Source organism: Polynucleobacter sp. P1-05-14, from assembly GCF_018881675.1.
In the GTDB taxonomy this organism is placed as follows: Bacteria; Pseudomonadota; Gammaproteobacteria; order Burkholderiales; family Burkholderiaceae; genus Polynucleobacter.
Window position 1 is genome coordinate 168,002 of the sequence record NZ_JACVPV010000007.1, and the last position, 46,427, is coordinate 214,428.

50 protein-coding genes (1 of these 50 cut by a window edge) are annotated in these 46,427 nt (G+C 45.0%); 17 read left to right on the forward strand and 33 right to left on the reverse strand.

Annotated features, from left to right (window positions below; all coding sequences use genetic code 11):
• Positions 1-212, reverse strand: partial view of an anhydro-N-acetylmuramic acid kinase gene (locus ICN37_RS05655; protein WP_216155443.1) — the beginning only. It extends 916 nt beyond the left edge of the window; only the first 212 of its 1,128 coding nucleotides appear in the window; the start codon lies at positions 210-212; its stop codon lies beyond the left edge, outside the window.
• Between the two features lie 76 nt (positions 213-288).
• Between ICN37_RS05655 and tyrS the strand changes: the two genes are divergently transcribed.
• Entirely contained in the window at positions 289-1,521 is a 1,233-nt protein-coding gene (gene tyrS, locus ICN37_RS05660) for a tyrosine--tRNA ligase (protein WP_216155580.1), read from the forward strand.
• On the opposite strand, the gene ruvB is transcribed toward tyrS, so the two are convergent.
• The 10 genes from ruvB to ICN37_RS05710 form a co-directional block, all read right to left on the reverse strand.
• The gene (gene ruvB / locus ICN37_RS05665) at positions 1,518-2,588 is read right to left on the reverse strand and encodes a Holliday junction branch migration DNA helicase RuvB (RefSeq protein WP_216155445.1); all 1,071 of its coding nucleotides are present in this window, start codon (positions 2,586-2,588) and stop codon (positions 1,518-1,520) included. The genes tyrS and ruvB overlap by 4 nt on opposite strands.
• A 26-nt stretch (positions 2,589-2,614) precedes the next feature.
• Positions 2,615-3,196: a Holliday junction branch migration protein RuvA gene (gene ruvA / locus ICN37_RS05670; protein ID WP_216155447.1), complete on the reverse strand. Its 582-nt coding sequence runs from the start codon at positions 3,194-3,196 to the stop codon at positions 2,615-2,617.
• A gap of 29 nt (positions 3,197-3,225) precedes the next feature.
• Positions 3,226-3,744, reverse strand: coding sequence for a crossover junction endodeoxyribonuclease RuvC (ruvC, locus tag ICN37_RS05675; protein WP_215321040.1), 519 nt, complete (start codon positions 3,742-3,744; stop codon positions 3,226-3,228).
• 25 nt (positions 3,745-3,769) lie between these two features.
• Positions 3,770-5,350 (reverse strand): bifunctional phosphoribosylaminoimidazolecarboxamide formyltransferase/IMP cyclohydrolase, encoded by a 1,581-nt coding sequence (gene purH / locus ICN37_RS05680; RefSeq protein WP_216155449.1) that lies wholly within the window; start codon positions 5,348-5,350, stop codon positions 3,770-3,772.
• 52 nt (positions 5,351-5,402) lie between these two features.
• Positions 5,403-5,642: a helix-turn-helix domain-containing protein gene (locus ICN37_RS05685; protein WP_072582732.1), complete on the reverse strand. Its 240-nt coding sequence runs from the start codon at positions 5,640-5,642 to the stop codon at positions 5,403-5,405.
• Between the two features lie 57 nt (positions 5,643-5,699).
• Positions 5,700-6,716, reverse strand: coding sequence for a tRNA dihydrouridine synthase DusB (dusB, locus tag ICN37_RS05690; protein WP_072582733.1), 1,017 nt, complete (start codon positions 6,714-6,716; stop codon positions 5,700-5,702).
• A 128-nt stretch (positions 6,717-6,844) separates the two neighbouring features.
• Positions 6,845-8,002: an FAD-dependent monooxygenase gene (locus ICN37_RS05695; protein ID WP_216155452.1), complete on the reverse strand. Its 1,158-nt coding sequence runs from the start codon at positions 8,000-8,002 to the stop codon at positions 6,845-6,847.
• Positions 8,003-8,018: 16 nt separating this feature from the next.
• Positions 8,019-9,386, reverse strand: a complete 1,368-nt coding sequence (gene pepP / locus ICN37_RS05700; RefSeq protein ID WP_370623818.1) for a Xaa-Pro aminopeptidase — start codon at positions 9,384-9,386, stop codon at positions 8,019-8,021.
• Positions 9,379-10,095: an N-acetylmuramate alpha-1-phosphate uridylyltransferase MurU gene (murU, locus tag ICN37_RS05705; protein WP_072582734.1), complete on the reverse strand. Its 717-nt coding sequence runs from the start codon at positions 10,093-10,095 to the stop codon at positions 9,379-9,381. The genes pepP and murU overlap by 8 nt, the downstream gene beginning before the upstream one ends.
• A 10-nt stretch (positions 10,096-10,105) precedes the next feature.
• Positions 10,106-11,107, reverse strand: a complete 1,002-nt coding sequence (locus ICN37_RS05710; protein WP_216155456.1) for an aminoglycoside phosphotransferase family protein — start codon at positions 11,105-11,107, stop codon at positions 10,106-10,108.
• Positions 11,108-11,140: 33 nt separating this feature from the next.
• On the opposite strand from ICN37_RS05710, the gene ICN37_RS05715 reads away from it, so the two are divergent.
• The 4 genes from ICN37_RS05715 to rsmA are packed head-to-tail and all read left to right on the forward strand — an operon-like array spanning position 11,141 to position 16,879.
• Complete coding sequence (locus tag ICN37_RS05715; RefSeq protein WP_216155458.1) at positions 11,141-13,663, forward strand: LPS-assembly protein LptD; 2,523 nt, start codon at positions 11,141-11,143, stop codon at positions 13,661-13,663.
• A gap of 8 nt (positions 13,664-13,671) precedes the next feature.
• Positions 13,672-15,117, forward strand: a complete 1,446-nt coding sequence (locus tag ICN37_RS05720) for a peptidylprolyl isomerase (RefSeq protein WP_255538470.1) — start codon at positions 13,672-13,674, stop codon at positions 15,115-15,117.
• Positions 15,092-16,099 (forward strand): 4-hydroxythreonine-4-phosphate dehydrogenase PdxA, encoded by a 1,008-nt coding sequence (pdxA, locus tag ICN37_RS05725; protein WP_216155461.1) that lies wholly within the window; start codon positions 15,092-15,094, stop codon positions 16,097-16,099. Before ICN37_RS05720 ends, pdxA begins: the two co-directional genes overlap by 26 nt.
• A gap of 3 nt (positions 16,100-16,102) precedes the next feature.
• On the forward strand, positions 16,103-16,879 hold the full coding sequence (gene rsmA / locus ICN37_RS05730; RefSeq protein ID WP_216155463.1) for a 16S rRNA (adenine(1518)-N(6)/adenine(1519)-N(6))-dimethyltransferase RsmA: 777 nt from the start codon (positions 16,103-16,105) through the stop codon (positions 16,877-16,879).
• A gap of 48 nt (positions 16,880-16,927) precedes the next feature.
• On the opposite strand, the gene ICN37_RS05735 is transcribed toward rsmA, so the two are convergent.
• The 9 genes from ICN37_RS05735 to ICN37_RS05775 all read right to left on the reverse strand — a co-directional run bounded on the left by ICN37_RS05735 (position 16,928) and on the right by ICN37_RS05775 (position 26,901).
• On the reverse strand, positions 16,928-17,662 hold the full coding sequence (locus ICN37_RS05735; protein WP_216155465.1) for a 1-acyl-sn-glycerol-3-phosphate acyltransferase: 735 nt from the start codon (positions 17,660-17,662) through the stop codon (positions 16,928-16,930).
• Positions 17,663-17,669: 7 nt separating this feature from the next.
• Positions 17,670-18,242 carry a D-glycero-beta-D-manno-heptose 1,7-bisphosphate 7-phosphatase gene (gmhB, locus tag ICN37_RS05740; protein ID WP_072582741.1) on the reverse strand — a complete coding sequence of 191 codons (573 nt, stop codon included), beginning with the start codon at positions 18,240-18,242 and terminating at the stop codon, positions 17,670-17,672.
• Entirely contained in the window at positions 18,239-20,377 is a 2,139-nt protein-coding gene (glyS, locus tag ICN37_RS05745; RefSeq protein WP_216155467.1) for a glycine--tRNA ligase subunit beta, read from the reverse strand. The genes gmhB and glyS overlap by 4 nt, the downstream gene beginning before the upstream one ends.
• Before the next feature lie 27 nt (positions 20,378-20,404).
• Positions 20,405-21,295, reverse strand: a complete 891-nt coding sequence (gene glyQ, locus ICN37_RS05750; protein WP_216155469.1) for a glycine--tRNA ligase subunit alpha — start codon at positions 21,293-21,295, stop codon at positions 20,405-20,407.
• Between the two features lie 59 nt (positions 21,296-21,354).
• The gene (gene lnt, locus ICN37_RS05755; RefSeq protein WP_216155471.1) at positions 21,355-22,854 is read right to left on the reverse strand and encodes an apolipoprotein N-acyltransferase; all 1,500 of its coding nucleotides are present in this window, start codon (positions 22,852-22,854) and stop codon (positions 21,355-21,357) included.
• Between the two features lie 38 nt (positions 22,855-22,892).
• Complete coding sequence (locus tag ICN37_RS05760; protein WP_216120259.1) at positions 22,893-23,732, reverse strand: HlyC/CorC family transporter; 840 nt, start codon at positions 23,730-23,732, stop codon at positions 22,893-22,895.
• 30 nt (positions 23,733-23,762) lie between these two features.
• The gene (gene ybeY / locus ICN37_RS05765) at positions 23,763-24,236 is read right to left on the reverse strand and encodes an rRNA maturation RNase YbeY (protein WP_216155473.1); all 474 of its coding nucleotides are present in this window, start codon (positions 24,234-24,236) and stop codon (positions 23,763-23,765) included.
• A complete protein-coding gene (gene miaB / locus ICN37_RS05770; RefSeq protein WP_216155496.1) occupies positions 24,223-25,572 on the reverse strand; it encodes a tRNA (N6-isopentenyl adenosine(37)-C2)-methylthiotransferase MiaB in 1,350 nt (449 codons plus the stop codon). Before miaB ends, ybeY begins: the two co-directional genes overlap by 14 nt.
• A 66-nt stretch (positions 25,573-25,638) precedes the next feature.
• Positions 25,639-26,901 carry a putative Na+/H+ antiporter gene (locus ICN37_RS05775; RefSeq protein ID WP_216155497.1) on the reverse strand — a complete coding sequence of 421 codons (1,263 nt, stop codon included), beginning with the start codon at positions 26,899-26,901 and terminating at the stop codon, positions 25,639-25,641.
• 58 nt (positions 26,902-26,959) lie between these two features.
• Here ICN37_RS05775 and ICN37_RS05780 point away from each other — a divergent pair, with 58 nt between their 5' ends.
• Both ICN37_RS05780 and ICN37_RS05785 read left to right on the forward strand, forming a co-directional pair.
• Positions 26,960-27,370: a rhodanese-like domain-containing protein gene (locus tag ICN37_RS05780; RefSeq protein WP_216155500.1), complete on the forward strand. Its 411-nt coding sequence runs from the start codon at positions 26,960-26,962 to the stop codon at positions 27,368-27,370.
• A gap of 47 nt (positions 27,371-27,417) precedes the next feature.
• Positions 27,418-27,807, forward strand: coding sequence for an OsmC family protein (locus ICN37_RS05785; protein ID WP_215321021.1), 390 nt, complete (start codon positions 27,418-27,420; stop codon positions 27,805-27,807).
• A 68-nt stretch (positions 27,808-27,875) separates the two neighbouring features.
• On the opposite strand, the gene ICN37_RS05790 is transcribed toward ICN37_RS05785, so the two are convergent.
• On the reverse strand, positions 27,876-28,163 hold the full coding sequence (locus ICN37_RS05790; protein ID WP_215358625.1) for a glycine zipper domain-containing protein: 288 nt from the start codon (positions 28,161-28,163) through the stop codon (positions 27,876-27,878).
• A gap of 47 nt (positions 28,164-28,210) precedes the next feature.
• A complete protein-coding gene (locus tag ICN37_RS05795) occupies positions 28,211-28,573 on the reverse strand; it encodes a Rap1a/Tai family immunity protein (RefSeq protein WP_216155501.1) in 363 nt (120 codons plus the stop codon).
• Between the two features lie 136 nt (positions 28,574-28,709).
• Between ICN37_RS05795 and ICN37_RS05800 the strand changes: the two genes are divergently transcribed.
• On the forward strand, positions 28,710-29,234 hold the full coding sequence (locus ICN37_RS05800; protein WP_215321019.1) for a gamma carbonic anhydrase family protein: 525 nt from the start codon (positions 28,710-28,712) through the stop codon (positions 29,232-29,234).
• A 27-nt stretch (positions 29,235-29,261) separates the two neighbouring features.
• Entirely contained in the window at positions 29,262-30,191 is a 930-nt protein-coding gene (locus ICN37_RS05805) for an AEC family transporter (RefSeq protein ID WP_216155503.1), read from the forward strand.
• On the opposite strand, the gene maiA is transcribed toward ICN37_RS05805, so the two are convergent.
• Positions 30,162-30,842, reverse strand: a complete 681-nt coding sequence (gene maiA, locus ICN37_RS05810) for a maleylacetoacetate isomerase (protein WP_216155505.1) — start codon at positions 30,840-30,842, stop codon at positions 30,162-30,164. The genes ICN37_RS05805 and maiA overlap by 30 nt on opposite strands.
• A gap of 90 nt (positions 30,843-30,932) precedes the next feature.
• Here maiA and ICN37_RS05815 point away from each other — a divergent pair, with 90 nt between their 5' ends.
• Entirely contained in the window at positions 30,933-31,562 is a 630-nt protein-coding gene (locus ICN37_RS05815) for a trimeric intracellular cation channel family protein (RefSeq protein WP_216155508.1), read from the forward strand.
• A 176-nt stretch (positions 31,563-31,738) separates the two neighbouring features.
• Entirely contained in the window at positions 31,739-33,409 is a 1,671-nt protein-coding gene (locus tag ICN37_RS05820; protein ID WP_215321015.1) for an MFS transporter, read from the forward strand.
• A gap of 53 nt (positions 33,410-33,462) precedes the next feature.
• On the opposite strand, the gene ICN37_RS05825 is transcribed toward ICN37_RS05820, so the two are convergent.
• Together ICN37_RS05825 and ICN37_RS05830 are read right to left on the reverse strand one after the other, a co-directional pair.
• Positions 33,463-34,074, reverse strand: coding sequence for an MOSC domain-containing protein (locus ICN37_RS05825; RefSeq protein ID WP_216155510.1), 612 nt, complete (start codon positions 34,072-34,074; stop codon positions 33,463-33,465).
• A 29-nt stretch (positions 34,075-34,103) separates the two neighbouring features.
• The gene (locus ICN37_RS05830) at positions 34,104-34,424 is read right to left on the reverse strand and encodes a DUF6150 family protein (RefSeq protein WP_216155513.1); all 321 of its coding nucleotides are present in this window, start codon (positions 34,422-34,424) and stop codon (positions 34,104-34,106) included.
• Positions 34,425-34,484: 60 nt separating this feature from the next.
• Here ICN37_RS05830 and ICN37_RS05835 point away from each other — a divergent pair, with 60 nt between their 5' ends.
• Positions 34,485-34,916 (forward strand): hypothetical protein, encoded by a 432-nt coding sequence (locus ICN37_RS05835; RefSeq protein ID WP_216155516.1) that lies wholly within the window; start codon positions 34,485-34,487, stop codon positions 34,914-34,916.
• 370 nt (positions 34,917-35,286) lie between these two features.
• Positions 35,287-36,597 carry a hypothetical protein gene (locus ICN37_RS05840; RefSeq protein ID WP_216155519.1) on the forward strand — a complete coding sequence of 437 codons (1,311 nt, stop codon included), beginning with the start codon at positions 35,287-35,289 and terminating at the stop codon, positions 36,595-36,597.
• On the opposite strand, the gene ICN37_RS05845 is transcribed toward ICN37_RS05840, so the two are convergent.
• From ICN37_RS05845 to ICN37_RS05865, 5 genes are read right to left on the reverse strand one after another with little or no spacing between them, the layout of a single operon-like run.
• The gene (locus tag ICN37_RS05845; RefSeq protein WP_215284886.1) at positions 36,594-36,899 is read right to left on the reverse strand and encodes a hypothetical protein; all 306 of its coding nucleotides are present in this window, start codon (positions 36,897-36,899) and stop codon (positions 36,594-36,596) included. The two genes, ICN37_RS05840 and ICN37_RS05845, sit on opposite strands and share 4 nt — an antisense overlap.
• On the reverse strand, positions 36,896-37,432 hold the full coding sequence (locus ICN37_RS05850) for an HD domain-containing protein (RefSeq protein WP_216155522.1): 537 nt from the start codon (positions 37,430-37,432) through the stop codon (positions 36,896-36,898). The genes ICN37_RS05845 and ICN37_RS05850 overlap by 4 nt, the downstream gene beginning before the upstream one ends.
• A 44-nt stretch (positions 37,433-37,476) precedes the next feature.
• Entirely contained in the window at positions 37,477-38,436 is a 960-nt protein-coding gene (locus ICN37_RS05855; protein WP_216155525.1) for a YafY family protein, read from the reverse strand.
• Between the two features lie 50 nt (positions 38,437-38,486).
• Positions 38,487-38,723 carry a hypothetical protein gene (locus ICN37_RS05860; protein WP_216155527.1) on the reverse strand — a complete coding sequence of 79 codons (237 nt, stop codon included), beginning with the start codon at positions 38,721-38,723 and terminating at the stop codon, positions 38,487-38,489.
• Positions 38,720-39,034, reverse strand: a complete 315-nt coding sequence (locus ICN37_RS05865; RefSeq protein ID WP_216155530.1) for a hypothetical protein — start codon at positions 39,032-39,034, stop codon at positions 38,720-38,722. Before ICN37_RS05865 ends, ICN37_RS05860 begins: the two co-directional genes overlap by 4 nt.
• Before the next feature lie 168 nt (positions 39,035-39,202).
• Here ICN37_RS05865 and ICN37_RS05870 point away from each other — a divergent pair, with 168 nt between their 5' ends.
• From ICN37_RS05870 to ICN37_RS05885, 4 genes are read left to right on the forward strand one after another with little or no spacing between them, the layout of a single operon-like run.
• Complete coding sequence (locus tag ICN37_RS05870) at positions 39,203-39,835, forward strand: SAM-dependent DNA methyltransferase (protein ID WP_216155533.1); 633 nt, start codon at positions 39,203-39,205, stop codon at positions 39,833-39,835.
• Positions 39,819-41,333, forward strand: coding sequence for an Eco57I restriction-modification methylase domain-containing protein (locus ICN37_RS05875; protein WP_216155536.1), 1,515 nt, complete (start codon positions 39,819-39,821; stop codon positions 41,331-41,333). The genes ICN37_RS05870 and ICN37_RS05875 overlap by 17 nt, the downstream gene beginning before the upstream one ends.
• 4 nt (positions 41,334-41,337) lie before the next feature.
• A complete protein-coding gene (locus ICN37_RS05880) occupies positions 41,338-43,851 on the forward strand; it encodes a GIY-YIG nuclease family protein (protein WP_255538471.1) in 2,514 nt (837 codons plus the stop codon).
• A 16-nt stretch (positions 43,852-43,867) separates the two neighbouring features.
• Entirely contained in the window at positions 43,868-44,080 is a 213-nt protein-coding gene (locus ICN37_RS05885) for a hypothetical protein (RefSeq protein ID WP_216155542.1), read from the forward strand.
• Between the two features lie 223 nt (positions 44,081-44,303).
• On the opposite strand, the gene ICN37_RS05890 is transcribed toward ICN37_RS05885, so the two are convergent.
• Genes ICN37_RS05890 through ICN37_RS05900 form a run of 3 tightly spaced genes read right to left on the reverse strand, consistent with a single transcriptional unit; the run spans position 44,304 to position 46,288 of the window.
• A complete protein-coding gene (locus ICN37_RS05890; protein ID WP_216155545.1) occupies positions 44,304-44,738 on the reverse strand; it encodes a hypothetical protein in 435 nt (144 codons plus the stop codon).
• Positions 44,739-44,749: 11 nt separating this feature from the next.
• Positions 44,750-45,436, reverse strand: coding sequence for an AAA family ATPase (locus ICN37_RS05895; RefSeq protein ID WP_216155548.1), 687 nt, complete (start codon positions 45,434-45,436; stop codon positions 44,750-44,752).
• A 60-nt stretch (positions 45,437-45,496) separates the two neighbouring features.
• On the reverse strand, positions 45,497-46,288 hold the full coding sequence (locus ICN37_RS05900; RefSeq protein ID WP_216155552.1) for a hypothetical protein: 792 nt from the start codon (positions 46,286-46,288) through the stop codon (positions 45,497-45,499).
• Positions 46,289-46,427 lie beyond the last annotated feature (139 nt).

The following is a 46,427-nucleotide window of genomic DNA, read 5'->3' on the forward strand; positions in this document are numbered from 1 at the left end:
GCATTTCCTGCCTGTTTTTCTCGGTGAAGCTCATTTGGGCCAGGGCTTTGAAGCTCGGATAGGGTCTTACGGAGCTCCGCTGAGAAAGGGGCGCTAATGGCGTCTAGCGCACTAGCTTCCCCATTAGCCCCTATCTTCGCTAGAACAGCATCTATCCCATCCAGGCTGGTGCCAGACATTAGGCCGATATAGAGGGAATGGGGTTTGTTCATGGAGCTCTCAGGAATGCGACAATTATGCTTTAGCAATTTAACTACTAATTTAACTGAATCAGCAATCCGAATCAGCATGACGGCTAAACCAGAACAAAAATATCCTTTGACCCCTGAAGTCTTTGCGGCGCTCGAAGTCACCAAACGTGGCTGCGATGAGCTATTGGTTGAGGCAGACTGGGTTCAGAAACTGGCTCGTAGCCAAGCTACCAAGACTCCACTCAGGATTAAATTAGGTTTAGATCCTACGGCTCCTGATATTCATCTGGGTCATACCGTTGTTTTGAACAAGTTGCGCCAGTTACAAGACTTAGGTCATACCGTAATTTTCTTGATCGGTGATTTCACTAGCATGATTGGTGATCCATCGGGTCGTAACGCTACCCGCCCTCCATTGACCGCAGAAGAAATCGCAGTCAATGCAGAGACTTACTATCGTCAAGCGAGTATGGTGCTCGATCCTTCTAAAACCGAAGTGCGTTACAACAGCGAGTGGTGTGATCCTTTGGGCGCGCGCGGCATGATTCAGTTGGCTGCTAAACATACTGTTGCTCGTATGCTCGAGCGTGATGACTTTACGAAGCGCTATCGCAATGGTGTGCCTATTTCGATTCATGAGTTTTTATATCCACTCATGCAAGGCTATGACTCCGTTGCACTGAAGAGTGATTTAGAGCTTGGTGGTACGGACCAGAAGTTCAATCTTCTAGTTGGTCGTGAACTCCAACGTGAGTATGGCCAAGAGCCTCAATGTATTTTGACGATGCCACTACTCGTTGGTCTTGATGGTGTTGAGAAGATGAGTAAGTCTAAAGGCAATTACATTGGTATCAGCGAGCCTGCTGGCGATATGTTTGGCAAGCTCTTGAGCATTTCGGATGATTTGATGTGGGACTACTTCACATTACTGTCATTCCGTCCAATGGCTGAGATTGATTTGATGAAGCAAGAGGTTGCTGCTGGCAGAAACCCAAAAGATTGCAAAGTACTGCTCGCCCAAGAAATCGTGGCACGCTTCCACTCGCAAGCCGCAGCAGAAAAAGCTTTAGAAGACTTTAATCACCGCGCTAAGGGTGGCGTGCCTGAGGACATTCCAGAAGTAAGCCTCTCTGGTGCGCCTATGGCAATCGCTAATCTTTTGAAGACCGCAGGTCTTGCCCCATCGACATCTGAAGGGATGCGCAATATTGAGCAAAACGGCGTAAAGATTGATGGTGTAACCGTTGCTGATAAGCAACTAAAGGTTGAAGCTGGAACTTACGTAGTGCAGGTTGGCAAACGAAAGTTTGCGAAGGTAACGCTAGCTTAAATATCTAAGCTAGCACTTCCGCTAGGCGGAGTTAATCCAAAGTGCTCATAGGCTTGGCGAGTTGCTACTCGGCCGCGCGAGGTTCTTTGTAGGTAGCCCTGTTGAATCAAATAGGGTTCAAGAACATCTTCAATGGTGTCGCGTTCTTCACCAATCGCTGCGGCCAAGTTATCAATGCCTACTGGGCCACCATCAAACTTGTGCAAGATTGCTTCCAAGAGTTTTCTGTCCATCACATCAAAGCCGCTTGGATCCACGTCCAGCATCTTCAGTGCAGCATCTGCCATAGCTTTAGTGATCGTGCCAGTGCCTTTTACTTCTGCATAGTCACGAACGCGGCGTAATAGGCGGTTGGCAATACGAGGAGTGCCACGAGCACGCTTTGCAATTTCAACGGACCCTTCTGGATCAATATCAGCCTTAAGTAAGCTGGCTGAGCGATTAATGATTTTGGTGAGCTCTTCAGTCGTGTAGAACTCGAGTCTGGCCACAATACCAAAGCGATCACGCAGTGGGTTAGTTAGCATGCCGGCGCGAGTAGTTGCACCGATCAAGGTAAATGGTTTGAGATCAATTTTCACGCTACGGGCTGCAGGACCTTCGCCAATCATGATGTCTAGGCTGTAATCCTCTAGTGCGGGATACAGAATTTCTTCCACAACTGGAGATAAGCGATGAATCTCATCAATAAAGAGAACATCGTTTTCTTCTAAATTGGTAAGTAAGGCAGCAAGATCGCCCGGCCTGTCTAGAACAGGGCCACTCGTTTGACGTAAGTTCACACCTAGCTCTCTCGCAATAATGTGAGCAAGAGTTGTTTTACCAAGTCCAGGAGGCCCAAACAAGAGAACGTGGTCTAAGGCTTCTTGGCGCGCTCTCGTAGCGCTGATGAAAATCTCTAATTGTGCTCTGGCCTTAGTTTGGCCAACATACTCATCGAGTTGTTTAGGGCGAAGGGCTCTTTCAAAGACGGCTTCAGTATTGCCTGCTGCACCGCTCACAATGCGGGCATTACCTTCTGGTAAATCTTCAGGAATGGAGCTGAGGTCGTCTGTATGTATTGCCATGCTGAGAGTTTAGTGCCGTTTGGCTATTAGGCTTTAGATAGATACTTCAATCCCATACGGATGCCATCTGAAATACTGGTATCGGGTGGAATTTGCTTAAGTGCTAACAGTGCTTCTTTTTCTGAATAACCTAGCGCCAAGAGCGCTTGCAATACTTCGCTGCTAGTTTCAATCGCCGGAGGTTTGTCGCCAGTAATGCCTAAGTCTGGAGCTAGTTTACCTTTGAGTTCTAGGCAGAGACGTTCAGCGGTTTTCTTGCCGATGCCAGGCACTTGTGTGAGACGTCCAGCCTCCTGAAGCGCAATAGCTTGCGCCAGTTCATTAACACTCATGCCTGAGAGAACGGCTAGTGCCGTACGGGAGCCAACACCACTAATTTTGATCAGCTGTCTAAATGCTTCACGCTCAGCCTCAGTTGCAAAACCAAAAAGTTGCTGCGCATCTTCGCGAACTTGGAAGTGCGTTAGAAGAGTGATTTTTTGACCAGCCTGAGGCAATTGATACAACGTGCTCATAGGCACATCAACCTCATAACCAATCCCTTGGCAGTCGACCAAGAGGCGAGGAGGGTGAACCGAAACGAGAGTACCTTGAATGCGACCAATCATGTAGAGATCTTAACCTGTGATGTGTATTTTTACTTGCTACGTTTCTTGGGAGCCAAGGCAGCACTAATTGCTTTTGGTATTTGTGCATGATGAGCAGCACAAATGGCAACACCTAGTGCATCAGAGGCGTCAGTACCAGGGGCGCGATTGAGTTTCAGGAGGCGCTTTACCATTTCTTGGACCTGAGGCTTGGCTGCTCTACCACTGCCAACAATGGACTGCTTGACTCTTAAGGCGCTGTACTCAGCTACAGGGAGTTTTTCAGAAACAAGGGCGGCAATGATTGCACCCCGAGCTTGGCCCAACATCAGCGTAGAGCGGGGATTAACGTTTAAGAAAACCTCTTCGATCGCGGCAGATTCTGGGTGATAGGTCTCTAAAACTTCTTTGACACCGGCATAGAGGGCGCCTAAGCGCTCAGGTAAACCATTGGCTGGGTCGCCACTCTCAATCGTCCCAGAGGCTACGTAAGTCAGCTTTTGGCCATCGACATCGATGACTCCAAAGCCGGTAGTCCGCAAACCTGGGTCGATTCCAATCCAGCGCATGAGTTTTTTATAACTTCTTGTTTTCTTAGTGACGGAAGTGACGGGTGCCAGTAAAGATCATGGCAATGCCATGCTCATTTGCTGCCGCAATGATTTCATCATCACGCATGCTGCCACCAGGCTGAATTGCGCAGCTGGCACCACCATTAACAACCACATCTAAGCCATCACGGAACGGGAAGAAGGCATCGCTTGCTACTGCAGACCCTTTGAGGCTTAAGCCAGCGTTCTCAGCCTTGATGCTAGCCATGCGCGCAGAGTCTACGCGGCTCATTTGACCGGCACCGATACCAAGAGTCATTCCATTAGCGCAATACACAATGGCATTGGATTTCACAAACTTGGCTACGCGCCATGCAAACATCATGTCGTGCATTTCGCTTGGGGTTGGCAGACGCTTACTGACAACGCGCATTTCACTTTCGAGAACATTCTTAGCATCAGGAGATTGCACCAGCAAACCACCGCCAACACGTTTGAAATCAAAGGTATTAAATGCAGTACCCAATGGAATTTCTAGAAGACGTACATTTTGTTTCGCAGCAAAGATCGCTTTAGCTTCATCACTAAAGCTAGGCGCAATCAATACTTCCACGAATTGCTTGGAGATGGCTTCAGCTGCAGTGCCATCGCAAGGCACGTTAAAGGCAATGATGCCGCCAAAGGCGGAGCTCGGATCGGTTTTGAAGGCTTTTTGATAGGCTTCAAGGGCTGAAGCACCAACAGCTACGCCACAAGGGTTGGCATGCTTGATGATGACGCAAGCTGCAGCGCCACCGGCATTGCCAGTAAAGCTCTTAACGCATTCCCAGGCAGAATCTGCATCGGCAATATTGTTGTAAGAAAGTTCTTTCCCTTGCAACTGCTTGTAATTTGCTAATGCGCCATCGACGGGGTAAATATCTTTATAGAACGCTGCAGACTGGTGTGGATTCTCGCCATAACGCATCTCTTGTACTTTTTCAAAGGCAAAGTGCAAAGTTTCTGGGTAGGCAGAACGGGCTTTGTGATCAAGATCATCACCTAATGCTGAGAGATAGTTAGCAATCGCACCATCGTATTGCGCGGTATGTGCAAATACTTTTTTCGCTAAAGCCAAGTTGGTTTTGTAAGAAACGACATTCTTATTGGCCTTCATTTCAGCCAAGACTGGAGCGTAATCTTCAGGTGAAATCAGCACGGTGACATCTTGGTGATTCTTTGCAGCGGCACGCAACATGGCTGGACCACCGATATCAATGTTTTCGACCGCATCTTCGAATGAGCAGTTTTCCTTAGCGACTGTTTCATTGAAGGGGTAAAGATTAATCACGAGCATATCAATGGTGTCTATGCCATGCTCTTTCAGGGCTGCCATATGCTCTGGAAAATCTCTACGAGCTAATAAGCCGCCATGCACCATTGGGTGGAGGGTCTTAACGCGACCATCCAGCATCTCCGGAAATTTCGTTAAAGAAGAAACTTCGACAACAGGCAGATTGTTTTCGGCCAAGAGTTTTGCTGTGCCGCCAGTAGAAATGAGCTTAATGCCTTGTTCGTGGAGGGCTTTAGCAAAAGGCACGATGCCATTTTTATCGGAGACGGAGAGTAGGGATGTACGGATCATGGTTTTCGGAGCTTAATTTAAAAAATGGCTTTGTTATTAGTAAAGTTTGCGCTTACTTCAGAAGTTGATGTTCAACCAACTTCTTGTGCAGGGTGTTGCGATTAATGCCCAGATACTGCGCTGCCAGTGATTGATTTTGCTTGGCATGCTGCATCACTAATTCCAGCATTGGTTTTTCAACAACAGCCAATACCATGTCATAGATATCAGTTGGTGCAGTTCCTTTGAGGTCATTCAGATAACCCTGCAATTGGGTTTCAATACATTCGGTAATCGGGTGCTTATTGGTCATAACAATCTATCAATGCAAAAACAAAAAAATAAATAAAGAAACTAAACTCAGTTAAAGCTATGCCGCTTCCAAAAATAACAAGCGGTCAGAATGGGATTTCATTTCGTCAAAATAATCATTGACCATTTGCAGTTGGGTTTTGCAATCGTCGGCAGTATTCATACGCTGGCGGAAGGCATGGGAGTCACGCAACCCTTTGCAGTACCAGCCAATATGCTTACGAGCAGTACGCAGGCCAATATGCTCACCATAAAACTCGTAGTGGTCTAAGAGGTGTGCATTCATGATGCCCTGAATCTCATTGATCTCAGGGGTCGGAAGCTTGCCGCCGGTTTCAAGATAGTGGTTGACTTCACGGAAGATCCAAGGACGGCCTTGAGCGGCTCGTCCAATCATGATGGCATTGGCACCAGTGAGCTTTAAAACTTGCTCCGCCTTTTCTGGGCTGGTGATATCGCCATTAGCCACAACCGGAATGCGCACACTATTTTTGACTGCGGTAATCGTTTCGTACTCTGCTTCACCGTGATACAGGTCTGCTCTCGTACGGCCATGGACCGTCAGCATGGAGATGCCGGATTTTTCTGCAAGACGCGCTATCTCAATAGCATTCTTATGTTCGCGATCCCAGCCCGTACGAATTTTCAAAGTCACTGGTACTGCATCTGGTCCGATACCAACGGCATTCACAACTGCTTCTAGAATTTGCTGGACCAAAGGCTCATCACGCAATAGGGCGGAACCAGCGGCAACATTGCATACTTTCTTTGCGGGACACCCCATATTGATATCGATAATCTGGGCGCCGTGATCTACGTTGATTTTTGCCGCTGCCGCCATCATTGCTGGATCAGCGCCAGCAATTTGAACGGCAATCGGTTTGAATTCACCAACATGATTCGCGCGACGTTGCGTTTTTTCACTTTTCCAAAGCAAGGCATTTGAGGCGACCATTTCAGAAACTGCATACCCGGCCCCCAACTTCTTACATAGCTGTCTAAATGGGCGATCCGTTACCCCAGCCATCGGGGCCACAAATAACTTATTTGCGAGGAGGTGAGGACCAATATTCATCTAAAAGGGCGCGTGCGGAAAGCATGACACTTTAGCACAGTCAGACCCAAATCTGCCTATTTTTTAGGCAGATTGCTTATTACAGATCAAACGGAGAATGCTTAAATTTTGAGGGTGATTTAAGGGCTTTAGCGCCTACCAAACATCATCTGGCGAGCTAAGGCTGTCTTGACTGGTGGAAGCCACTGCAGGGCGCTTAAAGCCAGTCCACGGGCTGCAACAACTGGAGCTAAATTAGATGTAAATACTCTAGCCATAAAGTCTGTAAGACCAATTGTGGTTTTTCTATCTACTTTGCGACTTTGCGCATAACTCTGGAGTGCATTTTCGACATCTGCTGGAGATTGTTTCTCTGCGGCCCCAGAAAATACCTCAACTAACTTTTCTGACAGTAAGAAGGCATCTCGTAATCCTAAGTTCAAACCTTGGCCTGCTACTGGGTGCAAAGTTTGAGCGGCATTGCCAATCCAAACCGCATTGTCATGAGTAATCTCTTTGCGATAGTTCAAGCCAAGTTCATATAAGCGACGATCTTGAATTTTCAGAAATTGTCCAATACGTGAACCAAATTCTTTTTGTAGTTCAGCTAAGAAGTCTATGTCACTCAGTTGTAAACGATGCCGCGAGGATTCTGGCGAGCCGCACCAAACCAGATTCAAAATATTATGTCCGTAGTGACTTGGCAAAACTGCTAAAGGGCCTTCAGCAGTAAAGCGCTCCCAAGCTTGATGGGGCTCTGCATTCTCTACTTCAACCAAGCCTACTAAGGCTGACTGACCATAGTCACGTCCAGATTCAACCCAGTCTTGGGTCTTAAATAAACCACCTTCAGCATGTACAACGCATTTTGCGTGGATGCTATTTTCCTCGCCATCTTTGTTGATGTGCTCCCAAATAAAGTTAGGGCTCTTTGCTTGAATGGCACGTAAGGCGTGACGCAGGGCCATATGAATATCGCGATAACGAATAATGTGCCCTAGCGCATCTTGCTTGAGTTCTTCACGCGTCATCAGTGCGCGGCCAAAGAGACCAGCTTGTGAAACGTGTACTTGATGAATTTCTGCAAACTCTTTTGGCCATGCATTAATCGTATCGAGCAAGAGTTTGCTGCCATGAGATAGCGCTATACCTCGACTATCAGCATTTGCCAGATCATTGTCGTTGACGGGATTGCGATCAAGTAAAAGGATTTTTGCATCAGGAAATTTTTGCAATGTCCAAGCCGCGCAAGCGAGTCCAACTGGACCGCCGCCCTGAATCAAGATATCGCAACTAGATGAATTCATTTTGATCGGGATGGCCTTAAGCATTCTTCATGAGCGCTTCGATTTCATCGGCATTGACAGGCGCGCCTCGAGAAATCAACTCACACCCAGAATCATTGATGACGGCGTCATCTTCAATGCGAATACCAATATTCCAAAATGCCTGATCAATATCATCTGCAGGTCTGACATAGAGGCCTGGTTCCACTGTAATGACCATACCGCTTTTGAGAATGCGCCAAGGCTTTTCTTCATTTGATGAATTTTGGCTAGCTTCACGGTAGGAGCCCACATCGTGGACATCCATACCCAGCCAGTGCGACGTGCGGTGCATATAGAAACGACGGTAGGCGCCAGTTTCAATGGCATTTTCTAAAGAGCCCAGCTCTGCCAGTTTGAGAAGCTTTTCATCTAGCAAACCTTGGGTAAGGACTTTTAGGGCTGCCTCATGTGGCTGCATAAATGTATTGCCAGGTTTAGTCAGCGCAATCGCAGCTTCTTGCGCAGCTAATGTAATGTCATATAGAGCGCGTTGAGGCCCAGTAAATTTTCCATTCACTGGAAAAGTCCTGGTGATGTCGGAGGCATAGCCATCAAGTTCACAGCCTGCATCAATTAAGCAAAGCTCGCCACTACGTAATTCAGTTGAGTCGGCGCGATAGTGAAGAATGCAAGAATTTGCACCGCCGGCAACTATGCTGTTGTAGGCAACGCTTTGTGCACCACTATTGCGGAACTCATGCAGTATTTCAGCTTCGAGTTGATATTCACGCATGCCGGGCTTACAGATTTGCATGGCGCGTATATGCGCACGAGCAGAAATGGCTGCAGCACGACGCATGATATCAATTTCATGCGCATCTTTAAATAAACGCATTTCATGAATCAGTGTCTCAACATCATGAAATTCTGATGGTGGATTGATTCCAGAACGCGCTTGGCCGCGCACCTGCTTCATCCAGTGACGTAGGCGTCTATCGGCTTCGGCGCTCTCAGCAAGGCGAATATATACCGCATCTTGATCAGCTAATAAGTCACTCAGTCTTTGGTCTAACTCTTGATTGCTGTGTGCATAGTCAATACCCAAAGCGTCAGGTGCTGCGTCAGGTCCAAGGCGAATGCCATCCCAAATTTCTCGTTCAGGATCTTTGGGTCTGCAAAATAAGTGAGATTGCAGTTGGTAGTTTTTTCCATTGCCGCCAACCTTCATGACCAGTGTTGCGCCTGGCTCTTCGAAACCCGTCAAGTAATAAAAGTCGCTGTCGTGACGATAAGGAAATTCACTGTCACGGTTGCGAGCAAGTTCAGGAGCAGTTGAGATGACGGCAATACCTCCGCCAGTCTTGGAAAAAATTTGTTCTGCTAATTGGTTTCTGCGAAGCTGATAAATATTCGTTTTATTCATATGCTGCATTAAGCTCTTGTAAGCGTTGTGGTGTGCCTACATCGTGCCATGGACCGAGATATTTTTCACCAGACACTTTATTTTGCTCCATTGCCGTCCTCAATAGAGGTGCGAGCTTGGCTGGAGCTCCGAATTCCAGGTCCTTAAAGAGGTCTTTGTGATAAATCCCAATTCCAGAGAAGGTGAGCTTTTCTGCTCCAAGTGATTGGGTATTTCCAACTACTGAACCTTGGAGGTAAAAATCTCCTTCAGGATGCTGGACTGGGTTGGGAACCATTAATAAATGGGCCAAAGGCTTGTTTTCATCCATGCGCATTTTGGCAGCTGTTTCCACAAGCTGGGTAATTGGTAGGTTTGGGCTAAATACGTCCCCATTAATCACCAAGAAGTAGTTTTCGGGCGCAATGATGGGGAGCGCCTTGCAAATACCTCCAGCGGTTTCGAGGGCCTTGCCTTCCGGGGAGTATTGAATGTGAAGACCAAATTGCTCTCCATCACCTAGGGTTGCCTCAATTTTTTCACCTAACCAAGCATGGTTAATCACCACGTTTTGAATCTTTGCTTTCGCTAGGGCTTCTAAATGCCACTCTAGCAGCGATTTATTCTGAATGCGAAGTAACGGTTTGGGTAAATTATCCGTGAGGGGCCGCATGCGCTCACCACGACCAGCTGCTAGTAAAAAACAAGGTATGGAATTGAGCTGACTCATGGCTGATGAATTACGCTTGATTGACGCGAGTGGATTCCAAAAGTCGGGCCAATGGTTTTAGTTCAATATAACGGTTCGCCGTCGCAATCGCGTATTCCAGTACGAGTGGAATGTCCTTGATGTAGCCATCCTTACCATCACGATGAAGGAGTCTTGCAAAAATGCCCAAGACTTTAAGGTGGCGCTGTAATCCCATCCATTCAAAATCACGATAGAGCTGTCCAAAATCATCTGGCATTGGTAATCCTGCTTTACGACCTTCTTCCCAAAATTTAATGACCCAATCAATCACACGTTCTTCTGGCCATGCAACGTAAGCATCGCGCCACAGTGAAGAAGCATCATAAGTAATAGGACCATAAACTGCATCCTGAAAGTCAATCACTCCGGGGTTATTTCTTTCGGTCACCATTAAGTTACGAGAATGGTAATCACGATGCACATACACTTTAGCTTGCGCTAAATTATTTTCGATAATGAGCTCAAAAGCTTTTTTGAGTTGCTCTGTTTGTTGTTCGCTCAGATTGATATTGAGATGCTTCTTTAGATACCACTCTGGAAATAAATCTAATTCTCGTTGTAATAGCGCTTCATCATAGTTTGGCAAAACCCCTGGTTTGCTTGCCAGCTGCAAGAGTACTAGGGCATGAGTTGCATCTTTGTAGAGATGGTCAGCCGTTTCATGATTGAGTTCGGCTAAGTAGGTTTTTGTGCCTAAATCATTTAACAGCAAGAAGCCTTCAGCAAGATTTTGCTCTAGGATTTTTGGTACATTTAAACCAGCCTCAGCGAGTAATAAATCGACCTTTATGAAGACATCCAAAGGCTCATGTTGGGGCGGGGCATCCATCACGATCAAAGTCCCAAATTTGGGGTTTTTGGACTCAATTCGGAAATAGCGTCGAAAGCTGGCGTCAGCCGAGGCTGGCACCAAAGAGTCGAGATCTAATTGCCAGCTAGCTTCTAGGGCTTTTAGCCAGTTACGGAGGGTGTTTAAGCGTGAGTCAGTCATGGTCGATTCGTATAATAAGGCGGGTCTGGATCTATGAGTCATTATCGCCGTCGCGCCGGCCATTGCGCCCCTCTTTTTTTGCATGTAACCCTGCGCGTTTTGATGGGGGTGGCATTGCTTCAATTTGCCCTCTGCGCACGCGCTCAAGCGCCTGCTCCCTTAACTCCAAACGCACAAGCTAATGCTAATACGGTTTTATTGCCTGATCGTGGCAATGTCACTGTTTTAAAGTTGGACGATCAGCTGCGAGTCGGGGTTCCCTTGGATGATAGTAAGGCACTTACTTTTACTTCAAGTGATTCTATTGATGGCGTTGTAGACCGCAAGATGAAGTTGAAGGGCCGCGCACAAATGCGACGCAATGGCGGGGTCATTAAAGCGGATGAAATTATTTATGACCCTGATACTGACATTGCTGATCTCGTAGGTAACGCTGAGTTGACCAAAGGTAATACGACTTTCAAGGGGCCAACTGCCCAATTTAAAGTTGATGCGCGTGAAGGCGAAATGGAAACGCCTTCGTACGAGCTACGAGATACGCGCGGCAATGGTACGGCTAAAAAACTCACTATTGAAAACTCAGATATTTTTGTTTTTGATAAAGCGACCTACACAACATGTACGCCGCAAAATATGGACTGGTATTTTTCAGTCAGTACTTTAGAAATTGATAATGAGCAAAAAGAAATGGTTGGAACGCATGGCGTGATGCGCTTCTTTGATGTTCCTATTGCATACGTTCCTTACTTCACCGCTCCCACCTCCAATGAGCGTCGTTCGGGCATCTTGGCGCCGGTGGCAGGATACAACTCCAATAATGGCTTTGACATTACTCAGCCTTATTACGTCAACATAGCTCCCAATAGGGACTTATTAATTCTTCCGCGTTACATGAGCGAGCGCGGCCTGCAGGTGGGTGCAAATTACCGCTTTCTGGACAGTAAGGACAGCGGCACCCTAGGCGGTGACTACCTCGCGCATGACAATAAGACGGGAACCAGCCGTTGGCGCTATGACTGGCAGCAGAGAGAGGTGTTTAGCGGAGGTGTGGCGCCTGGTGGAATACCGCTCCCAGGCTCTTGGACTGGTTACGCCAATATGGCGCGAGTTTCAGATAATTTATACCCCACTGACTTCTCACAGAGTATTGCTGGAGCAGTTACTAGTCAGTTTCGTCAAGAAGTCGGTACTACTAAAGGCTTGACGGGAAGTTTAAGTAACTGGGTAGTGTCAGCTAGAGCGTTAACGTTTCAAACTCTGCAGCCGGACCCAACCGCTTTAGTTCAGGCCCCTTACAACGTGTTGCCAAATATTACCGCTGCCTATAACAACCGCCTTAGTCCTGCAGTAGCTGATACTAGCGGTAAGTACGTTACTTTACCTACTGGACCAGCAACTACGTTCTCTACAGATTACACAAGATTCTCATATAACATTGGCGGCAACTTAGCTGCTACTGCGCCTGGTGTTTACAGTCAGGCCGATCGAACGGTCGTTAAGGGTGCGATGGCTTTGCCTCAGGTAACACCAGGCTATTACATCACCCCAAAGATGAGCTTTCAATCAAACACGTATAACGCCACTCCTTTTGCAACTGGTGGAGCGCCTGTTGCACAAGGCTTTACCATCCCTACATTCAGTTTGGATTCTGGATTGGCATTTGAAAGAGATGCCGCTGAATTGAAGGGCTTTTACGGCCGAGATATGTTGTTAACTATGGAGCCCCGCGCTTTCTATGTTTACACGCCTTATCAAAATCAATCACAAACACCTTTGTTTGACACTGCGGATGCGGGCTTCGGTGTTTCGCAGATCTTTAGTGAAAATACCTTTATTGGTAATGACCGTGTGGCAGATAACAATGCAGCCACGCTTGGTTTAACTAGCCGCATGATTGAAGCTAGCACTGGTGCAGAGCGTGCCACGGTCACTCTTGCACAGAAGCAGCAGTTCACTGGGCAGCGGGTTGGCTTGAATGGCACGATTGTGAATCCCACTACTTATTCCGATACCTTGGGCTCTGGTTCAGTGCGCTTACTTGGTAATTTCAGTGCAGATGTATTTGGTCAATACAATACGCAGCTCAATCGTTTGGTTCAAACTACCGTGGGCGGTAGTTGGCGTCCGACTCCGGGCAGAAGTTTGAATTTTGGATACCGTAATGTGTGGTCGCCACCAGTGCAAGCATCTGTCCAAAACAATCAGCCTTTTGTGCCCTCTGCCACCACGACGGATCAATACAATATTTCTGGGCAGTGGCCTATTACCCGTGAGGTTTCTGTTTTAGGGCGCTGGGGATACGATGCCTTGACTACCAAGACTTTGAACACCTTAGTGGCCTTGGAGTGGAGTAGGGACTGCTGGACTTTTCGTGGCGCCTACTCTCAAGTCTTGAATACTTCTCAAATAACCACCACCCAGGTGCTCTTTCAGGTCGAATTTAGGGGCTTTGGTAGCGCTGGAAGCAATCCAGTTGATATCATGAAGCTAAATGTTCCTGGATATATGCCTACCTCTAAGCCTATACCACCCTCAACATACGAGAACTATCAATAATGCTTTGTATGAAACGTTTTAAACAAATGAGTGTTCATGCCATTTTTATTGGCATTGGATTATTCGCGAATGTTGCACTTGCTCAGGATTCAGCAAAGGCGAATGCTATTGCCGAAAGCAAGATTCGTAATATCGATGGTGTAGCTGCAGTCGTCAACACGGGTTATGTAACTCGCAAAGAAATTGATGACCGAATTGCTGCACTTAAAAAACAAGGTGTGAAATTGCCTGAGGATGGTACGGTTCGTAAAACCATTCTGGATAGACTTATCCTAGAAAAAATTCAATTACAAAATGCCGAACAAGAAGGCGTTACTGTAAGCAACAAAGAGTTAGACAAGATTATTGGCGATATTGCAGCAAAAAATAAGTTATCAGTTGCTGAGTTCAAGGTAAAAGTAACCGCCTCTGGTAGTACCTTTGAGCGCTATAAGCAGTTATTGCGGGATGACGTCATGATTACCCGTTATCGCGAAAGAGAAGTAGAGGGTAAGCTCAAAATCTCGGGTGCTGAGATTGATAACTTCATTGCTGAGCGTACGCGGGCAATCGCTAGTGCTGGAGCTCAGAGGTCCGCACCTGCTGCCAAAGGTGAGCCTGAAGAAATCGACGTAGCTCAAATTTTTATTCCTGTTGATCCTGCAGCTGGGGCTGGTACTCAAGCTGAAGCAAAGAAGAAGGCAGATGCTCTGTTGAAAGATGCTCGTGGGGATGTTGACTTCCTACAGCTAGGCGCAATGGCTGCAAAAGATAATCCAAAGATTAAGTTTCAAGAATTAGGCTATCGCACTCCTGATCGTTTGCCACAATTATTTTATGAAGCAATTCGCAATACTGGTGGTGGACAGGTTGCTAACACGGTTGTGAAAAGTCCTGCTGGATACCATGTACTGAAAGTTTTGGATCGCCGTGCAGCAGGAGCAAGTGCGCCTCCGCAGCAGGCTGCAGCACCTGATGCTGGCTCACCTACTCCGCAAAATATTCCTATTACACAAACTCTCTCCCGTCATATTTTATTGCGTAGTCGTGCTGGCTTAAGTGATCAAGATGCAGAGAGGCGCTTGCAGGGTTATCGTGATCAGGTGCGAGCAAAGACTGCAGACTTTGCGGAACTTGCAAAGAAGTATTCTGAAGATGGATCTGCGCCAAATGGCGGTGAGCTAGGTTGGATGAGTCCTGGGGATTTGGTTCCCGAATTTGAGCAGGCCATGAATCGTCTGCAAATTGGCGAGGTTAGTAACCCTGTAAAAACAGAGTTTGGTTGGCACTTAATTCAGGTATTAGAGCGTCGCGAAGGTCAGCTCACTGTCGAGAAGCAACGTCAATTTGCGCGAGCAGCAATTCGTGAGAGAAAGTTTGATCAAGCTTATCAAGAGTGGATGCGTGAGCTGCGTGATAACGCAACTGTAAAAATTCTGAACGTGGAAGATGAAGCAAGTAGCGCACCTCGTTAATCTCGTTGTAACTACCGGTGAACCAGCCGGTGTTGGGTCTGAAGTTTCTTTAGCTGCCTCGCTTGAGTTTCTACGTTCACATGCAGATGCTCACATCACTTTATTAGGTAACGATAAGTTACTGAGAATACCTGGGGGCCTTGGTTCAGACCTATCTAGTCGATTACAAATCCAATCCGTCCCCCTCGGAGCCCCTGTTGTTTTGGGGAGCTTAAATTCGCAAAACGCTCAATATGTGGTGAATCTTTTAGATCAGGCGATTGATGGTTGTCTGGAAGGGCGATTTGATGCCGTGGTGACTGCGCCTCTTCAAAAAAGCATTATTAATGAGGCTGGTACGCCATTTACAGGGCATACGGAATACCTAGCACAGCGCTGCAAGGTTTCTCATGTGGTGATGATGTTATGTGCGCCGTTGCCCATCGGTTTTTTAGGGCTCAAGACACCCAGAGATTTACGTGTTGCTCTAGTCACAACTCATCTTCCCTTAAAGAATGTTCCGCAAGCACTGAGTTATGACTTGATATTGGAAACGATTCAAGTCGTTAATCAAGATTTACAGCAGAAATTCGGAATCGCTAAGCCCATCATTCGGATGGCGGGTTTAAATCCACATGCAGGAGAGTCTGGTTATTTGGGCCGAGAAGAAATTGAAATCATCTCTCCGGCTATTGAAGCGGCTAAGAAGATGGGAATCCATGTTTCTGGTCCTTATCCCGGCGATACCATGTTTGATCCAGAATCTGTTGCTCAAGTAGATGCATTTATTGCGATGTACCACGATCAAGGACTCGCACCCTTCAAGTTTGTGACCTTTGGTAATGGCGTGAATGTCACTTTAGGATTACCTATTATTCGAACTTCCGTAGATCACGGAACCGCTTTGGATATTGCTGGCAAAGGGCTGGCTGACTCGGGGAGCATGCTTGAGGCTTTGCGCTTCGCATATAAGTTAGCTCTGAATAAACGAAAGCAAGACTAATCTATGCATCGCGCTCGCAAACGATTTGGCCAAAACTTTTTGCAGGACAACGGAATTATTTATTCTATTGTTGCGCTTATCAATCCTAGTGCGGATATGCATGTCATTGAGATTGGTCCTGGCCTAGGTGCGCTAACACTCCCTTTGTTGAGTAATCTTGATCACCTAGACCTTTTGGAGATTGACCGTGATTTGGTAGCTTTTTGGAATGAGAAAAATCTCAAAGGCCTCTCAGTGATTGAGGGTGATGCGCTCAAGTTTGACTTTTTGACATGGGCTCAGAATAGATCGACCAAGCAAGGCTTATGTAAAGTGGTTGGCAATCTGCCATACAACATTTCATCACCTCTGCTATTTCATTTGGTTTCTGCGGCAGCCTCAATTGATGAGCAGGTATTTATGTTGCAAGCAGAGGTGGTGGAAAGAATGGTTGCGAAGGCGGGAAGCTCTGATTTCAGTCGTCTGTCGGTCATGCTGCAAGCCCGTTACGACATGGAGCTAGTGCTGGAGGTTCCTCCTGAGGCTTTTGATCCTCAGCCTAAGGTGAACTCAGCTGTCGTGCGAATGATCCCAAGAAGGGACTTCACGTTGACGGATGCTCAATGGAATTCATTGGAAAAAGTAGTTGCCGCCGCCTTCTCCCAAAGAAGAAAAATGTTGCGGACTAATTTGAGTGCTTTTTCAGGCAGATTGAGTTTGACGGAGATAGAGCTTAAGGCGAGAGCCCAGGATATTTCCGTTGACCGCTATATCGAGTGGGCTAAAGTTCTAGCCTCATAAATCAATATTCAGTCCTGACTCAGCACTGAATTACTGCCTTCTAGTGAATTATTTATAAGCGCTGGGGTCAATCACGCGCATTTCAGCTTCAATCCAGCCTTCTACTTCCCGTTGGAGCTCTTCTGCTGATTTATTGGTTGAGCTAATTGCTGGACCAATTGAAAAGATGACTGTGCCCGGTTCCTTGACAAAGCTATTTTTCGGCCAGCAACGACCAGCGTTGTGTGCAATCGGAATCACTAGTGCATCTGTAGCATTCGCAAGGCGTGCCCCACCTTTGCGGTAAGGCTTCGTTGATCCAATAGGAGTTCTAGTGCCTTCTGGAAAGAGCATGATCCATTTGCCTTCACTTAAGCGTTTACGACCTTGAGTCGCTACAGAATGGGCTGCTGTCTGCTTATTAGAACGATTAATGTGGATCATCTTTAGTAAAGCGAGTGCCCAACCAAAAAATGGGATCCAAAGTAGTTCGCGCTTAAAGACAAAGCAAAGTTGTTTTGGCAGTAGTGCGATGTACGCAATAGTTTCGTAAGCTGACTGGTGCTTACTTAAGATGATGACCCGCTCATTAAGTACAGCCCGCATGTTTTCCATACCGCGAATTTCATAATGAATGCCGCACAATGGCTTTAATAGGGCGATAACGATTTTGTTCCAGAGCCCAATAAATGTGTAACGGTTTTCTGGACTTAGGAATGGAAAGGCCAGCATGCATAGCACTGACCAGATGGGTGTAAAGATAACTAAAAATAAGGCAAAGAGGATGGAGCGAATCAATTTCACGATGGGTCTAAGCCTTATTTTCTAAAAGTGCATTTGCAAAAGCCAGTAGATCAGCATGAATTTGTGTGCCTTCAGGTAGGTTACCTTTTGTAAGCGTTTTTTCACCCTTACCTGTGAGCACTAGGTGAGGTGAAGCTCCTAAGGCTACTCCAGCTTGAAGATCCCGTAAAGAATCCCCCACTATAGGAACGCCTGTCAGTGGTTTGGTGCTATCCGTCCTCTTATAGCGCAATGCAATTTCTTTCATCATGCCTGGTGCCGGTTTACGGCAATCACATTGATGTGAATCTTGATGAGGGCAAAAGAAGATGCTGTCGATATGACCGCCTAATGGCTTTAGCAAAGTCTCCATTTTGCTATGCATGGCATGTAAATCATTAATTGTGAAGTAGCCTCTGGAAAGACCTGACTGATTGGTTGCTAAAGCAATTTGATAGCCCGCTTGATTGAGTAAGGCTATCGCCTCTAAGCTTCCTCGAAGGGGAATCCATTGATCTACTGACTTCACATAATCATCGCGATCTTCATTGATCACGCCATCTCGATCAAGAATGACTAATTTAGAAGAGCTGGAGCTCATGCTAATTTGCCGAGATCGGCAACGAGATTCATTTTCTGGTGAAGTTGTTGCAGGAGAGCGAGGCGATTATCTCGTAGCTCAGGATTAGGATCCATGACCATCACATCTGCAAAGAATTGATCAATTGGTCCGCTCAAGGCGACTAGCGCTCTTAAGAGTTCAACAAATTGACGTTTTTCATAAGCAGCATTGAGTGCAGGAGTCACCGCTTCCAATGCTTTGTGTAGTGTTGCCTCTGCTGGAATTTGCAGTAATTTGGCTGAACACGCTGCAGGAATAGCGGTAGTGGTTTTCTTCAGAATATTGCTGATGCGCTTATTGGCGGCAGCTAATTGAGCCGCTTCTGCTAGAGCATTAAATTCACGCAGGGCAGTCAATCGCTCGATCAAGTCATTAATTTGTGCTGGGTCTTGGCTCAGGACAGCATCAATCTCTGCGCTAGTAAACGCTTTACCAGCAACTGATTGGTCCCGCAAATAGGCGCGCAAGCGATCAATAATGAACGCATAGATATCGGCAGCTTTTGCTTTTTCTTGCACATCAGCCTGGGGAAACTGCGCACGAGCTAATTCGATTAATTCAGGCAAATTCAGCGAAAGATTCTTTTCTAAGAGCAAACGGCAAATACCTAAGGCATGACGACGTAGGGCATACGGGTCTTTATCGCCAATAGGGGCAAGCCCAACACCCCAAATGCCAACCAGCGTTTCTAATTTGTCGGCAATAGCTAAGATCGTGCCAGTTTGGGTTTGCGGCAGAGTGTCGCCTGCAAAGCGCGGCATATAGTGTTCGCTGCAAGCACTAGCAACATCAGCATGCTCGCCATCATGGGTAGCGTAATAACGCCCCATAATGCCTTGCAACTCTGGGAACTCGCCAACCATATCAGTTAGTAAGTCTGTCTTAGCAATTTCTGCAGCACGTGAAGCGAGCTTTTCATCGGCACCCAGTCTTTTGGCGATACCTACAGCTAACCCTTGAACGCGCTTTGTGCGATCTAGCTGATTGCCTAACTGGTTGTGATAAACCACCTTGCCAAGATCTGCCACACGAGAAGCCAAAGGGCGCTTTTGATCTTGCTGGAAGAAGAAGCGAGCATCGGACAAGCGTGGGCGTACAACGCGCTCATTGCCTGAGATGATGGCGTCTGGCTTACTTGTTTCAATATTAGAAGCAATCAAGAAACGATTACGTAATTTGCCTTGTTTGTCTGTCAATGCAAAATACTTTTGATTGGTTTGCATGGTCAAAATCAAGCATTCTTGAGGTACCTCTAAGAACTCTTGATCAAAATGGCATTCGTAGATGGCCGGCCACTCAACAAGGGCTGTTACTTCATCTAGAAGGCTATCCGGCATTAATACCAGATCCTCGCCAGCCGCTTTTAATAGGGCAGCTTCAATTTGCGCCCGACGCTGATTAAAGCTAGCAATAATCTTGGCTTTGGACTGGAGCTCGATCTCGTATTGGTCTGCATTCGTAATGGTGATGAGGCCAGGAGCTAAAAAACGATGGCCTTCAGTTTGATTGGCTGCATCAATACCTAGAGCACTGATGTTTAAAGTAGTAGCACCATGTAGTGCAATGATGCGGTGGGCAGGACGAGCAAATTGCACGTCGGCCAATCGACCATCCTTTTGTAGCACTTGGTAGTGCATCATTTTTGCAATGGGCAGCTTGCTTAATGTTTGTTCAAGCGCAGCCTGCGCCGTTTGCTCAAGAGCAGCACCTTTAGCAATGACATTAAGGTACAGGGCTTCATTCTTACCTTCACCCGCTTTTTCTAAAGTCGCAAGATCAATATCCCCATACCCTAGAGCACCCAATTTTTTGAGTAGTGGTGGGGTTGCTTTACCTTCAGCGTCAAATGCAATGCTAGTAGGTAATAATTTTTCCCGCACAGGGTAGTCAGGCGCTTGATCAAGAACCTTAGTGACTTGTACGGCTAAACGACGCGGGGTTGCAAAGCCGGTCATCTTGGATGATTCGGATGCAAGACCAGCTGTTTTGAGTGCTGCAAAGATGCCTTCGCTAAATGCATCACCTAAGCGACGCAGAGTCTTAGGTGGCAGTTCTTCGGTAAATACCTCGATCAATAAAGTCGCTGATTGAGGATTTGAATTAGATGTGCTCATAAGTGGAATACAAAAATCTCGATGCGCTTAAGCCTGAGCTTTAGCTTGACGTTGACACATTGGGAAGCCCAGTTTTTCTCTAGACTCAAAGTAGGCCTGCGCCACTGCCCGAGAAAGATTACGAATGCGGCCTATGTAGGCTGCACGCTCAGTCACCGAGATAGCGCCACGCGCATCCAGCAAATTAAATGTGTGCGCTGCTTTAAGTACCATCTCGTAAGCAGGTAGTGCCAGTGGAACTTCCATCAAACGCTTTGCTTCACTTTCATAGTTTGTGAAGTTGGCAAAGAGTAAATCAGTATTGGAGTGTTCAAAGTTGTAGCAAGATTGCTCCACTTCATTCTGGTGATATACATCCCCATAAGAGATGCCGTCGGCCCATACTAAGTCGTAGACGTTAGAGCAGTTTTGGATATACATTGCCAAACGCTCAATACCGTAGGTAATCTCACCAAGAACAGGCTTGCAATCTAAGCCACCTACTTGTTGGAAGTAAGTGAACTGCGTCACCTCCATGCCATTGAGCCAAACTTCCCAGCCAAGACCCCATGCACCCAGTGTTGGGTTTTCCCAATCGTCCTCTACAAAACGAACATCATTCTCTTTAAGGTCTAAGCCTAAAGCGGCAAGAGATCCTAGGTAAAGATCGAGAATATTTTCAGGTGCTGGCTTGAGGACTACTTGATATTGATAGTAGTGTTGTAAGCGATTTGGATTTTCACCATAGCGACCATCTTTAGGTCGGCGGGATGGCTGAACGTAAGCTGCTTTCCAAGGCTCAGGACCAATGGCGCGTAAGAAGGTTGCGGTATGGGATGTACCGGCACCAACCTCGAGGTCGATAGGTTGCAATAGGGCACAAGCTTGTTGGTCCCAATAATCTTGAAGTTTGAGAATGATTTGCTGAAAAGTAAGCATGATTAACCTGGCTAAGCCTTTGATTTTACATGGCTAGAGCACTCTAGAGTTAAAAATGCTTAAAAACGCCTGTGACGAATCAGACCCCAAAGCAAGAGCAGGCAAGAAATACCCAAAATCGGTAAATTGCCCCAAATGACATAAGGTGTTTTTCCAGAATACGCCTGAACCTGGGTGCTGAGGGTTGTTTGGGTAAATTCCGGGAGCGCTTTTAGTACTCTGCCATCAGGACCAAGAACTGCAGTAATTCCGGTATTGGTGGCACGCAAGGCGGGAAGTCCAGTTTCCAGGGAGCGCAATTGTGAAAGCCTGAGTTGTTGAGTGGATGCTTGAGAATCCCCAAACCAGGCTAGATTGGTCATGTTAATAAGTAGGTTGACTGGCTGGTCGCTATGTTGAATGCGGGAGGCGAGTTCGCCACCAAAGACGTCTTCATAGCAAATCGTAATTGCCGCATGAAGATCATCTTGATCCTTGCGCACAATCGCAAAGGGGGGTTGATCTAGTTTTCCTCTTGCAAAGTCGCTCATGGGTACATGAAAGGCTTTAACGAACCACTGAAAACCTAGAGGGATAAATTCTCCAAAGGGAACGAGGTGGGCTTTATCGTATTGATAGGGCAATGCATTGGGCGAGAGTCCAGTAGCGCGATTCGAATACTGCATACCGCCTTCTCCAGGCACTTCGCCGATCAAGCCAAGCAGAATGTTGCTGTTACCTTTATTGGAAAAATCTTGCAGGTAATTAAATAAGCCAATTGGCAAATTGGGAAGTGGCCATGGAAACGCAGTCTCAGGAATGATGATAAGGTTGGCTGCTTCTTTAGTAATTTCTCCAGCATAGAAATCGATTTGCCTGCCAATAGCTTGAGGATTGAATTTCAGACTTTGTTCAAAGTTGCCTTGAATTAAGCGAACGCTAATTGGCTCTCCAACTGGCTTGGTGAAAGTAAATAAATTAGCGCTTTGAGAAATCCCAATGACAGCCAATATGAGGAACATGCTAGAAATGACATGCTTACGGGCTTGGTAAATTTCCCAGGAGGCCCATACTGCCAAAAAGGTACATGCTAGCCCGCCAAAGAAGGGTGCGACAGGCGCAAATGGGCCATTGAACTGGGTTTCTGCAAAGCCCATCCAAGGAAATCCAGTGAAGATATAGCCCCGTAGAAATTCTGCAAGAACCCAACTCGCTGCCAACAGCAGGCCAAATAAGCGACTCTGTTTAAACAGTGGAATAGCAAGTGTTGCCAATGAGAAATAGAGCGCCACATAAGCAGAGAGCAGGAATACACCCATACAAGCAAGTGGCGCACTCATGCCACCAACATCATGCAGGCTGATGTAAAGCCACCATAGACCTACAACAAAATAAGCGATGCCGAATGGGAGGCCTAAGACAAATTGTTTTTTAAAGGAGATGGGCTTCTGATCAAGACGCCACCACAGAAGGCTGAGAACGGGGATCTGAATCCAGCCACCATAGGGTAACTCAGCAACGGCAGCAAGGACCGCTCCCAATACAAACAGAATGCAAACTGAAAAGATTTTGATGCTCATGCCCGAATGATTGGAGTGCTGATCAAACAATGTAAATCTCAGTCTGATTTTTTATTGGATTGTCGTGCAAGCAGAATATGAATTTGTCTTGGGTCGGCGCGCTGCACTTCAAATTCAATGCCACCTATTTCAATGAGCTCACCCATTTTAGGGACGCGGCCTAAATGCTGAATCACTAAGCCCGCCACAGTCTCAATATCTTCTACTTCAAAATGAGTGCCAAGTCTTTCATTGAATTGCTCAAGCTCGGTAATGCCTTTAACGCGAATGTCGCCGTTATCCAAAGCGATGAGGTTGTCCGCTTCTTCATCGACGTCATGTTCATCCTCAATGTCGCCAACGATCTGCTCGAGCACATCTTCAATGGTGATGATGCCGGCAACGCCGCTATATTCGTCAACTACGATAGCTAAATGGTTGCGGTTATCTTTGAAGTCCCGTAATAGGACGCTAAGACGCTTGGATTCTGGAATGAATACCGCAGGACGTAACCAATCGCGGACCTGAAAATCTTTCTCAGTAGCGTGACGTAATAAATCTTTTGCTAACAAAATACCAATGACGTTATCTCGACTACCTTCGAACACAGGAAAGCGGGAGTGAGCTGCTTCAATAACGCTTTTAATGATTTCAGAGAGGGGCTGGCCAATATCGATCCAATCAATTTGGGCGCGGGGTACGAGGATATCGCGAGCGCATAACTGCCCTACTTGAAACACGCCCTCAATCATGGAGAGGGCATCGGCATCAATTAATCCCTCAGCCTGAGCTTCCCGAAGGGTATCAATCAGCTTTTGGCGGCGTTCACTGGGTTCCGTTGGCTGCGGAGTTAAAAAATCAGCCAAGCGATCTAAAAGGGATTTATTGGGGTCAGGCATATAGCAAGAATAGCGTAGAAATATGGCAAATCAAGAATAGGGGTTAGCAAAGCCCAATTTTTGGAGACTCTGGATTTCCAGGGACTCCATTTTTTTAGCATCCCGGCCTATCTCGTGATCATGGCCTTGAGCATGAAGGCAGCCGTGCACAATTAAATGGGCCAAATGGGCTTTTAGTAATTTACTTTGCTCTTTAGCTTCTTTTTGCAGAACCGGTAGGCAAAAAATAATATCTGCTACTACAGCTTCTTTTGAAAGCTCGTAAGGAAAAGTTAAAACATTGGTGGCGTAATCTTTTTGACGAAAAGCCAAGTTCAACTTTTTACCTTCCGCAGCATTTACAAAGCGTAGGGTAATTAAGCCACCAAGTGCCGTAGAGCTTTTGACCCATTTCTTAATTAGGGTTGAGGAAGCCACTTTATTTACGGAGGACTCAATCGCCGGGCTAGCGTATTGCAACTCAATCGCTAGCTTGGGAGAAGTACTTTTATTATTGGCTGACATGTGCTTCTACCAAATCGCCTCTGAGGGTGTAGTTCAGAACTTCCGTAATACGAATGTCTACGAATTGACCAATCAGGCTCTCAATATCTTGAACGGGTGCTGTGAAATGAATGACGCGATTATTTTCAGCGCGACCTTGTAAGTTGATGCCATCTTTGGCAAGACCTTCAATCAATACTCTTTCAGTATTACCCAGCATTTTTTGGCTAATTTGGTTTGCCTGTCCCTCAACCAATGCCAATAAAGTTTGGAGACGCTTGAGTTTGACTTCGTATGGTGTGTCATCGTGAAGATTCGCTGCTGGAGTTCCTGGACGTGGGCTAAAGATAAAACAAAAGCTGTTATCAAAGTTCAGATCTTTCACTATCTTCAATAGTTTTTCAAAGTCAGCCTCAGTTTCTCCTGGGAAACCCACAATGAAATCACTCGACAGTGTCAGGTCGGGACGAACAGCGCGCATCTTGCGAATAATGCTCTTGAACTCCAGTGCCGTATAGCCACGTTTCATCGCTGAGAGCATAGAATCCGACCCATGTTGTACGGGCAGATGCAGGTGACTAACAAGCTTAGGCACTTTGGCGTAGACGTCGATGAGGCGTTGTGTAAATTCTTTAGGATGGCTGGTGGTAAAGCGAATTCGTTCAACCCCAGGAATTTCAGCAATGTATTCAATTAATAGAGCAAAGTCAGCGATTTCTTCAGTGTCACCCATCTTGCCAAGGTAGGCATTTACATTTTGACCAAGCAGAACAATTTCTTTGACGCCTTTACTTGCTAGGCCAGCGACTTCTGTCAGCACATCATCAAATGGTCTTGAGACTTCTTCACCACGCGTATATGGCACAACACAGTAGCTGCAATACTTAGAGCAACCTTCCATGATGGAGACGTATGCAGAGCCACGAGTTTGGCGAGATGCGGGAAGATGATCAAACTTTTCGATTTCAGGAAAAGAAATATCCACTTGTGAGATGCCTGTTTTGCGACGCTGTGCAATGAGGTCGGATAAGCGATGGAGTGTTTGAGGTCCAAACACAACATCTACGTAAGGAGCGCGGCTAACAATTTGTTGACCTTCTTGGCTGGCAACGCAGCCACCAACACCAATCAGTAAGTCAGGCTTCGTTTTTTTGAGTTCACGCAGCCGTCCTAAATCTGAAAAGACTTTATCTTCCGCTTTTTCGCGGATAGAGCAGGTGTTGAGAAGAACCACGTCGGCATCTTCAGGTCGATCCGTCATGACCATGCCTTCATCCGCATGCAGGAGGTCTGCCATTTTTCCCGAGTCGTACTCGTTCATTTGACAGCCAAAGGTTTTGATGTAGAGCTTTTTCATATGCCGTTCTCAGGTGTATAGCTGGGGGCGAAGCTCAGATTTTACCGCCTAAGACCCAAGTTGTTCTTATATGAGTCTGTAAGCCAGAATTGCCACGATGGTGGGCGGAATGGCCGCAATCAATAAATACAGCGCTGAAACCGTATGCCCAGGAAAGTGGCCACGCAAGATCGCAATACCCGCTGGGTTGGGGGCATTAGCAATAACGGTGAGGCCACCACCGGCAACCGCTCCACCCACTAATGCCAGCTTGAACTCCGGTGAGGTTCCCGTAACCAATGATCCTAAATAGGTGAGTGCCGCATTGTCAGTGAAAGCAGTTAAACCAAGACTGCCATAAAAGACTGCGGTAGGGCTCATCATTTCGAGAATGGGTTGCAGCCACCATCCTTGCAATGAACCCAATACTACTAAGCCACCCAGGAAGAATCCTACTAAAAGCGCTTCTTTCAGGATGAGAGGACTTTGATGTTTTGGATATGCCGTGGTGTAACCAATAAAGAAGAGCAGAATCCACGTGAAAATAATCGGATCATGCGCAAAGTAAACCACACCAAATAAGAAAACTAGGTGCGTCAAAATGACTGCGAAAGGAATTTTTACTTCCCCTTTATCGGCATTTGGTTCAATCAATTGGCGATGAAATAAAAGCGTTGCTGCCAGAGCATTGATGAAGATCGCAATGCAAGACTCTAGACCAAAGTTGCTAAACATAAATGCTGAACTCCATCCCCAGGTAGAGGCCACCATCAGAACAGGCGGAGCAGCAAAATTGGTGAGTGTGCCTCCAATGGAGATATTCACAAAGAGCACGCCAAGGGTGCCAAATAGAAGCGCTTTAGAACATTGGTGACGATAGACAAGATCGCGCAATAAAAAAGCAGCCAGAGTCATCGCTGCAGGCTCGGTGATCAAAGAGCCAAGGAGTGGTGTGGCCCCTAGAGTTAAAAAATATAAAGCAGGAGCGCTTCTGATACGCAAAAGATATTGCAGGCCATTGGCCAGCACATGCAAAATTTGAGTAGAAAAATACAGAATGGGTTTTGTGCCAGCCACAATCATGATGGCAAAAACAAAGAGTGGTTCTGTGAAATTGCGTTTATTCAGAAAGTTCTTAGCAGTCCCTAAGTCGTCATATAAGGAAATAAAAATAACCAGTATGGCAGCCCAAAAACCAAAAACAATTTCTACTTCACCAAGGAGATGCCAAAGACCAGCATGTCGAGGCGATTTTTTAGCAATCGTTTCAAAATAGCCTGTGCAAAAGGTATGCAAAACAGCAATTGCAAAAATAATGCTCGCACCAAGTTCTGTGGGGGTAAAGTTCATAGCAGAATGGTAGCAGGTGCTTGGTGAGGCTCAGACATTGTTAATTTAGGAGATTTTGGTGAAATTAAAGATTGGGTATCAAGAGCTCATTCAGGAGGCAATGGCTGAAATTGAGACGCTCTCCTTGGAAATGGCGTCAGATTTATTGGTAGATACAAATGTGGTGTTTGTGGATATACGGGATGTTCGTGAATTAGAGCGAGAGGGCATGATTCCAAATGCGCTGCATGCCCCCAGGGGAATGTTGGAGTTTTGGGTTGACCCTGACAGCCCTTATTACAAACCAATCTTTGGGGAAGGCAAGAGGATCGTGTTGTATTGCGCCTCAGCTTGGCGTTCGGCCCTAGCAACACAAACCCTCCAGAGAATGGGTGTCCCTAATATATGCCACTTAGAGGGTGGCTTTAGTGCTTGGAAGAAGGCGCAATTACCCATCGTAGCAAAAGCAAGCAAATCCCATTCCAGTTAAAGTCAGTCTTGATGATTTTTTTGCATTAATAATTTTTTAGGATTCTTATGAGAAAAGTAGTTTCGCAGTTTGGCCAAGGCCCCCTTCAGCAGAAATTAACTGCTGGTGATTTACATTTTTTGTCTGATGCTGAAGTTTCTAAAGGAGGCTCTGATACCGGCCCAAGTCCTCACGAATATCTTGGTGCTGCTTTGGCAGCCTGTACCTCAATGACTTTAAAGATGTACGCTGGGCGCAAAGAAATGAAATTAGACAATGCTATCGTAACTGTTGATATCGAACGGAATGATGATGTTGAAACATTCTCCCGCGAGATTCAGTTGCAAGGCAACTTGAGTGCTGAAGAAAAAGAGCGCTTACTTGAGATTGCAGATAAATGTCCAATCCATAAAGCATTAGCAGGACAGATTCAAATAAAAACCCAGCTGGTAAATTAATACGAGCTGGGTTTGTGTTGCTGAACTCGGGCCTCAATAGGCCTGGGTATTCTGCTTAGCTAGGCTTATTAATTAGGTGCCTGAGCTGGCTGATTATTTTTACCAGCGTTATAACCGGAGTTGTAATTAGCAGCTTCATTTTTCTTGTAAGCATCATAGACATAGCCAGATGCTGCACCCACTGCTGCACCACCAACTGCGCCCCAGATAGGATTGCCGTGGAAGATTGCCGTGCCAACAGCACCAGCTGCTGCGCCAATGCCTGCGCCTGAGAGTGTACGTTGCTCTGTGTTGCTCATGTTTGAGCAACCAGCGATTGCTAAAGTTGCTGCGGTAATTGCGATAATTTTTTTCATCTCAACTGATCCTTTAAATGGGTATTCGTTTGTCTAAGTTACTTAGATTATTTTCTGGCGCAAGGGAAGCGTGAAGCTAAGAAGCCCAAGAAAACACCTGCTGCTGGTTTGTCTGCAACTTGTGGAGTGCTATTGGCAAACTTCACAAAATCACCAATGACTTCATCACGTGCTGGAGCAGGTTGCTTAACGCAAATAAATGGCTTCGCACGTTGTGGGTGACGAGTTGCTAAATAAGTTTCATAAACAGAAGTAGTAAAACCAATACAGAAGCTACGGGATTCTGGGCTTGCAGGAAGTTTGCAAACATTCGCGAGCTCTTGCGTGCTTAATACCTTGATGGTTTCTTGTGCTTGAGTAAGACCGGAAAATGCGGCTAAAGCGGCCAATGCGATGAGGATTTTTTTCATGGGTTCTCCCTTAGGTGTATGTAAAAACGATGATAAACCAAAAAAATTCTTATACAACAGGGCGCCAACTAAACTAGTAATACTGCTTTATGGCTACAACGTTTATCCATGCCCTGAATGATACCTATAATAAGTAATGGCTATATTTGAACTAGACGGAAATGCCCCTCATCTAGCTGAGGGTGCTTGGGTTGCCGACAGCGCAGAAGTGATCGGCAAGGTTGAACTTCATCAAGATGCGAGTATCTGGCCTAAAGTCGTTATCCGCGGCGATAACGACCTCATTCAAATCGGCGCAGGCAGCAATGTGCAAGATGCTTCTGTTTTGCACACCGATCCAGGCTATCCACTCATCATTGGTAAGCAGGTCACTGTTGGTCATCAAGTGATGCTGCATGGTTGCTACATCGGAGACGGTAGTTTGATTGGCATTGGCGCGGTGATTTTGAATGGCGCAAAGATTGGAAAAAACTGTCTCGTAGGTGCGGGCGCGCTTGTTACCGAAGGAAAAGAATTTCCGGATGGCTCCATGATTTTGGGGACTCCCGCTAAGGCGGTAAAAGAGTTGACCCCGGAGCAGATTGCTGGCATCCACGATATCGCTGGTCGATATGTCAAAAATGCGCAGCGTTATATGAAGACGCTGAAGAAAATTTCCTAATCTCTTAACTATCACTCGTTAAATATTTTGCTCTACGTATTTAATGTAGTTCTCCCAGTATTCCTACTCATATTGATTGGGTATGTTGGTGGGCGTACTGGTAAGTTAGGCATTAATGCTTCAGTTGAGCTCAATCGTTTTGTTGTTTGGTTGGCATTGCCTGCGCAACTATTTAACTTTGCCGCCAATAGTGGATGGCAAACGCTTTGGCAACCTGGTTTCATCACTGCTTTTTTTCTAAGTTGTTTAATTGTTTTTCTACTGGTGCTCTTGGTAAGCTGGGTATGTCATCGCGATTTAGCGGCAGCCAGTTTTGATAGCCTCAGCGCCTCTTATTCAAATACTGGGTATATGGGGATTCCTTTGTGCGCACTTGCCCTTGGCCAAGATGGTTTAGCCCCTGCGATTATTTCCACCTTCATTGTGTTTGTCATGTTTGCCCTGGCGACGGTCTTGATTGAGATTGGCATCTTGTCGCATAAGAAGCCGCATGAGATTGGTTTAAGCGTCATTAAATCGCTTTGCACTAATCCCTTGTTAATAGCTCCAGTTGCGGGTCTATTGTGGGCCTCGAGCGATTTAACTTTGTATGATCCGATTGCACAAGTAATTGCGTTCTTAGCTGCCGCATCAACACCTTGCGCTCTCGTTGCCATCGGTTTATTTCTGATGCAAAAAAGTACTGCCGCTCCTGCTCGGGCTTGGGGTATCAGTTTGACAAAGTTGATTCTTCAACCCTTGATTGCTTGGGTCATTGCGGGCCCCATCTTGGAGTTGCCAGCATTGTGGGTAAGTGCCATCGTCATACTCAGCGCGCTACCCACTGGTACGGGCCCCTTTATGTTGGCGCAGTACTACAAGGCTGACGGTAGTGTGATTTCTAGAGTGGTACTAATTACTACCGTGAGTTCTTTGCTGACGCTCTCTTTATTTTTGTGGTGGAGCAACGGGATTTAGTCCCTCAGCATCCATTTGTTTTTCCCAAGAGGCATCGTTAAAGGCGGGCAATGTCATGCATTCATGAAAGATTCGCATGAGAGTGGGGTAAGGCTTTACATCTACTTTTGCGCTTAGTGCATTAAAGAGTTGGGGCACTAAGCAGACATCAATCAAGCCAGGTTGATCGCCATAGGCAAATCTCCCAACCCGTGGATCAAGACTTAATTGCATCTCTACACTTTCGAGTCCAACCTTGATCCAGTGCCCATACCATTCATCCCTCGCCTCACTGCTGATGCCGAGTTTCTTGATCAGATAACGCAACACCCGTAAATTATTGATTGGGTGAATATCGCTCGCAATATCCATTGCAATAGCACGCACCCATGCGCGATCAATCGCTAGTGTTGGTAGAAGTGCTGGCTCAGATTGAATCTCTTCGAGGTACTCAATAATGGCTAAGGATTGATGAATACTTTTTTTGCCATCTTCTAGAAGAGGCACTAGGCGACTGGGATTTTTCTTGCCATACTCCTCGCCCAATTGATCTCCACCATTTTTACCGAGATGTACGGGAATGATTTGATAATCCATACCCTTGAGATTGAGGGCAATGCGAACCCGAAAAGCGGCGGAGCTGCGCCAAAAGCTATACAGCTTGGAGGTCATATCAACACCTTATTTGCACACATAGCTGACAGTATATTGAGGATGGTCATTCAAGTCTGTGCTCAGACAAAGTGCATTAGACTCAATGTTATGGAAGACATTAATTTCTGGATTGGCATCATTGCAACCATGGCCTTTGCGGTAACGGGTGTCTTAGCTATTGCAGATCGTGGCGTAGACCTCTTTGGCGTCTTGGTACTGGGTTTAATTACCGCCATTGGCGGCGGCACTATTCGCGACATTATTTTAGAAGCACCCATTTTCTGGTCTGAGAACCAAATGTATGTGTGGCTTGCACTCGGCGCTAGCATCCTCACCTTCTTTGCAGAATCTTTCTTTACCCAACCGCAAATTTATCGGTGGATGCTGTATATCGACGGATTTGGTGCTGCTCTCTTTGCGATTCAGGGTGCTGATAAGGCATGGGGCATGGGTTATGGTCTGCCTATTGCGCCAGTCATTTTGGGTGTGATTACTGCCATTGGCGGTGGCTTATTGCGCGATGTCTTGGCTGGCAGAAAAACGCTCATCATGTCGCATGAGCTTTATGCCATTCCAGTGACTTTGGGTTGTTGCGCCTATGTTCTGGTGCTGAACTTCTTGCCTCAGTATGTTGTTGAGGGCTCCGTGATCTGTATGCTCGGAATTTTTGGACTGCGCGCAGCTGCTATTTATTGGGATCTGCACGTACCCAAAATGTTTATTACTAAAACGCGTTAATTGCATCAACGCTGGGCTCATAGGTGTTGCGTAGCTACCTCTAATTCCCAAATATCTCGGGAAAACCCCGATCCTATTTGATGGGGAATTACCCTAACTAGTGGATTTCTTTGAATTTTTTCAAAGCATAATCGACCCGTTGTTATTTATTTAATAAAAATAGTTAGGAGCTACTGATGTCAACATCAACTAAAGCAGCCCCAATGACCGCTGAAGAACGCAAAGTTATCTTTGCATCATCTTTAGGTACGGTTTTTGAGTGGTACGACTTTTATCTTTACGGTTCACTTGCGGCAATTATTGCTAAGCAATTCTTCTCTGGCCTAGATGCTGGCTCTGCCTTCATTTTTGCTTTGTTAGCGTTTGCTGCTGGTTTCATCGTGCGTCCATTTGGCGCGTTGGTGTTTGGTCGTCTCGGCGATTTGATTGGCCGTAAATACACCTTCTTGGTAACCATCTTATTGATGGGCGGCGCAACTTTCATCGTGGGTATTCTGCCTAACTATGCAACCATCGGCGTTGCTGCTCCAGTGATCTTGATCGCATTGCGTATGCTTCAAGGTTTGGCTTTGGGCGGTGAGTACGGTGGTGCTGCTACTTACGTTGCAGAACACGCTCCTCATGGTCGTCGTGGTGCATACACAGCTTGGATTCAGACAACAGCTACCTTAGGCTTGTTCCTCTCCTTGCTCGTGATTTTGTTCACACGTGAATTCACTGGTCCAGACTTTGACGTTTGGGGCTGGCGCGTTCCTTTCATCGTTTCTATTGGGTTGTTGGCAGTTTCTGTATGGATTCGTTTGTCCATGAATGAATCTCCAGCTTTCAAGAAGATGAAAGAAGAAGGCAAATTGTCTAAAGCGCCTTTGACAGAGTCATTCGGTCAATGGAAGAACTTGAAGATTGTGATCTTGGCATTGTTTGGTCTGGTTGCAGGTCAAGCGGTGGTTTGGTACACAGGTCAGTTTTACGCTTTGTTCTACCTCACACAAGTGTTGAAAGTAGATGCTAAGACAGCGAACTTGTTGATTGCTGGTTCATTAGTAATCGGCACACCATTTTTTGTGGTCTTTGGTAGCCTGTCTGACAAGATCGGTCGTAAAGTGATCATCATGGGCGGTTTGTTATTGGCTGTAATTACTTACATCCCTAACACCCCTGTTTCCGTGTTTAATGCTTTGACACACTTTGCTAACCCAGCGTTGGAAAAGGCAATGGCAACAGCGCCAGCAACTATTACTGCTGACCCAGCTGAATGTACATTCCAGTTCAACCCAACTGGTACAGCGAAGTTCACAAGCTCTTGCGATATTGCAAAACAAGTGATGGCCTCGAACTCTGCTAGCTATACAACTGTTGCGGCTCCAGCTGGTGCCACTGCTGTTGTGAAAATTGGCGATATCGAAATCCCTGGATATACATCTAAGGGCATTGATCCTGCTGAAGCAAAAGCGAAAGATGCTGAGTTTAAGAAGGCAATTCGTGAGGCTTTGAACAAGGAAGGCTATCCTGTTAAGGCTGATCCAGCACAGATTAACTACTTTGCTGTGTTGTGCTTATTGGTGTACTTAGTGCTCTTGGTAACCATGGTTTATGGCCCAATCGCTGCGATGTTAGTTGAGATGTTCCCAACTCGTATTCGTTATACCTCTATGTCCTTGCCATACCACATTGGTAACGGTTGGTTCGGTGGCTTGTTGCCAACGATCTCCTTCGCCTTGGTAGCGCAAAACGGTAACATTTACTACGGTCTCTGGTACCCAATCATCATCGCTGCGATGACATTGGTAATCGGTACACTGTTTGTACGTGAAACTAAAGACGTAGATATCTACGCACGTGACTAAGCAGTTTTAGTCTGCATCAAATAAGAAACCCGATCAGAAATGGTCGGGTTTTTTTATTCCCACAAATCTTTTTGATTGCGACCGTTTAAAAGCTTTTGATTTTGCTGGGCAATAGAGATTTCTCTTGAACCTGGAATTAAAGTAATTTCAGCTCCAGCAGTGAGAGCTCCAGTTTTGAGTACCCGCAAATACCAACCACTAAAGCCAGACTGCAGCATGGCTTTGCTTGCACCCTTATAACCAACGGCAGCGTTGAATTTGAAGCAAGGCTCACGTAGTTTGACTACAGCAAATTCAAGCTCGCCAACAACCAATTTATCCCCAACAAACACTTCTGTTTCTAGCAGGCCTTCGATCGTGAAGTTCTCACCGATGGCACCATATTGCAAATCAACTGGCTGCTTAGTTTCTCTGGTGAGTAGTTGATTCCAGAAAATGTAATGCTCTGCTGGATAAACATAAATGGCTTTTTCAATTCCGCCGTGTACTGATAGGTCAGCTTGCTCATCACCTTTAATGCCCAGTGGAGTAATTTCAACTAGAACAGGATTTTCTAAATCACTGACCACCTTCTTGCGAATGGCTGAAGCAACTGATTTGTAATTAGGGTGGTGATTGCCAAATAAAGGAGCTACTTTGCCGGTGGATATAGAAAGAAGTCTCATGAGATAAATGGGGGCTTAAGAGATATTTATTAGTAACGGCAGCGAGCTTCACTTTTGTACTTAGTGAAATACACAATGAGATCAGCTTCAGACTTATATTGGGTGTAATAAATCACGGCACGGGCATCGCCCTTGTATTTTGTATAGAACCAAACACCCGGATCGTTATCACTGGGGTATTGGGTGTCATACACAATGCAGTTTGCTTCGGATTGGTACTTTGTGACAAAGACTTTGGCATTGGCCTCTGATGGGTAATTGGTGATGAAGATTTGGGCTGCAGAAGCGGCGATAGGGAAGCAGTTACTCAAGAGCAGGAAACTGAGAAGGCGCAAGAGAAATGAATTCATTATTTGAGAATATTACGCTTTCTACTTTTTAGGTGTTCATCTGGCTGATATGATCACGGGATGAATTCCTCTCAAAAGAAATCTGTTTTTGTATTGAGCCAATTGGCCTTGATATTTATTTGTGCCATAGCGAGTTCAAGTATTTACGCTAAGTGGGATGAAGAGCGCGACATGACTACCAATGGCAAAGAGGAGTTGGTCTATTACTTCAAGACCAACGACCAGGGTCAAAAGCTCGTTTTAGATAAGTATGTAAAGCGCCTCATTTTTATACGTCCCGATAAGTTTTATAAACGCTCAATCAAGCAAATCAAGATTGATGGGGTGGCAGTAGACGTTAATAGCGACCCTTTTTCGCATTACCCTGATCAAACCGCGATTGTGTTTGAGAACAAGGATGAGGTCCTGAAAAAGCTCTTTTTAGCCAAGAAAATCGAATTTAATGTCCTTTATGGCCGAGATGAGGCTGTCAGCACCTTTCAGATCAAATAGGCGCTTAGACGCCCCTGAAGGCAAAAAGGCTTGATTCGTTTAGACAGATGCATGCCGATCATTTACAATAACGAGTTCGGCGAATTAGCTCAGCTGGTTAGAGCGACGGAATCATAAAGCACAAGGTTCTGAGGTTTTCAACCCTTTTCCCAATAAAATCAAGCACTTAGAAAACCAAGGTTTTCACCGTAGCACACACCGTGTGACACACCACCCGCAAAGTGCCGAAAAATAAGGCTCCGCTGGCAAAAAGCGTTCTAGGATATGGCTTGGAGCGGAGGGCAGTGGCATGAATTGTCGTTTTAAACGACACATTAAAGCGGGCAGTGTCAGCCTATACTTCTTGGATATAGATCAAAGGATCCAAGCAATGTCTGAAATGAACTTCTCAGCCTTTTTGCCCGAATTTGAGGCTACCTATGATGTCGCTCAGAAAACGGCTGTATGGAGTGATCAGAGCGCCCAATTTCGGGAGTTTTGGGCTAACCGAGTCATGGGCGCTGATTCTGAGCTAATTTCCGATGATGATTGCGATAAGGTCATCAAAATCCTCGATAGAAACGGCAAGGGCAACAACAAAGACACAGAAGCTATTGCGAAGGCAATGGTTTCTCAAGGTGCGTGGCGTCGCCTTTTTAACGAGTTGCACAAGAATAGAAAATTAGGTGCAGTGGTTAATAAGGTTCTTACTGAGCAAGATCCAAAGCTAAAGGCTCAATATATTGATGAGCTCTATGGAATGGACGAGGCGCAAAAGATTTATCTGACTGGCAAAAGTGGAAATACCATTTCAGTGTTTTTAGCGGCATTTGACCCATTTAATAATCTTTCAGTTATTTCACTTAAAGATAGAAGGTTGCTATTGGAATGCCTCGAATCCCCTTATATTGGGGAGTTTGACGCACAGACTATTGGCGACAAAATTACTCAATCAAACGATATTCTTGCGCAGGCAATCAAAGCGAACGGTGTTATTGGGGATGCTCGCAAGATCTCAGAATATTGCTATTACGCTCCAGTTAAAGAGTTATGGCGTGGAGAATTCTCTGCCCCACAAGAGGTCTCAGGAAGCAATACTGCAAATGAAATTACGGTCACCATATCAACGGATAAAGATGAGGTAGAAGATATTGCTGCTGATGGAGAGGTCAGAGAGTCAATAAGAATTCAAGGGTTGTTGGCAAAAATTGGTGAGGCTATGGGTTTTGATATCTGGCTACCCAATCCTGATCGAGTGCGAGTATCTAAAGTGTGGCAGCCTAAAGATCCAAGTAAGTTGTTGACTAAATTACCGCTCTCGTATGACAACCGAACCTTAAGTACGATTGGTTTGATAGATGTTATTTGGTTGAAAAATAAAAGATCAATTGCGAGAGCTTTTGAGGTTGAAGATACAACATCAATTTATTCTGGAATTCTGAGAATGGCAGACCTAGTTGCACTTCAGCCAGATGTAAAAATAAAAATGCACATAGTGGCGCCAATAGAGAGGCAGGAGAAGTTTTTTACAGAAATTCGACGCCCAGTATTTTCATATATGACAAATGCTCGACTATCTGATATGTGCACATTTATTTCTTATGACGATGTCAGGCTCATAGCTGATCTAAAACACTTAAATTCTATGAGCGATAAGGTGATTGAGGATTACGAGGTCAATCCAGATCAATCTGGTGATTAAGTTTTACTATTGGCTAGTTCAACCGCAATTAAATCAGCATAGTCATAAGGCTGAAAGGATTCATCGTCATCGCCTCCACCAAAAATCATTGGGACATCAGCGCCATAGCGGTATGAGTTTGCAGCATCCGCAGCGCTTTGACCTTGGTTGATTTTCTCTCTAATAAACTTAGCGACCATCTCTTTAGAAAAGGCTAATGCCTCTTCATAAGTATCAAACTCTCCTTCAAGGATTGGTCTTCTTTCGTCTGGTGAGTCATACGAATCGTAAGACTCAACCTTGTAAGGTTTCATTGTGGTCATGAAAAGCTCTTATTGCCTTCAACTAGCAGTGCATCAAAAATCTTTTCTAGGTATGCGTTAGTGCCTCGAACTCCAGCTACAACCCGTTCTGCCCACTTGAAATACTCTAGTTTTCGCTCGGAGTCCCAATTGGCTGGAGGAGAAGCTAAGATATCTCTGAGGTTACAAATTTTGTCAGCCAACTTAACTAACTTAGCCTCGTGAGATGCGTGAGGGGCATGCTCTACTTGTAGCTGTTTACGCACCGCTTTATCTTTTATGCTTTTATCGTCGGTTACTTCGAGAACGATTGAGGTAATCTTGTCCCCAAATAACCCTCTTAACTCTTCAGCAGTTGTTTGGGTATCTTCAATAGTGTCATGAAGAACGGCGGCACATAAAACATTGTGGTCTATTATTCCGCCTTCATTGGCTAAAACATTAGCCAATGCTATTGGATGATTAATGTAAGGCGAAGAGTCAGCATCTTTCCTGCGCTGGGTTTTATGCTTTTCTGCAGCAAACGCAACAACTTTTATAAATTCTGGATTCATATGCTTAATTTATACGCTTTAGTGAAATAAGACTATCTGTGGTGTTAATAATTTTTTATAGATTTTAATAACTCATCTTTGACCCGCTTGCGTAAGCTAGCTGGCGCTAATACTTCAACGCCCGAGCCGTATTTCAATATATCCATTACTAGCTCAGGATCTTGGTTGTAATCAAACTCTAAGATGTAGTTACCCTCTTTGTCAAAAGATCCTACCTGTTGTCCATGCCAAGTCTCGCTACTTACCCATCTTGCTTTCTCTGGATTGAACTTTAGCTTGGCTCTCTGATCAGCTTTGCCCGAAAAGATCCCATAGCTTTCTGCGAAGTGTTCATGTAGTTGCTTTTCAGATATTTCATCCGCTTTTGCATTGGTAATAATTGCCTTACTAATTCCGTCAAGCGAGAAGCTTCTTAAGTCTTTGCGCAAATGGCAATAAGCATCTAAGTACCAGTTATCTCTATAGAAGATTAATCGTTGCGGTGATATTTCTCGCTCAGTAGTCTCATTAGTGCCCCTAGCGTAATAGGCAATTTGGAGTCGCTTACGATTTAGTAGGGCGCTTCCAATTTCTTCAAAGTTTTCAATAGAGCTTTTGCGAGCAGACATCCCAAATACTTTTAATCTCTTGCGAAGCTCTTTAGCTGGCGTATTGCTTTGCCCAAGAATGCCGTCAATGATTGAAGTAAGTGGTGCAATATGAGGTGCAATTAAGCCGCCTTTGTCTAAACCCGATAGTAGGTGTTGCATCAGAACGAGAGCTGTTGCTTCCTTTTCAGAGAACCATAAGCCGGGCAACTCAATCTTTTCGCCAATGCTTTGCCCATCAAAACAGTAGCCACCTTTAAATCTGTCATACACAATCGACGCATTCATCCTGCTTCGTAGGTATTCAAGATCTCTCTTAAAGGTTGCCTTGGATATTTCCAGCTCACTCAAGAAGTCATCAAGCGGCACGCATTGACGTGCCTGAATCATGTATTTGATCTTGTGGAGTCGTTCCATGTCACCCATACGTCGCTTTCAAGAAAGGTTGGTAGCTTGATATTACAGGCTCATTGTGTGAGCTTAGTAATTTTGAAGTATTCAGTAAAAAACTCTTTTCTGGTTTTAACTGCATACGCTGGAACTGTATGCATCTCATCTATAACTACAACTCTATTTAAATGCTTATCCATTGTTTTTAGTCTGGGCAGTCCAATGATTCTGGCGCAGTCAATAGCTGCTTGAGCCATTACTGGCTGGGGGTGAATAATGGCAAGCCATGCGCCAAGTAACAGTCCTACGATCATCTTTTTGAAGGGGTGTAGCCAATGCGGCTACCTGAGTTATCAAAGTAATTGGTAACGCCACTGGGAGCCTTAACTTCATACCCAATGCGACTGCCTGAGTTGTCATAAACCCCATTTTTGGAACTAGCGTTATATGCACTGTTATCAATGTTGTATGGACTATTACGCATGTTGTATGGCGAGTTATCCATGTTGTATTGGCTGTTTTGCATGTTGTAGGATGAATTGTCTAAATTGGTGACTTGAGCGAAGCTCTTTTGGGCATAAAGTGCTGCCTGAGCAAGCAAAAAGATAGTGAGTAGATATTTCACGGGTTTCTCCTAGAAGAGGTGTTGTGGGATCAGAATAGGATTGTGCAGGCTCATTAAGTGAGCCACTGGGCTAATAATGTCGTTTTAAACGACAAAATTGATCATGTGTAGCAAATAACGCAAAATGGTAGTTATAAAAATAATCAAAAGAAAGCTAAAACCATAGAAATGAGCATTGAAACGAAAGAAGGGGCTTCAGACTCCCAAGTTGTATCTAAGCAGCGTGTGGCAGATCACGGTGAGGTATTTACAGCCAAGCGTGAAGTAGATGCAATGCTTGATTTGGTAAAGCATGAAACTGATCGCATTGACTCTAGGTTTCTAGAGCCAGCCTGTGGTACTGGAAACTTCCTTGCTGAAGTCTTAGATAGAAAACTTACTGTAGTGACCGATCGTTATGGAAAGAGCGAGGCTGACTGGGATCGTTATGCAATTATCGCCGCCTCTTCTATCTATGGAATAGATATTCTTCCAGACAATGTTAAGAAATGCAGAGAAAGACTGTTTAAGCCTTTCGAAAAATGTCGTGAAGAAGTAAAGCGTTCAGTTAAATATATTCTTGATAGAAATATAGTGTGTGGAGATGCATTATCTCTGAGGGGTATTATTTTTTCTGAGTGGTCACCTGTTGGTGGCGGTCTAAAGAGAAGAGATTTTGCATTTCATGAGCTTATTGCACAATCTGCAATTCAAGAGTTGCCGCTCTTTTCTGACTTGGGCGATGATGTGTTTATTCCAGATCCGGTAAAGGATTATCCGGTAACCCATATATTCAAGATTGCCGATGTCCGTGATAACTAATTACAACCCGGATGTACTAACTTGCCTTGCTAACTTAAGCAATGATGAAGTCTTTACACCGCCGCAACTTGTAAATGAAATATTGGATATTTTTCCTAAAGAATTATGGAGTAATGAGAATTCTAAATTTTTAGATCCAGTTTGCAAGTCGGGAGTCTTTTTAAGGGAAATTGTAAAAAGGCTTGATAAGGGGTTAGAGAAAAAAATCCCAAATAAGCAAAAGAGAATTGACCATATTTTAAAAAACCAAGTATTCGGAGTTGCAATAACAGAGCTGACTTCATTACTTAGTCGAAGAACCTTATATTGTTCAAAATATGCAAATACAGAGTACTCCATAACAAATTCATTTAAAACCGAGAGTGGAAATATTCACTTTTCAAGAGTAGATCACGAGTGGGCCTCTGGGAAATGTTCTATATGTGGCGCTAATGAGACGGAATATACAAGAGATCCATCCTTAGAGTCCCATGCTTATGAATTTTTGCATACAAAAAATATTGGAGATATTTTAAAGATGAAATTTGATGTGATCATAGGCAATCCGCCTTATCAACTAGATACAGGAGGGTCTGGTCGACAGGCTAAACCTATATATCAATTATTTGTTACACAAGCTAAAAAATTAAATCCAAAATATCTTTGCATGATTATTCCTGCGCGGTGGTTTTCTGGTGGATTTGGTTTAGATAAATTTCGCAATGAGATGTTATCGGATAGAAGAATTAGTCATTTGGTAGATTTTGAAAATGCGTCAGATGTTTTCCCTGGCGTAGACATTGCAGGAGGAGTTTGCTATTTTTTGTGGGAAAGAGACCATGATGCTGACTGCAAGGTGACAAGTAATTCGAATGGCACTAGATTCTCGACCACTAGGAGGCTGGATGAATTTGATATTTTTATAAGACAATCTAAATCGATTCCAATAATTAATAAGGTTGTTGGCAACAAGAAAACTAGTAAAAAATTCCTTGACCAAGTAGTTTCTTCTATCCAACCGTTTGGAATACCTACAAATTACGAGCCAAAAACAAGTGGGATACCATGTAGATTTATACAGAAGATTGGTCTTAAATTTGCAACCAAGAGTGATATTACCGACACTAATGGCTTATTAAATAAATGGAAGCTGCTTATCCCAAAAGCCCCCATTGCCGGACAGACTGATTTTGGTAAGCCGATTAGGTTCTACCATGATAGGAATGCAATTATTTCTGACCCCGGAGAGTGTTGTACTGAGTCGTGGATAGTTGCCGGAGCGTTCGACACAAAGAGTGAAGCTCTATCTTTTAGGTCATATTTGTTTACAAAAATAGTGCGCTTTTTAATATTGCAAACGGTTATTTCCCAGGATGTAAATAGGAAAAATTTTAGATATGTACCGGACCTAGGAGTTTATCAAGGAGACTATACGGACGAAATTCTTTGCAATCTTTGGGGAATTACACAAGAAGAGTGGGAGTTTATTGACTCAAGAATTTTACCGGCGAATGGTTAATAAAATGCCAAAAGAGTTCTTCCCTCCCAAGGTTGAGTCCAACCCTACTATCTATGCATATCAGGACACCAATCCTCAATATACAGGATTGCTAAAGGTTGGCTTCACTACAAAGGATGCCCAAACTCGAATAGCTCAGCAGTACCCCATAGTTAAACCCGGCAAGCCTCCGTATGTAATCGTGCTCGAAGAAAGTGCAATGCGTACCGATGGAAGTGCATTTAGTGACCATGATGTTCACAGAGTACTTCGCAAGAAGGGTCTCAAAAATCCGGATGGTGAGTGGTTTGAATGTGCCGTTAAGGATGTAAAAGCTGCAATCCTTCAGGTTAAAACCGGGATAAAGAATGAGGATGATCGAGTCCTAGACTTTGGTCTTCGCCCTGAACAAGAGGCGGCAGTAGACAAGACTATTGCCTACTTCAAGAGCTTTAAAAAAGAAAATAAAGATAAGACTCCTCACTTCCTATGGAATGCAAAGATGCGCTTCGGGAAAACCTTTGCCACTTATCAACTAGCAAAGAGAATGGGTTGGAAGAAGATTCTTGTATTAACTTTTAAACCTGCAGTACAAAGCGCATGGGAAGAAGATCTAGCAACCCATGTTGACTTCAAGGGTTGGCAATTCATCTCTCGTGACGGTCTCTCTTTTGAGGATGCCGACAAGAAGGCTCCTTTTATATGCTTTGGCTCTTTTCAGGATTACTTAGGGAAGAACTCTGCTGGCGGCATTAAGGCTAAGAACGAATGGGTGCATACGACTAACTGGGATTGCGTGGTATTCGATGAGTACCACTATGGATCTTGGAGAGAGCATGCAAAAGAGCTCTTTGAAGCTGAGAGCAAGAAAGAGTTCAGCTTTGGGCAAGGTGAAGGCATTGAGTACTTTGATGAAGAGATCATGCCAATCACTACCGACAATTACCTCTATCTATCGGGCACACCTTTCAGGGCAATCTCCTCTGGGGAATTCATAGAAGAGCAGATCTTTAACTGGACTTACTCAGACGAGCAAAGAGCTAAGGAAGAATGGAAAGGAGATAACAATCCCTACCTATCTCTTCCACGGATGGTTCTCCTCACCTATCAATTACCAGACTCAATCAAGCAGGTGGCAATGCAAGGTGAGTTTGATGAGTTCGATTTAAATACATTCTTCTCTGCTTCTGGTGAAGGTGGTGGCGCAAAATTCAAATACGAGAATGAGGTTCAAAAGTGGCTTGATCTCATTAGAGGCTCTTTCGCAGAGACTACTGTAGATAACCTCAAGCTGGGTGCTAAGAAGCCCCCAATGCCGTTCTCAGATGCTCGCTTGCTAGATCTGCTCTCCCATACCTTCTGGTTTCTTCCAACGGTTGCCTCGTGTCATGCAATGGCAAACCTATTGGAAAAGAGGCAGAATAAGTTTTATCACGACTACAAAGTAGTGGTGGCAGCAGGTAATGATGCTGGACTTGGTGTTGAGGCTCTCCCACCTGTATATGCCGCAATGGGTGACCCCCTTAAATCTAAGACCATTACCTTGTCATGTGGAAAGTTAACTACAGGTGTCTCAGTGAAACCTTGGGGTGGAATCTTCATGCTGAGGAATTCCTCCAGCCCAGAAACTTACTTTCAAGCTGCATTCCGTGTACAGACACCGTGGACTATTAAGAATCCAGATAGCCTAAGCCCCAACAAACAGCAGATCCTCAAAGAAGAATGTTATGTGTTCGACTTTGCTCCTGATCGTGCACTGAGGCAGATTGCTGACTACAGCTGCCGTTTGAATATGGATGAAACTAATCCAGAGAAGAAGGTAGAGGAGTTTATTAACTTCCTGCCTGTACTTGCCTACGATGGTAGCTCAATGAAGCAGATTGATGCTGCAGGTATCTTAGATATTGCCATGAGTGGTACTACAGCAACTCTTCTTGCTAGGCGGTGGGAAAGTGCCCTACTCGTCAATGTGGATAACAATACCTTAGCTCGCCTTATGAAGAATGAAGCGGCTATGAAGGCATTGATGAACATTGAGGGTTTCCGCAACCTGAACCAAGAAATTGAAACAATTATCAATAAGACTGAGTCAGTTAAGAAGCTCAAAGAGAAGGCAAATAAAAAGGATCTGACTGATAAAGAGAAGAAAACTCTTACTGATGAAGAGAAAGAGTTCAAGAGTGTTCGTAAGCAGATTCAAGAGAAGCTTATTAAGTTCGCTACTCGAGTACCAGTCTTTATGTACCTAACGGACTATCGTGAGCGTAGCCTCAAGGATGTCATCACCCAGCTAGAGCCCGGTTTATTTAAGAAAGTGACTGGATTAAATGTCAAGGACTTTGAGCTCTTGGTTAGCCTTGGTGTTTTCAATAGCTCCCTCATGAATGATGCTGTTTATAAGTTCAAGAGATATGAGGATGCCTCTCTTGCTTATGTAGGCATCAATAAGCATGAAGGTGAAGAGGTTGGCTTGTATGACACGGTCCTGAGCTCCGAAGAATATAGCGCCTCCTTTGAAAATAAAGCGTTAGGAAATTAATTTTAGATATTGATTTATGGCTGATGAATTCAACATAGAGTTTGTGGGCAAGGTTAAAGCTGATAATCTAACCTCATTGGCTGAGGACTCTAAAAAAGAGCAAGAAGAAATTCTTGCTGACCAAGCTCACTGGGCAAAGCATGGCACCAATCGCTCTACAAAGGCTGCCAAGAGTAAGAGTGAAATCATGGAGGAGTTAAGTCGTGAACGATTCCCGTGGGAAGAGTAAGCCCACGCTAGAGTCGCTGCTTAAGGATCAACAAGTCATTACAGGCAAAGACTTAATCAAGCGAGATAAAGAGTCTAAGAAGCAAAAGGCTCTATTACAAGAGGCTATTGAGTTTGAGCAGAGGAATCGCAGGGTTAAAAGGTAGGTGGCTTGCGATGTCGTTTAAAACGACAAATAAAAAAGCCCACTATAAAAGTGGGCTAAAAATTCATCAAATTAAATACTACAATTCATTTCTAAAAATACTTAGTTGTGGATTCCGATCTTCCCAATACTTTACTGAGGCAGTGTATATATTACCGGGCAACTTAAGTTGATAAGTTACATACCAACAACACTGAGAGCTACCTGAGAAGTATTCAGCAAAGATTGGATTTAAGCTACCAAGGTTAGTCTGCCAGCTTTCTAAAAAAGCCTCTTCATAGTCATAGTTATTATTGAGCTTCGTATCAGGCAGATTTGGAGCGGTCCCGCTTAATTTCGAGGGATAAGACATCCCTGAATACCCTTGATTTACTATCTGGCTGTTAAATGAATCATAAAACTCTTTTTGTTCTTGAAATTTTTTTTCAAACCCATGTTCATTTGCAAATTCAGCAATCGAATGACCAATAATGTATTGAACTTGCTTGTCAGCTTCTTTTGTAATGTTAGGCATTTAGCTTCTCCTTAATAAATGATATTTGGTGGCGGGTGCTGACTCTTGCGACGAGCCAGTCTTCCAATGTTGTGGATGATGTTACGAAATGATCCATTTGCCGCTTGAATCGTGGGCAATAAATCATCATCGGAAATATCAACCCCTGTCTTGCTAATAACAGCTCTCGCCACATCCAGGTAATCACTGGCAGGCGCCGCATTCATCTCTACTAAGATGCACCGATCCAATAATCCCTTATCTAATTGAGAGATGTTGTTAGTAGTTAGTATGAATACACCCCTAGTCGTATTGAGCGCTGACTTCAAACTTTGCTGTGTGAGCTTGGTTAAGTTATCAACTTCATCAATGATGAAGTAGTGCAGTCCACTGGCATTGATGGATGATCTACTTAAAATTGCCTCGATCAAGTTCATTACTTGAGGACCTGTAAAGCCTTGCTGACACGCAATCATTTCTTCGGGCAAACTTAAGTCTTCACCTGTCTTGCCTTGTTCAATTGCGTTAGGTAGCATCTTTGCGAGAGTCGTCTTGCCTGTTCCAAAGACTCCGTATAAAAGGATTCCTGATTTGCCGCAGTAAGGTAATGCTTCGGCACCGCTGACAATGTCTTCGATGCGTAATCGACTCTCGAGATTGCCAAAGATAATGTCACTAATCGTTTGAGGCTCATGAAATGGCTCCTTGTTGATCAACATATGTTTCCTTTATTTGTTCAATGGTTGAATGGGAGGCGCTCATAACACCCCCCATTTTTATTAAGCTGCTTGAGTTTGTGTATCTACAGCGCCGTCAGCGTCATTTGCTGCTTCAATAGCTGCTTTCGCTTCTGCGAGAGCTACTTGCTGTTTGCCATATAGGGCAGCATAAGCCGCATTCACTACAGCCTCGTTTCGCAATACCGCACGAATACCAAAGCTGCCATCTGCTTGTTGTTCAGCGAGCAAGACGCAAGCCTCACCCATAAAGTCAGCATCCGCAACATGCGATAACAACTCTGACTTGGCAATGCCTAGGAAGCTTTTACGCCCTGCAATAGCGGCTTTAGCAATCTCTGCTTTAGCTTTTGGGCTGATATAGGTGGCACTTTTACCCAAGCGAATCTCTTGTATGCCGCCGTTATCTTCAATCCACTGTGCTAAGTCAGCAGTTTGCACTTTAGCTTTTTGTGCTTGACGCAATACGAGCGAATAAGTGCTGATACGACGACGGTCAATATTGCCAAATACTGCACGAACCACACGAGTTGCTAAAGGCACTTCCGATTTATAAGAGTAGTTTCGCTCTTTATAAAAACGCTCTAAGGCTGCCGAACGCTGTTTTGCCTGCTCTAACACTAGCTCGCCGCAGTAGCTTAAGCACTCTGCTAAAACTGCATACAGCTCGCTATTGCTAGTACGATAAGCACCCTGTTCCCAAGTAATGCGCTTTGCTTCCATGCCAGCTAATAGATTGACAGCATTAGCAAAGGTGCCTACCGTTGTTAGTGCGTTGTCGTTTAAAACGACAGCTGTGTTTACTGCGTCGGTTGTTTTTTCGATTTGATTCATTTTTAATTCCCGTAGATTCAAACACGAAGTGCAACACGGTTTAAGGACTGCATAAATACTTCATTGGGGGTTTTAAACCCTAATCGTTTTCTAGGTCGGTTGTTTAAACGGTCTTGGATCATTCTAAGCTCCTTATCGG

Excerpts from the sequence above, each read along its gene's own strand:
- tyrS (WP_216155580.1), top strand. The coding sequence starts at position 289 with ATGACGGCTAAACCAGAACAAAAATATCCTTTGACCCCTGAAGTCTTT.
- ruvB (WP_216155445.1), bottom strand. The coding sequence starts at position 2,588 with ATGGCAATACATACAGACGACCTCAGCTCCATTCCTGAAGATTTACCA.
- ruvA (WP_216155447.1), bottom strand. The coding sequence starts at position 3,196 with ATGATTGGTCGCATTCAAGGTACTCTCGTTTCGGTTCACCCTCCTCGC.
- ruvC (WP_215321040.1), bottom strand. The coding sequence starts at position 3,744 with ATGCGCTGGATTGGAATCGACCCAGGTTTGCGGACTACCGGCTTTGGA.
- purH (WP_216155449.1), bottom strand. The coding sequence starts at position 5,350 with ATGATCCGTACATCCCTACTCTCCGTCTCCGATAAAAATGGCATCGTG.
- ICN37_RS05685 (WP_072582732.1), bottom strand. The coding sequence starts at position 5,642 with ATGACCAATAAGCACCCGATTACCGAATGTATTGAAACCCAATTGCAG.
- dusB (WP_072582733.1), bottom strand. The coding sequence starts at position 6,716 with ATGAATATTGGTCCTCACCTCCTCGCAAATAAGTTATTTGTGGCCCCG.
- ICN37_RS05695 (WP_216155452.1), bottom strand. The coding sequence starts at position 8,002 with ATGAATTCATCTAGTTGCGATATCTTGATTCAGGGCGGCGGTCCAGTT.
- pepP (WP_370623818.1), bottom strand. The coding sequence starts at position 9,386 with ATGAATAAAACGAATATTTATCAGCTTCGCAGAAACCAATTAGCAGAA.
- murU (WP_072582734.1), bottom strand. The coding sequence starts at position 10,095 with ATGAGTCAGCTCAATTCCATACCTTGTTTTTTACTAGCAGCTGGTCGT.
- ICN37_RS05710 (WP_216155456.1), bottom strand. The coding sequence starts at position 11,107 with ATGACTGACTCACGCTTAAACACCCTCCGTAACTGGCTAAAAGCCCTA.
- ICN37_RS05715 (WP_216155458.1), top strand. The coding sequence starts at position 11,141 with ATGAGTCATTATCGCCGTCGCGCCGGCCATTGCGCCCCTCTTTTTTTG.
- ICN37_RS05720 (WP_255538470.1), top strand. The coding sequence starts at position 13,672 with ATGAAACGTTTTAAACAAATGAGTGTTCATGCCATTTTTATTGGCATT.
- pdxA (WP_216155461.1), top strand. The coding sequence starts at position 15,092 with ATGAAGCAAGTAGCGCACCTCGTTAATCTCGTTGTAACTACCGGTGAA.
- rsmA (WP_216155463.1), top strand. The coding sequence starts at position 16,103 with ATGCATCGCGCTCGCAAACGATTTGGCCAAAACTTTTTGCAGGACAAC.
- gmhB (WP_072582741.1), bottom strand. The coding sequence starts at position 18,242 with ATGAGCTCCAGCTCTTCTAAATTAGTCATTCTTGATCGAGATGGCGTG.
- glyS (WP_216155467.1), bottom strand. The coding sequence starts at position 20,377 with ATGAGCACATCTAATTCAAATCCTCAATCAGCGACTTTATTGATCGAG.
- glyQ (WP_216155469.1), bottom strand. The coding sequence starts at position 21,295 with ATGCTTACTTTTCAGCAAATCATTCTCAAACTTCAAGATTATTGGGAC.
- lnt (WP_216155471.1), bottom strand. The coding sequence starts at position 22,854 with ATGAGCATCAAAATCTTTTCAGTTTGCATTCTGTTTGTATTGGGAGCG.
- ICN37_RS05760 (WP_216120259.1), bottom strand. The coding sequence starts at position 23,732 with ATGCCTGACCCCAATAAATCCCTTTTAGATCGCTTGGCTGATTTTTTA.
- ybeY (WP_216155473.1), bottom strand. The coding sequence starts at position 24,236 with ATGTCAGCCAATAATAAAAGTACTTCTCCCAAGCTAGCGATTGAGTTG.
- miaB (WP_216155496.1), bottom strand. The coding sequence starts at position 25,572 with ATGAAAAAGCTCTACATCAAAACCTTTGGCTGTCAAATGAACGAGTAC.
- ICN37_RS05775 (WP_216155497.1), bottom strand. The coding sequence starts at position 26,901 with ATGAACTTTACCCCCACAGAACTTGGTGCGAGCATTATTTTTGCAATT.
- ICN37_RS05785 (WP_215321021.1), top strand. The coding sequence starts at position 27,418 with ATGAGAAAAGTAGTTTCGCAGTTTGGCCAAGGCCCCCTTCAGCAGAAA.
- ICN37_RS05790 (WP_215358625.1), bottom strand. The coding sequence starts at position 28,163 with ATGAAAAAAATTATCGCAATTACCGCAGCAACTTTAGCAATCGCTGGT.
- ICN37_RS05795 (WP_216155501.1), bottom strand. The coding sequence starts at position 28,573 with ATGAAAAAAATCCTCATCGCATTGGCCGCTTTAGCCGCATTTTCCGGT.
- ICN37_RS05800 (WP_215321019.1), top strand. The coding sequence starts at position 28,710 with ATGGCTATATTTGAACTAGACGGAAATGCCCCTCATCTAGCTGAGGGT.
- maiA (WP_216155505.1), bottom strand. The coding sequence starts at position 30,842 with ATGACCTCCAAGCTGTATAGCTTTTGGCGCAGCTCCGCCGCTTTTCGG.
- ICN37_RS05815 (WP_216155508.1), top strand. The coding sequence starts at position 30,933 with ATGGAAGACATTAATTTCTGGATTGGCATCATTGCAACCATGGCCTTT.
- ICN37_RS05820 (WP_215321015.1), top strand. The coding sequence starts at position 31,739 with ATGTCAACATCAACTAAAGCAGCCCCAATGACCGCTGAAGAACGCAAA.
- ICN37_RS05825 (WP_216155510.1), bottom strand. The coding sequence starts at position 34,074 with ATGAGACTTCTTTCTATATCCACCGGCAAAGTAGCTCCTTTATTTGGC.
- ICN37_RS05830 (WP_216155513.1), bottom strand. The coding sequence starts at position 34,424 with ATGAATTCATTTCTCTTGCGCCTTCTCAGTTTCCTGCTCTTGAGTAAC.
- ICN37_RS05835 (WP_216155516.1), top strand. The coding sequence starts at position 34,485 with ATGAATTCCTCTCAAAAGAAATCTGTTTTTGTATTGAGCCAATTGGCC.
- ICN37_RS05840 (WP_216155519.1), top strand. The coding sequence starts at position 35,287 with ATGTCTGAAATGAACTTCTCAGCCTTTTTGCCCGAATTTGAGGCTACC.
- ICN37_RS05845 (WP_215284886.1), bottom strand. The coding sequence starts at position 36,899 with ATGACCACAATGAAACCTTACAAGGTTGAGTCTTACGATTCGTATGAC.
- ICN37_RS05850 (WP_216155522.1), bottom strand. The coding sequence starts at position 37,432 with ATGAATCCAGAATTTATAAAAGTTGTTGCGTTTGCTGCAGAAAAGCAT.
- ICN37_RS05855 (WP_216155525.1), bottom strand. The coding sequence starts at position 38,436 with ATGGAACGACTCCACAAGATCAAATACATGATTCAGGCACGTCAATGC.
- ICN37_RS05860 (WP_216155527.1), bottom strand. The coding sequence starts at position 38,723 with ATGATCGTAGGACTGTTACTTGGCGCATGGCTTGCCATTATTCACCCC.
- ICN37_RS05870 (WP_216155533.1), top strand. The coding sequence starts at position 39,203 with ATGAGCATTGAAACGAAAGAAGGGGCTTCAGACTCCCAAGTTGTATCT.
- ICN37_RS05875 (WP_216155536.1), top strand. The coding sequence starts at position 39,819 with ATGTCCGTGATAACTAATTACAACCCGGATGTACTAACTTGCCTTGCT.
- ICN37_RS05880 (WP_255538471.1), top strand. The coding sequence starts at position 41,338 with ATGCCAAAAGAGTTCTTCCCTCCCAAGGTTGAGTCCAACCCTACTATC.
- ICN37_RS05885 (WP_216155542.1), top strand. The coding sequence starts at position 43,868 with ATGGCTGATGAATTCAACATAGAGTTTGTGGGCAAGGTTAAAGCTGAT.
- ICN37_RS05890 (WP_216155545.1), bottom strand. The coding sequence starts at position 44,738 with ATGCCTAACATTACAAAAGAAGCTGACAAGCAAGTTCAATACATTATT.
- ICN37_RS05895 (WP_216155548.1), bottom strand. The coding sequence starts at position 45,436 with ATGTTGATCAACAAGGAGCCATTTCATGAGCCTCAAACGATTAGTGAC.
- ICN37_RS05900 (WP_216155552.1), bottom strand. The coding sequence starts at position 46,288 with ATGAATCAAATCGAAAAAACAACCGACGCAGTAAACACAGCTGTCGTT.